The following is a 57,671-nucleotide window of genomic DNA, read 5'->3' as shown; positions in this document are numbered from 1 at the left end:
CAGCCGGTCGCCGACCTGCACGGTCTGGTCGATGGCGTTCACCACGCCGCAGCTGAAGCCGGTGCGCGCGCCCGACTTGCAGACCGGCGCGCCGACGACGGGCACGGCCACGCCGGTCAGGCCGACCGGGGCGGCGTTCGGGACCCGCACCAGGTTGTTGACGAAGCGGTCCTTGTACTCGCCGTTGATGGCGATCAGCGAGTAGTCCTGGTTGCCCAGCACCGACTTGTCGAAGGCGCCCATCTGGTTGCCCATCCGGTCGCCGACCATCTCGTACACGCCGGGCGAGTTGGCGCCGCCGGTGGCCGCGATATTCGGATTGCAGTGTCCGGCGGTGATATTCACCAGGTAGTTGTTGCGGTCGACGCCGTTGAAGCCGAGCGAGCACTTCAGCGACATGCGGCCGGAGACCGAGGCGTACCCGTCACCGGCGGCCAGCGGTCCGCTGCCGGCGCCCGCGATCGCACCGGCCTGCGCGATGTCCTCACCGGCGGTCGGCGGGGCGGCCATCACGATGACGCGGGCCGGGCTCATGAAGCCGGGCAGCGCCAGTCCGGCCTGATCCACGCGCACCGCGAGGGTGTTGTTCATGGTGTCGATGGCCACGCCGCGCACCGACTTCGAGACCGCGGCGGGCTGGCCCTCCAGCCACTTCTGGAAGGCGTTCTTCTCACTGCGCAGGGTGGATTCGCTCTTGGCCACGTCCTTGACGGTGAAGCCGGCGTCCTGCGCGGCCTTGCGCGCGCCGTCCAGGTCCTCGCCCTGGGCCAGCGCGACCACGGCCTTGCCGGCCTCGTCCAGCCAGGAGCCGGCGAAGACGGCGGGGAACTGGCGCTGCGCGGTGGTGGCGAAGGCGGCCAGCTTCTGCGCGGTGTCGGCGCGCGAAAGATAGTCCTGCGGCGAGATCTTGAGATCGCGGGTGATGGCGGCGATCAGCTCGGCGGGCAGCTCCGGCTTCGCGGGTTCCGCGTGCGCGCTGCCTGCCAGCGGACCGGCGACCAACAGCGCGGCGGCGGCGATGGCGGCGGAGCGGACCAGGGCTCGCGGACGGCCCGCGGCAAGCGAATAGCGCATACGTGGCAGGAGCATGAGCCGACTATATGGTGTCGGGACCGTTATGCCTACTTATTGCCGGGTGACGATTGGGTTTTGTCGCGGCAAACAAGGAGGATTGTCCGGTTCATCCGCGGTCACGCACCGGTCTGGGTGCGCACCCGAATGCCGCTGCCGATTCCGCCGCCCGAATTCGCATCGATATCGGCGAGAATGGCGCGCACCGGAATGCCCAGCGTCGCGGTTCCACCGTACTGTGCCAGCGCGCTGTTGGCCTCACTACAGTTCGGCGCGTCGGCCGCATTCGAGCCACTGGTGATGCCGAGGGCGAGGGTGCCGGTCACGATCGCGCCGCCGCTGTCGCCGCCCAGGGTGCAGGCGCTGGAGGCGAAGCCGCGCACCGTCTTGGACTGGCCCTCGGCGGTGTAGAGCTGGGTCTCCACCCGATCGGCCACCACGAAACCGCAAGTGAAGGTGGAGGATTGGCCCGACTTGCAGACCGGCGCGCCGGTGATCGGGTCGGCCACGCCGGTGATGGTGAGCGTGGTGGAGTTGGCGCCGCGCACGTGCGGCTGATCCATCCCGGCCGCCACCGCGGCGTCGTTCAGCTTGATGACCGAGTAGTCGAGGGCCTGGCCGCCGCCCAGCTGCGAGCGCACGAAGGAGCCGACCTGCGGGCTGGCGGCGATATTGCGCACGTTGGGCAGGTAGACATCGGCGCGGTCGTTGCTCTTGCCGATATTCGGATTGCAGTGCCCGGCACTGATATTGAGGGCATTGCCCGCGGCGTCCACGCTGTTGAAGCCGAAGGAGCAGACGTCAACGGTCTGCAACGCGGAGTCGCTGATGGCGGTGGGCGCGGTGATGTAGGTGTCGCCGCCCATTGGCCGCCGGTCCACCGGGCCGCCGCTGTCCGGCGACAGGATGACCTTGATATTGGCGATCAGCGTGGGCAGGTTCAGCAGGTGCCCGGCCGGGGTGTTGGCCACGCTCAGTACCAGCTGCGAGTTCAGGAAGTCGATGGCGACCGAGTTGATCGCGCCGGAGATCTCGCGCGGCAGGCTGGTGATCCAGCTGTTCAGCTGGTCCAGCGAGGATTCCATGCCGTCGGCATTGATCGGGGCCAGCCGGGTCTGATAGCCGTCCTCGGCGGCGATGCGCGCGGCGTCGAGGGAGGTGACGGCCAGGACCGGCTTGCCGTCGGTGCCGATCCAGGCGCCGGCGAATTCGTCCGGGCGCTCGGAGCGGAATTCCTTTGCGTAGTCCCGCAATTGCTGGGCCTTCGCCGAACGCTCCAGGTATTCGGCCGGGGACATCTTCAGATCGCGCTGGATGGCGGTCACCAGCTCGGCCGGAAGTTTGTCAGCGGCAAGCTGATTCGGCGAGACCGGTTCCGCGGTGGCGGTGACCAGTAGGGGACCTGCGAGAACGGTCGAAGCGAAAGCAACGGTGGCAGCTCGGACCGCGGCGCGGCGCGCCAAGAACTTGCGCATGGAGTCCCTTCGTAGTGCACCAGCAGACCGGCACTCCGGTTACTTTGCGGAACATCGGTCAGCGCACCACTTTAGGGCACAAAGCAGAGTTGAGCGCTACGAAATCATTGCGGAATGAACTCCCACGGATTCTGCGGCACCTGTGGCGAGGGCAACATCCAGCTGGGCACCGGGTATTGGTAGGGATACGTCGGTGTCGCGCGGGTGGTGGTGGGCGCGGTGGTGCGCGGTGCTTCCGTGGTGGTCGGGGGTGGTGTGGTGGTCGGGGGTGGCGGTGTCGTGGTGGGCGGATCCGCCGGTTCGGCGATCGGCGGCGCGCTGGGGGTGATCGCCTCGGAGCTGGCCGGGGGCAGCAGCGGGGGCGCGGCGCCGGCGGTGCCGGAGGGTTCCGAGCGGACCTCGCCGCGCGGCGGGCCGGGTGGCGAGTCGTCGGGGCGCAACACCGTCGCCACTCCCAGGGCACCGAGCAGCAAACCGATGGCGGCGGCCGCGGCGGCGATGAAGTAGGGGCCGCGGTTGGCGCGCGGCTGTGCCGTAGTACGGACCGGTCGGTCCTCGTCGCTGCCGGAGACCGCGGGCTCGGCCGTGGTCGGCGTGGTGGCGACCGGGACCGCGGCCGAGTACGCCTGGGCCAGGGTGGCGTTCTTCAGGGCGGGCAGCACATCGGTGACATCGGCGGCGTTCACCGTGGCCTCCGACGGATCCGGCGGGGTCAGGCCGGCCGGGGTGGAGAGCACCGCCGCCAGCGCCGCCCGGGCCGCGTTGTAGGCGAACGACTTCCCGGTATCGGCATCCGGCTGCGGCAGATCGCGCTCGCTGACCAGCACCACCGATTTCAGGCCCAGATAATCGAGGGCCTCGCGCAGCGCCCGGACATTCGCCTCCGGCCAGGTCGGCGGATGCGTGGCATAGAACTCGGCGGGGCCGTTCAGATGGTCGGTGGCCAGATCGATCAGGCAGAAGGCGGCGGTGGCCAGCAGGTCCTCGGCGCGGTACGCCTCACCGTCGTCCACCGCGATACCCGCCGGGTCGCCGACCGCGGACACGAACCCGGTGATCGAATGCGAATGCCCGGCCGGCTGCTCGCCACCCAGCACCGCATCCCCGTCGTCGGACATGTGCAGCACCGACTCGCGCACGATGTAGTGCACCGGGAGTGTGGCGTCGTCGCCCGTCACGACGGCCACGACGCATTCGTCGTCGGCCATCCGCAGGCCCACCCCAGTGGCCATCCTCGTTACCTCGCTAGATGCGTCCGGGCTCGCTCCGCACCCAGGTCATACGAGGAGTGAACCGTGACCCATGGCGCGGAGCATTGACAATAACTCCGAACGCGAGCCCGCACCGATCCGACGCCTGATCCGCGCCACGTGATGCTCCACCGTCTTCGCCGAGATGTAGAGGCGGGCGCCGATCTCGCGATAGGTCAAGCCCAGGAGTACCAGCTCCGCGACCTCCCGCTCGCGCTCACTGAGAACGGTATCGGACATCGGTTCCGGGCGTGTCACGGGTGCCGCCGGGGCCGGCGGGCGGACCGCGATCGGCTGCGAGGGATGTGCCTGGGCGCGCACCGTGCGGGCCAGTTTCAGCAGCGCGGTGGCGGCCACGGGGTGCTGGGCGGCGAGCGCGGCCTCGCTGGCCAGCCGGGCGGCATCCCAGCTGAGGCCGAGAGCCGCCAGCCTTTCGACGGCGGCCTCCACCTGCTCGCGATCCACCTGGCCGCGCAGCACCAGCACCCAGGTGCGCCCGGCGTCGGCCAGCGCGGCGGCCTGGGGATCGCCCGCCTGTGCGGCGGCCTTCAGGCTGTGTGCGTGCGGCAGCAGCTCATCGGGGCTCTCGTGTGCGATCGCCGCCTGGATCGCGTACCAGTGGAACGCATTGCTCCAGGCGGGTGGATCACCAAGCCGCCCGAGCAGTTCCGCGGCGGCGTCCACCAGCGCCTTGACCCGGCTCTCGTCCTTCAGCCGGATCGCCGCCAGCCACAGTTCGCCGATCGGCAAGAGCGCCAGCAGATCCGCACCGACCTCGTCGAACAACGGATACGCCGCATGCCAAGCCAGCGCCAGTGCCGGGTGATCCCCACCGCGCCTGGCCAATCCGACCAGCACGCCGTGCGCGAGCAGGCGGTCCCGGGCGTCGAGGGCGTGCACCTGCACCTCGGTCATGATGGCCGCGGCCGACTGCTCGTCGCCGCCCAGCATCGCCACCCACGCCGCCAGTACCCGTTGCTGCGGGTCGGTTCCCGCGCCGCGCAACGCATCCGCGGCCCGGCGCGGCTCACCCATGCTCAAGCACAGCAGCGTCGCGATGGAGACCGCCGAGCACGGCAGGAACCGATCGCCGCCGTTGTCCCCGGGGGCGACCCCCGAGTGTGTGGCGTGAATCAATGCCGACGCGGCCGATACCGCCGCGGTGCGCGCGGCCACCGAGACCGTCTCGGCCGGCTTGCCGGACGGGTCCGAATCGATCCGGCCGGCAGTCGATTCCGCTTGGGCCGGAACCGAATCCGGGGTCTCGACGGCCGGTGGAGCAGAAACCATGGAGTCGCCGAGCGCGGTGGCGATCATGCCCGCGCGGGCGGTGGCCTCGGTCGGGGGCCAGTGGGTGGCCGTGGCGGCGAGGGTGTTCGCGGCGGCCAGGTCGCCGGAGAGGTAGAGGACGGCGGCGGCCACCGCCCAGTCGGGTCCGACACGATGCGGGCCGAGCCAGGTGTAGAGCTGGGCGGCGCGGGTGGTGAGGGCGCGGCGGGTCCAGACTCCGGCGCAGATGCGGACCGCGGCGGCGAGATCTGCCGGGGCGGCGTCGGGGCGGCTCAGGGTGGGTTCGGCCAGGCGGAGGGCGGTATCGCAATCGCCGGTGCGGGCGGCGGCGTCGGCCCAGCGGAGGGCGATGGTGGGGGTGTCGGCGCCGGCCTGCGCGGCGGCGGCGTAGTGACGGACCGCTTCGTCGCCCGCCTTCTCCGCTGTGGTGCAGAGGAATTCGGCGAGGCGAGGGTCGCGGACGCCGGATTCCGCCAGGTGCAGCGCGGTGTGGTCGCGGAGCAGGCCCGCGTCCAGGCGGGCGTGCAGCAGCAGGCGCTGCACGGCCAGATAGCGGCGGTCGCCGACCAGGGTGCGCAAGGGCATGATGGCGGGGTGCAGCAGTAGGTCGGCGTCGGTGACCAGGGCGCTGCCGCGGGCGCGATCGACCAGATCCTGTGCGGCGGCGGGGGTTACGCCCAGCACCTCGGTGAGTTCGCTGGTGTCCAGGCCCGCACCCGCGGCGGCCACCACGAAGGTGTCGAGCAGGTCCGGATCGGCGTCGTCCAGGCGGGCGCGGGCCCAGGCGGAGACGGCGTCGTCGACCGCGCCGATCCCGGCGTCCAGGCGGGCGGCGCAGGCGGCGGTCAGGGCGGCCACCACCCCGCCGTGGATTCCCCCGGTCTCGCGATGGATGTGCAGGGCGAGGGTACGCGGGACCATCATGCCCAATTCGCGTGCGAACGGGGCGATCTCGGCGGTGCCGAGCGCACGCAGATCCACCACGCGGCCGCGGCGCGCCACACTCTCGGAGAGCGCCCGCAGGCGCGGGTCGTGCGGGCGGGGGCGGGTCGCGACGACGATCACCGATCCGGTGGATTCCACCGCATCGCAGAGTGCGTCGAAGGCGGCGGCGGGCAGCGTGTGCGCGTCGTCGACCACGAGCGCGGTGCGGCTCGGCTTGCCGGGACCGCTCCCGGGCCGGCCGCCGTCGGGCGATCCGCTGCCGCGCCCGGAAGCAGCCGCGCGGGCGTCGAGGTCGGCCGGGTTGTCGGTGAGGGTGTAGCCGCGGGCGCGCAGCCGGGTCCGGATGGCGCTGAGCAGCACCGACTTTCCGGTGCCGGAGCGGCCGCGGATCAGGTAGAGCGGGGGAGCCGGATCATCGGAGTCCAGGTCCCGGAATATTTCTCGTGCGCACGGGAGCGAATCGAGTGCGACGGGGGTGTTGCCTGCCACGAAGAACCAACTCTCAGCCGCCGTTGTTGGATCGGTTCTGGCCCGGGACCGAGCCGACCGCATTGCCGAGACCGTCGACGGCGTCGTTCAGGCCGGGTAAGGCCGTGGGGAGCGACGGCGCCACCACCGTGGGCTGATAGGTCGGCGGCTGTACCTGCCCGGGAGCTGCCGGAACCTGTTGCTGGGTGGTGGTATTCGGTTGCGTGCCCGGGGCGGCCGCCTCGGCGGGCTGACCCGGCTGACCGGCGGCCGGTTGCCCGGCCGGCTCGGCGGCGGGTGCGCCCGCGGTGGTGGGCGCGGATCCCGCGTTCGAAACGCCCGGCCGGGCGGGGGCGGCGGCCGCGGGGCGGCCGGCCACGGCCTGACCGGTCGCACCGGACGGCGCGCCCGGGGTGTCCAGGGCGGCGACGGTGGTCGAAGACGGTTGCGGCGCAGCGGTATCGGCGGGGGCGGATTGCACGCCGGTGCCCATGGCCAGGGTGCCGGTGGCGAGCGCCGCGACCGCCACCGCGGCCGCTCCGATGATCGCCACCCGCTTCCAGCGCGCGACACCCGCCGGGCGATCCTCGCCGTCGGGGAGGGCCGGGAGGATGGGAATCCGGCGCGCCTCATCCGCGCGGTCGGTGTCGTCCGCAGTACGCGGAGCGCTTCCGTTGTGGTCGGTGTGGTCACTGCCGCGCCGGCTCGGGTGCGCGGCAGCCTGCGTCGTTGTGGCATTCCGGGAGTCGTTGTACGCCTGGGGCGATCCCGCGCCTTCGAGTCCGGAACCGATTGCGCCGGAGTCGAGTTCCTGGGTTTCGCGGCGCAGGCGGTTCCGGCCCGGGGCGGAATCCCGGTACGAGGTGCTGCCGTCGGTTCCGCCGTAGCGGGCATCCGGTGCGCCCGGATCGGGCTGGGGGCCGGGCGGGTTCGGGTCGCCGGTGGTGGCATCGCGGGCGGTCAGGCCGGGGATGCGGCGGGGGAGGGCGCGGGGCGCGACCGCGAGGGCCGGATGCGGTTCGGTCGCGGTGGTGTCGGCGAGCAGATCGGCGGCGAGCAGGGCCGCGCCGTGCGCGCTCAGGTGCGCGGGGTCGGTGGCCGCGGCGACAGGGACCCCGAACTCGCTGGAGAGCAGTTCGGTGATCAGCGGGATGGCCGCGCCGCCGCCGGTGAGCAGGAACCCGTCCAGTTCGCCAGGGGTTAGCCCCGCGCGGCGGACGGCCTCGTGCACCAGGTCGATCGAGCCGAGCAGGGGACCGCGGAACAGGTCCTCCAGCTCGTCGCGGACCAGACGCACGTCGACCGCGCCGAGAACGGGCAGGCGTACCGGGACGGTGGTCGCCGTGCTTTTCGAAAGTGCTTCCTTGGCAATTTTGCAGCGCACGCGCAGTGCGGCCAATTCCTGTTCCACCATCGGGTCGAAAGGATCGAAATCCTTTTCGCCCACCGCGAATGCGAGAACGTAACGCATGGTGAGCAAATCGAATTCGGCGCCCGCCACGGTAGTGGTACGTACCGGTTCCCCGAGCAAACCGGACATGGCGCCGGTGCGCGCCACCGAAACGGTCAAACCGGTTGCGCCGAGGTCGTATACGACCATCGCCCCATCATGGGTTGATTCGTGTACTTCTTGCAGCCAGCGCATGGCGGCCGCCGGTTCCGGCACCAGGGCGACGCTGTCGAGCCCGGCCGCGGTCAGCGCGGCGCGCTGCACCTCCACCGTGTGCTGGGTCCACCACGCCGGATAGCAGGCCACCGCGGTCGCCGGATGGCCCGCGTCGTCCATGGCGCGCGCGATCGCGGCGACCACCAGATCCGCGGCGCGAACAGCGGTTCCGTCGTGGGTGCGAATGTCCACGGGATCCCCGACCCGGGACAGGAAACTCTCCGGCACCTCCGGTTCGGCGCCCAGTGTGCTGGGCCGTACCGCTAACTTGCGCTGTCCCCCCGAAGCTGTCACGGCGACCGTGTTCGACGACCCGACGGTGATGCCGAGCGCCAGACCCTGACTCATTTTCGAGTTCCCCTGTCGATTCGAAACACGCGGCGAGTGAATCGCGTGCGGCTCGAAAGCTCTTGCGTCCGATTTGCGTGAAAACGTCGTGTGGGCCGGGCGGCCCATGGTTCCTGTCGGTTGCTGAGGGGTCGTCGTTACCAATCTCCCCCCGGGTTCGGGGAAATTCCCCTAATGCCCCGAAACCCCCGTATCGACGCGACACGCGATACGGGGGAGTTCACCCCGTTTCGGCGTAACGGTTCGCCGCCATAACGTGAAAGGCAATTGGAGCAGCGCGGGTCACCGGGGCCCGCCCATATAGGAGACGAGTTGTCATGAGCCCCAACGCAATTCTCGAGTTCATCCTCAACCTGCTGCGGGACCAGGAAGCCGCCGTCAGCTACTGCACCAACCCCGGCCAGGCGCTCACCGACGCCGGCCTGGGCGCGGTGACCCCCGAGGACATCGCCGCCGTAGCCCCCATGGTCGCCGAGTCCGCCCTGGTAGCCGGAGGTTCGCAGCTCTCCGCGATCATCGCCGCCGGCGCGCACGCCGCCACCGGCCTGAACGCCGGCACCGCCCTCAACGGCGCCACCGGTCTGTCCGGTGCCACCGCCGGCACCGTCGGCGCGAGCCTGGGCCTGAACGGTGCCGCCGCCACCGGTGCGGCAGTCGACGCGGGCGCTGTCACGGCAGCGGACCTCGGCCTCGGCACCGGCCTCGACCTCGCCCTCTCCACCGGCATCGGCGCGCTGGCCGGCGCGGCCGCCACCGCCGCCACCGACGTCTCCACGGGCCTTTCCACGGCCATCACCGCCGCCGCCGAGACCGCCACCGACCTTCAGGCCGGCCTCACCGGTGTCCTCGGTACCCAAGCCGCCGCCGACCTCACCGGCGGTCTCAGCACCGGCTTGGATGCCGCCGCGGACCTGAGCGCGGGCTTGAACACCGGCGTGTCCGGCGTTGTCGACGCCGCCGCCGGCCTCGGCGCCGGGTTGAACACCGGGCTGTCCGGAGTAGTCGACGCCGCGGCGAACGCGGGCACGCAGCTGGGTGGCGGCCTGGACGCCGTCATCGGCGCGGGCACCCGGGTCGGGGCCGACCTCGGCACCGATCTCACCGGAAACCTCGGTGCCGCAACGGAGCTCGGCACCAGCCTGGGTACCGATCTGACCGCCGGGCTCTCGACCGGCCTCGATGGTGTGATCGACGCCGGCACGCACACCGCCGCCGGCCTGGAGACCGGTCTGACCGGCGGGGTCGGGGCGCAGCTCGGAAGCGGTTTGGACGCTGGGCTTTCCGGCGCGACGAGTGCCGGTGCCGGCCTCGGCGCGGGGATCGACAGCGGTATCGATGCCGCGACCGGGTTCGGAACGCAGGCCGGGGCCGGGCTCACGGGAGTCGGCAATGCCGTTGCGGGCGTGGGGAACCAGCTCGGGAGCAACCTGGACGCCGGGGCATCCGCCGGTGGCGATGCCGCGGGCGGCTTGCAGATCGGAAATGCGGTGGAGGCCGGTGTGCACGGGGGCGGTGCGGTGGACGCCGGGCTTTCGGGCGCCGCGAATCCTTGGGCTTCGGTGGATGTTTCGCATGCCTTCGGGGCCGGGGTGCAGGGTGGCGGGATGGATTCGGGGCTGTTCGGAGACGGCGGCGTGCATGGCGTGACCGGAGCCGATGCGCACGTGGGTGGCGATATCGTCGGCGACATGCTGCACTCCTGATGGTCATGACGCGCATCCCGGCTTTGCTGCTACCGGATGAGGATTGGGGTGTTCTGCGGTGAGCGGGATGGTGGCGGCGCAGCCGCTGCTGGCGGTGCTGAACGAGACCATGGGGGTGGCTCGGGATGCCGGGCGGGGGGACCTGGTCGAGCGGCTGGAGGTGCTCGCCGGGCGGGTGCGCGATCCGCGCCGGCGGATCGTGGTGGCGGGACTGGGGAATCAAGGCAAGAGCCAGTTCGTGAACGCGCTGCTCAATGCGGATATCTGCGCGGTCGGGGATGACGCCACCACGACCTTGGTGACTCAGTTGTCGTATGCGGCCCAGCAGCGGGCGCAATTGGTGGTGGCCGATCCGGACGGCGGGGAGCCGGCGCGGACACCGGTGCCGTTCGAGGAGATCGGAGCCTTGGGCGGACGCACGCTGCCGGCGCAGGGCCGGCCGGTGTTGCGGCTGGAGGTGGAGACGCCGAATCGCCTGCTGGCGGACGGGATCGTGGTGGTCGATACGCCCGGATGGGGCGCGCACGGCGGTGGCGGGGCGGTGCTCGGGAACGTCCCGGCGGCCGACGCGGTGCTGATGCTCACCGACGCCTCGACCGAATTGACCGCTCCGGAAATGGATTTCCTGCGCCAGGTGCGCGAGCTGTGCCCCGCCGTGGCAGTGGTGCTGACCAAGGTGGACCTGTATCCGCATTGGCGGCAGGTGTTCGAGGCGAATCGAGAGCATCTGCGGCGGGCTGGGATCGAGGCGCCGATGCTGCCGGTGTCGGCTCTGCTGCGCGCGCACGCCATGCGATTACAGGATGAGCAGCTGGGGCGGGAATCGGGATTCGGGCTGGTGTTCGGGTTCCTGCGCGAACAGGTGGTGGCGCGGGATCAGTCGGAGCTGGTGCGCGCGGTGGCGCGGGATATCGGTTCCGCGGCAGAGCATTTGGCGTTGACGCTGGGCAGTGAGCTGGTGGCGTTGCGGGATCCGGAGCGCGGCGCGGCGGCGATCCGGGAGCTGAAGGCCGCCAAGACCGGCGCGGAGCGACTGCATCGGCATACCGCGGCCTGGCAGCAGACGCTGGGCGACGGCGTCACCGACCTGGCCGGGGATGTCGATCACGATCTGCGGAATCGGTTGCGCGATATCGCGAAAGAGGCCGAGGAGTGGATCGAGGCGCACGATCCGGGCCGGCACTGGGACCGCATGGACGAATGGCTGACCGCCGCCGTCGGCACCGCCGTCGGCGACAATCTGCTGTGGACGCGCACCCGGGCGGTGCGGCTGGCCGAACGGGTCGCCGGGCATTTCGACGAGGCCGGCGGACTGGACCTGCCGGATGTGCGCGACCGGCTCGACCCCGGCGCCTCCCGCGCCGGTTCGTGCACCCTGGCCGACCTGGAACCGGATCTCGGTTTCGGGCACAAGGTGCTGGTCGGCGTGCGCGGCTCCTACGGCGGCGTGGTGATGGCCGGCCTGGTCGGCACCATGGCCGGTATGGCCTTGATCAACCCGCTCTCGCTCGGTGCGGGAGTCCTGCTGGGCGGCAAGGCTTTCCGTGACGACAAGCAGGCCCGGCTGGCCAAACGCCGGGTCGACGCCAAGACCGCGGTCCGCCGCTACCTCGACGATGTCGCCTTCCACACCGGCAAGGAGACCAAGGACCGCCTGCACCGCATCCACCGCCTGCTGCGCGACCATTTCACCGCCGTCGCCGACCGCACTCTGCGCTCCATCGACGATTCGCTGCGCGCCGCCCAGGAGGCCGCCAATCTCGAAGCGGCCCGCCGCGCCGAACGCTGCGCCGAACTGGAACGCCGCCTGCGCCTGGTCGCCGAACTCCGCCGCCACGCCGACGCCCTCCTCCCACCCACCGCCCCGCCCGCCCTCCCGCCGGCCACGCCCTGACGGCAGCCGTGTGATGCGCTGCGGGTTTCGCTAACGCCGCGTAGGGTGCGCGCGAATGCCATGCGATGCGTGGAGGTGAGGTGTGCGCGGGAATCGGGAGCAGATGAGCGGTGACGCGGGTGCCGGGTACGGGCTGGTCCCGGAGACCCGGGGTCTGGTGGCGGCGGCGCGACGGTCGCTGGGCGATCGTCCTCGGGTGCGTGCGCAGCTGGACGAATGCGCCCGCAGGCTGGACGAGCCGTTGCGGGTGGCTTTGGCGGGACAGCTCAAGGCGGGCAAGTCGACGCTGTTGAACGCCCTGGTCGGCCAGGACATCGCACCCACCGACGCGACCGAGTGCACCCGTCTGGTGACCTGGTATCGCGATGGCGCTTCGCCCCGGGTGACCGCGTTCTCCGCCGATGGCGCTCGCGCCGACGTGGTGGTGCGGCGCGGTCGCGGCACCGAGGGCACGGGTGCGGTGCACGGCCTCACCTTCGACCTGTCGGCCCTGCGCTGGAACGCCGCCGCCCCACGCGAGGTCGACCACCTCGAAGTGGAGTGGCCGTCAGCCGAATTGACGCGTACCACCATCATCGACACCCCGGGCATCTCCTCCCTGTCCCGCGATGTCTCGGTCCGCACCTCCCGCCTGCTGGCCCCCGGCGAAGCCAGCGCGCTACCCAGCGCCGACGCCGTCATCTATCTGCTGCGCCGCCTCGACGCCGAGGATGTCGACTTCCTGGAGCGCATCACCGTCGGCGGCGGCCAGGACGCCCCGCTCGGGGTGATCGGCGTGGTGTCGCGGGCCGACGAGATCGGCGCCGGGCGCATCGACGCCTTGCATTCGGCGCGGGAGGTGGCCTCGCGCTTCGCGGGCGAATTGGAGCGAACCGGGTTGTGCCAGTCGGTGATTCCGGTGGCGGGATTGCTGGCCTTCGCGGCGGCCACCCTGCGGCAGCGGGAATTCGGCGCGTTCGAGGCGCTCGCCACGGTCCCGGCCGAGGAGCTCGCGGTGGCCCTGCTGTCCGCGGACCGGTTCGCGCGCGCGGACCTGCCGCTCCCGGTCCCGGTGGAATTGCGTACGCAGCTGGCGGAACGCTTCGGCATGTTCGGAATTCGCCTGGCCATCACCCTGATTCGGCTGGGCGTGCGCGATTCCGCCGCTCTGGCAGCCGAACTCGGGCAGCGCAGCGGCCTGACGGAACTGCGAACCGTCCTGGATGTGCAGTTCGCGCAGCGGGCCGAGGAATTGAAGGCGCATTCGGCGCTCACCGCCTTGGCGCGGATCCTGCTCGCCAACCCCGGCACCCCGGCGGACGCCATGCTGCCCAGGGTGAAGACGCTGCTCGCCGATGTGCACGGGTTCGCCGAACTACGCCTGCTCGGTCACCTGCGCGCCGAGGAATTGCCGCTGCCCGCAACCGATCTCGCCGAACTGCACCGGCTCATCGGCGGCAGCGGTGTGGCCCCGCACCTGCGCCTGGGCCTGTCCGCGCACACCGACCTCGCCACCCAGCGCGAGGAGGCGCTGGCCGCGGTCAACAAATGGCGTGCCCGCGCCCGCCACCCCCTCGCGGATCAATTCACCGTCAACGCCTGCCTCACCGCCGCCCGCAGCGCCGAGGGTCTGCTGGAGGTTCTGCACGAACCGCCGACGACCCCCTTCACCCGGGTGAGCCGCACCTAGAGGCCGGTGACGCCGCTGGCCGGATCCACCAGCACCTTCGCGTGCCGGTCCGGGCTGGCCAGGGCGCTGAACGCGGAATCGATCCCGTCCAGCCCGACCGTGCCGGTGAGCAGCGGCGACGGATCGACCTTGCCGTCGGCGATCATGTGCAGGGTGTCGCGGAATTCGCCCGGGTCGTAGCCGAGCACGAAGCGCAGCTCGATCTCCTTGTTGATCGCCACTGCCGGATGAACGGTGTCGGCCTGCATGCAGACGCCGACCACGATCACCCGGGACATCGGCGGCGCGGCGGTCAGGATCTGATCGAGAATGCCCGGCACGCCGACACATTCGAAGATGGCGGGCCCCGCCGGACCCTGGTCGAGGGTGTGCGCGGCGCGGAACAGATACCACCACGGCAGCCCCGGTATGCGCCGCAGGCGTTCCATGGCGTCGAAGCCGAGGTTGAGCACGTCGGCCGCGCCGGTGATGCGGGCCTTGCGCGGCGCTGCCTCCCAGGGTGAATCGACGGCGGGGTCGACCACGTGATCGGCGCCGCAGCGCGCGGCCAGTTCGCGGCGGCGCGGGGAGAAATCGCTGGCCACGACCGTGCGCACGCCCGCCGCCTTCAACATGCTGATCACGGCGAGACCGATCGGCCCGCAACCGATCACGAAGGCGGTGCGGCCCTTGTCCACCCGCCCCTTGCGCACCGCGTGCCAGGCCACCGCCATCGGTTCGGTGAGCGCGGCGTGTTCGGACGAGAGCCCGTTGGGGACTTCGAAAGTCATCGGCTCCTGCACCAGCACCTGTTCGGCATACCCGCCGGGTGCGGCCGCCGACAGCCCGGTCAGGTGCGGTTCCCGGCCCTGCCGGAGGATGGGAAGGGCGACCACGCGCGTTCCCGGCTTCCACCGCTTGCGCGTCTTCGGCCCGTAATCCACTACCTCGCCGACGAATTCGTGCCCCATCACCACGCTCTGTTCCGACCGCATGAAGTGCCGGTACCCGGTGGCGGCGGCCAGCTCGGCGAGCTCGTCGCAGTGCACCCGGGCGTGCAGGTCGGAACCGCAGATGCCGCAACGTAATACGTTCACCAGCAGCTGACCGGCGCCCGGGACGGGTGTGGGCAGCTCCTCGATCCGGAATTCCCCTTTGCTGACTACCGCGGCGCGCATGACTGACTCCTCACAAGACGGTGACCATCCTGGATTCTTCCCCGCGTCGCGCCCGCACACCGGAAAACGACCCACGGAGCCGGTGTTTCACCGATTCCGCGGGTCGTCGTGGCCTCAGGCGTCGACGAGATCGTCCGCGCTGATCTCACTCTCGTGCTGTTCCAGCCGCACATTGCCGGGCAGCAGCAGGAATCCGCCGCACACCAGCGCCATCAACCCGATCCCCCACCACAGCGTGTCGTCGAAGGTGTGCGCGAAGTTGACCGCGTTCGCGTCCTTCCCGGCGCGCGAAAGGGTTTCGGCGACGGCCGGATCACCGCCGGTCATCCGGCAGCTGGCCGGCACCGCCGACGGATCGACCTCGGCGGAGCGATCCTGTACACAGGCCCGGAAGCCGGTGAGGATCTCGTCCTGCACCGCGGCGGGCAGCCCGGTCGCGGCGAGTTCGGCGCGGGTCTGCGCCGTCACCGCGTCCACCCCGCGCGCCGAATCCTGGTCCAGCTGGGTGAAGAAGAGGATTCCGACCAGGGCGACGCCGAGCGCCATCCCCAGCTGCTGCCCGGTATTGAGCAGGCCGGAGGCCGCGCCCGCTTCCCGATCCGGAATCTGCCCGAGCAGCATGTCGATGGTCGGCGCGACCACGATGCCGAAGCCGACGCCGGTCACGATGAGCGGCAATACCATCTGCCAAGAGGCGAACTCGGATTCGTAGTGATCGGCCATCCAGCCGTACAGCCCGAAACCGCCCGCGGTGATCAGCGCGCCGATCATCAGCACCCATTTGCCGAACTTGGGCGCCAGCGCGCTCACCGACACCCCGGCTCCGATGCCCGCGCCGACCGCGAAGAACACCGAGGTGAGTCCGGCGCGCATGGGCGACCAGCCCAGTCCGGCCTGCATGAACAGGGTCCAGATCAGGAAGAAGCCGCCGAACGCGATCCAGAACAGCAGCCAGGAGGCCAGGCCGACGGTGAACGGCTTGGACCGGAACAACTCCAGGTCGATCAGCGGGGAGCCGACGGTGCGCGCTCGCCGCCGCTCGTAGGCGATGAAGGCACCGAAGACCGTGAGCGCCGCCGCGATCATGACGAAAGTCCATGCGGGCCAATCCGATCGGCGGCCCTCATTGAGCGGATAGATGAGCAGCAGCACGCCGGAGACGGCCAGCACCATGCCCGCGATGTCCAGCTTCGGCGGGTGGGTGGACCGGGAATCGCGCATCACGATCGAGGCCGCGATCAGGGCGGCGATGCCGACCGGAATATTGACCAAGAAGATCGGCCGCCAGCCCAGCCCGAACAGATCCCACTGCACCAGCAACCCGCCCAGCGACAGCCCGACCGCGGACGCGGAACCGCCGACCCCGGAGTAGATGGCAATTGCCTTGGCGCGCTCGTGCTTCGGGAACGTGACGCGAATGATGGCGAGGATCTGCGGCACCATCAGCCCGGCCATCGCGCCCTGCACGAAGCGTGATCCGATGAGCAGCGCCGGATCCGAGGCGATCCCGCAGGCCGCGGAGGCGAGGGTGAAGCCGGCCATGCCGAGCAGGAACAGGCGTTTGCGGCCGTAGATGTCGCCCAGGCGGCCGCCGGTGATGAGGACGGCGGCGAAGGACAGCACGTAGGCGGCGATGATCCATTCGATCTGCGAATACCGGGCGTGCAGGTCGTTCTGAATGCTGGGGACCGCGACATTGACGATGGTGACGTCGAGCAGATCCATGAAGCCCGCGGCCAGTACGACTGCGAAGGCGATCCAGCGGCGGGGGTCCAGGGGTGGGGTTTCGGTGTCCACGACGAGCTCTCTTCGAGTCGGGGGCGAGTGAGACTCCTCAAACTATGCACCTGAAGTGATTATCAATCAAGATGGCAATCACAATTAATGCGTTGCTGTAAGCTGGCCGGGTGGCCGACGTCGATCCGCAGTACCCCGCGCTCTTTCGCAGCCCCGCATTCCTGTTGGGGCAGTTGGGATCTCACTCCGCGACCCGGTTCGGCGAACTGCTCGGACCGCTCGGCGTCCGGCCGCCGCAGCACGGCATGCTGCGCATTCTCGAAGCCAACGACGGACTGTCGCAGCAGCAGCTCTGCGAGGCGCTGGGCATCCACCGCAATGTGATGGTCGGGCTGGTCGACGACTTGGAGAAGCGCGGGCTGGTGGAGCGCCGCCGGCATCCCGGTGATCGGCGCGCCCACGCCGTGCACCTGCTGCCCGCCGCCCGCGAACTGCTGCATCGGACCTCGGCCATCGCCTCCGGCCTCGATGCCGAACTGCTCACCGCGCTGGCGCCGGACGAGCGGGTCGCGCTCACCGAAATGCTGCAACGCATCTCGGTCGCCAACGGGCTCACGCCGGGCATTCACCCCGGGCTGACTACTGCGTCCGGAGAGTATGACGCAGGTCACTGACGCGAGCGGTCACAGCCGCCCGGATCCCGTGTCCAACCAGGTGAAGGCAACTCACCCGGAAGGACCGAAACCATGGCCACCATCGATGTGCTCGACTCGTTCATCAACTACACCGACACCGGCAGCGGCGACATCCCGGTGGTGTTCCTGCACGGCAACCCCACCTCCTCCTACATCTGGCGCAATGTCATCCCGCACACGAGCGGCGAAACCCGCGCGCTGGCACCGGATCTCATCGGTATGGGGGCCTCCGGCAAGCCGGACAGCGACTACCGCTTCGTCGATCACGCCCGCTACCTGGACGCCTGGTTCGACGCGCTCGACCTGGATCAGGTGATCATCGTCGGCCACGACTGGGGCGGCGCGCTCGGTATGCACTGGGCGGCAAGGCATCCCGGCCGGGTGCGCGGCATCGCCGTCATGGAGACCTTCCTGCGGCCACTGGCCTGGAGCGAAATGCCGCCCACCGGCGCGGAACTCTTCCGCCGCTTCCGCTCTCCCGAAGGCGAGGAGATGGTCCTCGAGAAGAATATGTTCATCGAATTCAACCTCCCCGCCTCCACCCGCACCCTCTCCCTCGAAGCCCTCGAGGAGTACCGCAAGCCCTACCCCACCCCGGAATCCCGCAAGCCGATGCTGGTGTGGCCGCGTGAATTCCCCCTCGGCGGCGAACCCGCCGACGTGGTCGAACTCATCGAGAACTACGGCCGCTGGATGGCCGAGAGCCCCGAGGTGCCGAAGCTGGTGCTGGCCGTCGAACACGGTGTCGGCCTCGGCTCCCCCGAGATGATGGATTGGGCCGAAAAGACCTTCGCCGCCGTCGAAATCGGCGATATCGGCCCCGCCGGACACCATTGCCCGGAAGACCAGCCCGACGCCATCGGCAAGGCTGTCGCGGAGTGGATCCAGCGGCACGCGCTGCTGTCGGGCCGGTAATGTCGGAGTCGCCGTGGCAGGGCTGATCGCGGGGCGGGCCACTCGCCCCGCGATCCCTTTTCGAGGACGAGGGGCCGGATATGTCATCGCCGAACGCAGACTCCGAGCCGGTTGCCGGGACGGGGCCCGACGCCGCCGAGCGGGAGTTGGTCGCCCGGGCCGTCGCGGGGGATCGGACCGCGGTCGGGGAGATCGTCCGGCAGCTTCAGGATCCGATCTACCGGCTGGCCTTGCGCATGGTGTGGCGGCCCGCCGATGCCGAGGACGCCGGCCAGGAGATCCTGCTGCGGGTGGTCGGCAAGCTGGATACCTGGCGGGGCGAGGCGAAGCTGCTCACCTGGGCGTATCGGATCGGGGTGAACTATCTGCTGAATTTGAAGCGGAAGACGCCGCAGGAGGCGCAGCAGGTCAGCCTCGACTCGTTCGGCGAAGGGTTGAAAGACGGGCTGGCGGAAGAGGATTACCGGGGGCCGGAATCGACGCTGCTCACTCACGAAGTGCGGTTGAACTGTAGCCAGGCCATGCTGCAATGCCTGGCGCGGGAGGAGCGGGTGGCGTTCGTGCTCTCCGACGTCTTCGAATTGAGCTCCGCCGAAGGGGCTTACGTTTCCGGCACCACTGCCGTCGCTTATCGGAAGCGGGTGGAACGCGCCAAGAAGCGGCTCGGGAACTTCCTTACCGAGACCTGCGGTGTGGCGAATCCGGAGGCGTTCTGTAGCTGTTCGCGCCGGGTGGGCAAAGCCCTGGAGCTGGGTCGTATCGACCCGCGCCGCCCCGCCTTCGCCGCCCACCCGGTCGCGCCGGGCGGTCGCAGCGTGGAGCAGGCGGAATTGCAGATGGCCAAGCTGCACGACGCGGCCGCGGTGATCGGCGCGCACCCGGATTACGCTGCCCCGCAAGCGAAAATGGCCGCGATCACCGGGCTGCTGGGGTCGGGCCGCTTCCCGCTGCTGGACTAGCTCTCGCGCAGGCGGGCTCGCGCCGCCGGCACCACGTAGCGGGCGAAGCGCTGCACCTGGTCGACATCGAAGCCGGGCGGCCAATAGATGAAGGTGTCGAAACCGACGTTGCGGGCCAATCCTTCGATGATGGTGGCCCATTCGTCGGGTGAGCCGTGGATCGGATCCGAACCGGTCGGATGCGGGAACAGTGAACGATCGCTGATCGCGCCCGGTAGCGCCGCCAAGCGGGCGATCGAGCGCGGATCGCGGCCCACGGCGCGGGCCGCGGCGTCGATGCGCAGGTTGGCGGGCCGCCACTCCTCCCACGGCATCCAGTTGGGCAGCGGCGCGACCCAGCCGTCGGCGGCCGAACCGATCAGATCCAGGGCGTGTGGGCCCATCGCACCCAGCCAGATGCCGATCCGGTGCGCGGGCGCGGGACCGCCTTCGATGCCCTGCACCGTGTACTCGGTGCCCCGGACCGAAACCAGTTGTCCCGTACGCCATTCCGCGCGAATGATCTCGATCGCCTCGGCCAGCGCCAGCAGCGCCGCCCGCCCCTTGCGCGCCGGACCGCCCATGGCGATCACGCCGCTCTCGAAAGCGCCCGACCCGATGCCGAGTTCGAAGCGCCCGTTGCTGAGCAGGTCGAAGGTGGCGGCCTGCTTGCCGAGCATGCCCGGGGTGCGCAGCGGTACGTTCGCGACGCCGGGAAAGACGCTGATATGGCTGGTCGCGGCCAGGCAGGCGCCGATGACGGCGAAGGCATCGGCGAACTCCGCGTTGTACGGGTGATCCTGGATGGCGACCAGGTCCAGGCCCTCGTCCTCGGCGGCCCGGGCCATGTCGAGGACGTCGGGCAGCGCTGCCGCGACGGGTGGGATGGAGATTCCGAACCGAGCTTGCACCGTGCCTCCTCACCTGGGAAACCCGCGAAGCAGACGCTGCCGATCTTGCTAGGCCACTCCGGAAATACCCGGCATTTCGGACGTGGCGTGTCCGCCGCTAGGGACTTGGTAAAAGGCGCCGTACAGTCAGGGGGCCGCCTTCGCGATTCGCGTGGACCTGCGAGAACTGGTACGGCCAGGGACGGCCGGCGAGCAGATTGTCGTAATGGTGGGTTGCGGGCTCGGCTCGCGGTACCGGGTGACCTGCGAATATCGGTTCCATCGACTGGTGCGCGCGAGCGGGCGCGGCGATCTACGATCCGGGGTGTGAGTGGGAGAACGTCCGGAACGCCGGAGTCGACGGCGGCGGCCGGGCGGATGCGGGCCCGGGATATCGATCGCGTGAATACGCGTGCCCGGCTCGATGCCGCCTATGAAGAAGGACAGCTGGGGAACGACGAGTATCACCAGCGGTCGGAGCGGGCGCAGGCGGCGCGGACGGTGGGGGAGCTGGCGCGGCTGGTCGCGGACCTGCAACCGGGCAAGCACCCGGACCCGATCGCGGCTCCGCAGGGCAAGAAGGTGCGGGCCGGTTATCCGCGGGGGACTCGCGCGCGCGATACCGATCGGGCGGCGGCCACCGCGCTGCTCGACGCGGCGCTGGCCGATGGGCAGCTGACCGAGGGCGATCATCGGGCCCTCGTCGAACTCGCTTCGGAGGCAAGGACTCTGGGGGACCTGAACGAGCTCACCGACGATCTGCAACGACCGGTGGACGCGCCCGCTGCCGCTCGGCCGCCGCGGTCGTATCGCGGTCCGCTCGTGGCCGCCGCACTGCTCGCCGCGTGCGCGCTGGCCTTCGCGGGCGGGTTCGCGGCGGTGCATCGCTCGAACGACGCACCCTCGGGGCCGGCCGTCGCCGAGGCCGGGCCGGTACAGCCGCTGGTGATTCCTCTGCCGGATCTCTATACGGCAGCGGGCATCTCGCTCTTCATCGAGCAGTATCGTGCCAAATTCGGTGACACCGTCGTCGATGAGCTGAACCTGTACCAGGGCTACGCGATCGTGACCCGCCCCGTGCCCGGGCAGCCGAATCGCCAGGCGCGCTACGACTATCGCGGTGGGTTCCAGACCGATTCCAGCCTCACCACCCGGAAAACCGATACCCCGACATTCGATCTGGCCACCGTCGATATCGCCGCGCTGGGCCGGTTGATCACCGACGCGCCCACTACCTTGCGCGTGCCGGACGGCGCCATCAGCCATATCAGCTTCGAGGTGGACTCGGTGTGGATGGGGCGCACCAGCACCGTCCAACCTGCCGTCAGTATCTACGTGAGCAATTCGGCCAGCGAGACCGGCTATCTGGAGGCGTCCCCGGCGGGCGCGATCCTGCAAGCTTCGCCGTTCAAGGGATAGGACCCGATATGGCCGACATCAGGAACCAAGGTCTGCGGGTCCGCGACAGCGATCGCGTGGATGCCTGCGCGCTGCTCGACAATGCCCGGGACACCGGCGAATTGACCGCTGCCGAGCACGCCGAACGCACCGCCGCCGCCATGGACGCCCGCACCTTCGGCGATCTCGACGCCCTCGTCGGCGATCTCCAGATCCCCCGGAACCTGGTGAACAGCCCGCTGCTGCGCCCGCAACGCCGAAACGACCTGCGGCGCTGGAAGATCGGAGCGGCAGCGCTCGCGGTCGCGATGATTACCGGCGCGATGGGCGGCTGCATCTCCAATTCCGACCCCCTGCGCCCGCAGATTCCCGATGCCACCACCGGTCGCGGCGTGGCGAGCTTCATCGCCGCCTATCAGGAGCATTTCGGTGACAGCGTCGTCGAAGAGGTGACCTTCTACCCCGAGTACGTGCTGGTGAATCGCCGCGGCGGAAATGCCCAGCGCGACGACCGATACCGCTATGACAAGGGCGGATTCAGTTCCTACGGAGACACTGCGCGCTCGACCGGCGCCGAGCCGGTGGATCTGTCGAAGCTCGACCTGCCGAAGCTGGCTCGCCTGCTCGCGGGCGCCGCCGAGACGGTGCACGTCCCCGGCGGCCGGGCCAAGTATCTGAGCATCGAGCACAAGGCGGACAAGGATCCGATAGTCAGCGTGTACGCGGGCAAGGACGACCGTTCCGGATACTTCACGGTCACCCTTTCGGGCGAGCCGCTGACGGTGTACCCCGCCAAGAGCTGATCTCCGAACCTGAGCGCACCCCGATCACGATTGGGGTGCGAACCCTGGTTGCAGACCGAGCGGTGTGCACACAATGACCCCGGCACGCCCCCGGAAAGATTTTTTCGGCGCCCGGGAATACCTCGACGTGCGCCTATCGTTGCAGCTGATCGACAAGGTTGAGTGGCTCGGACTCAAGTTCAAGTTGCGCCGGAGAGCTTCCGGGTGCAGGATTGAGCCGACCACGCTCAGTGTTGCTGTGGACCATGCGCCGTGAGTGCTCAGGCGAGGTCCAGCGCATGAAACGCAGGTACGTACTACTAGGAGGAACACAATGGCTCGTGCGGTCGGTATCGACCTCGGGACCACGAACTCGGTTATCGCCATCCTCGAGGGTGGAGAGCCGGTCGTCGTCGCCAACTCGGAAGGATCGCGGACCACTCCGTCGATCGTCGCGTTCGCGAAGAACGGTGAGGTGCTCGTCGGGCAGCCCGCCAAGAACCAGGCCGTCACCAATGTCGACCGCACCATCCGGTCCGTCAAGCGCCACATGGGCGAGGACTGGTCGGTCGAGATCGACGGCAAGAAGTACACCCCGCAGGAGATCTCCGCGCGCACGCTGATGAAGCTGAAGCGCGACGCCGAGGCGTACCTCGGTGAGGAGATCACCGACGCGGTCATCACCGTCCCCGCCTACTTCGAGGACGCGCAGCGCCAGGCGACCAAGGAAGCCGGCCAGATCGCGGGCCTCAACGTGCTGCGCATCGTCAACGAGCCCACCGCGGCCGCGCTGGCGTACGGCCTGGACAAGGGCGACAAGGAACAGACCATCCTGGTCTTCGACCTCGGCGGCGGCACCTTCGACGTGTCCCTGCTGGAGATCGGCGAGGGCGTCGTCGAGGTCCGCGCGACCTCCGGTGACAACCACCTCGGTGGCGACGACTGGGACGAGCGCATCGTGTCCTGGCTGGTCGACAAGTTCAAGGGCAGCGCCGGCATCGACCTGACCAAGGACAAGATGGCCATGCAGCGCCTGCGTGAGGCTGCCGAGAAGGCCAAGATCGAACTGTCGTCCTCGCAGTCGACCTCGATCAACCTGCCCTACATCACGGTCGACGCGGACAAGAACCCGCTCTTCCTCGACGAGCAGCTGACCCGCGCCGAGTTCCAGAAGATCACCTCCGATCTGCTGGACCGCACCCGCAAGCCCTTCCAGTCGGTCATCAAGGACGCCGGTATCAGCGTCGGCGAGATCGATCACGTGGTGCTCGTCGGTGGTTCGACCCGTATGCCCGCCGTCTCCGACCTGGTCAAGGAACTGACCGGCGGCCGTGAGCCGAACAAGGGCGTGAACCCGGACGAGGTCGTCGCCATCGGCGCGGCGCTCCAGGCCGGCGTGCTCAAGGGCGAGGTCAAGGACGTTCTGCTGCTCGATGTCACCCCGCTGTCGCTGGGCATCGAGACCAAGGGCGGCGTGATGACCAAGCTGATCGAGCGCAACACCACCATTCCGACCAAGCGGTCGGAGACCTTCACCACGGCCGACGACAACCAGCCGTCCGTGCAGATCCAGGTCTTCCAGGGTGAGCGCGAAATCGCTTCGCACAACAAGCTGCTGGGCTCCTTCGAGCTGACCGGCATCCCGCCGGCCCCGCGTGGCGTGCCGCAGATCGAGGTCACCTTCGACATCGACGCCAACGGCATCGTGCACGTGACCGCGAAGGACAAGGGCACCAACCAGGAGAAGTCGATCAAGATCCAGGACGGCTCCGGCCTGTCCAAGGAGGAGATCGACCGCATGGTGAAGGACGCCGAGGCGCACGCCGCCGAGGACAAGGCCCGCCGCGAGGAGGCCGAGACCCGCAACCAGGCCGAGTCGCTGGTGCACCAGACCGAGAAGTTCATCAAGGACAACGAGGACAAGGTCCCGGCCGACGTCAAGGAGAAGGTCGAAGCGGCCATCGCCGAGGCGAACGAGGCGCTCAAGGGCACCGACACCGCCGCCATCAAGACCGCGGTGGAGAAGCTGGCGACCGAGTCGCAGGCGCTGGGCCAGGCCATCTACGAGGCCGCCGGTGCCGAGCAGGCGGCGCAGGGCAACGGCCAGGCCGCGCCCGACGCCGATGACACCGTTGTCGATGCCGAGGTCGTCGAGGAGCCTGAGAAGAAGTGACGAACCAGAACCCGGAACACAACGCCGATCCGGCGGAGTTCGACGGCCGCTTCGCGGCAACGGGTGAGGTTTTCGAGGCCGCGGTGGAGGACTCCGCCGCGGCCCTCGGGCCCGAGGGGACTCCGGAGTTCGGCGAGGACGCCCTCGCCGACGCCATCAGCGCCGAATTGGCCGAGCGCACCGCCGATCTACAGCGATTGACGGCCGAGTACGCCAACTACCGCCGCCGTGTCGAACGGGACCGCAAGGCCACCATCGACAATGCCAAGGCGCAGGTGGTCGGCGAATTGCTGGCCGTGCTGGACGATCTCGATCGCGCCCGCGCCCACGGTGACCTGGAGACCGGACCGCTCAAGTCGGTCGCGGACAAGCTGGTCACCGCCTTGCAGAAGCAGGGTCTCGAGGAGTTCGGTTCGGAGGGTGACTCTTTCGATCCGACCCTGCACGAGGCCGTGCAGCACGAGGGCGACGGCGCGCACCCGGTGATCGGCATGGTGATGCGCAAGGGCTACCGCTTCGGCGATCGCGTACTGCGTCACGCGCTCGTCGGCGTTACCGACGGTGTGGCGGATTCGGCTGCGGCGCAGTCGAATACGACGAACGCTGGCACCGATGCCGCTGGCACTGATTAACAACCCACTCGCGCTACCGGCGCGGACGACAGAGAAAGGAGGAGATGCCTGGTGAATCGGGAGTGGCTGGAGAAGGACTTCTACAAGGATCTGGGTGTTTCCTCCGGCGCCACCCAGGACGAGATCAAGAAGGCCTACCGCAGACTCGCTCGTGACCTGCACCCGGACAAGAACCCGGGTGACAACAAGGCCGAGGAGCGGTTCAAGGCCGTCAGCGAGGCGAATGCCGTGCTGTCGGATCCGGAGAAGCGCAAGGAGTACGACGAAGCACGAAAGCTGTTCGCGGGCGGTGGTTTCGGCCGCGGCGGCTTCAATCCCGGGGCGGGCTACGGCCAGCCGGGCGGGTTCTCCGGCGATTTCAATATCGGGGACATCTTCGGCCAGGGCGGTCCGGCCGCCGGCGACGGTGGACTCGGCGACATCCTGGGCGGCCTGTTCAACCGGGGCGGCACCCGCACCTCGTCGCGGCCCCGCCGCGGCAGCGATGTGGAGACGGAGACGACGCTGGGCTTCCGCGAGGCCGCCCAGGGCGTGACCGTGCCGCTGCGCATGACCAGTCCCGCGGCCTGCACCACCTGCCACGGCAGCGGCGCCAAGCCGGGGACCAGTCCGCGAGTCTGCCCGCACTGCAATGGTTCCGGCGTGGTCAGCCGCAATCAGGGTGCGTTCGGATTCAGCGAGCCGTGCGAGGACTGCCGGGGCACCGGCTCCATCATCGACGACCCGTGCCCGGATTGCCGGGGCTCCGGAATCCAGAACCGGACCCGCACCATTACCGTCCGTATCCCGCCGGGGGTGCGCGACGGGCAGCGGATTCGCCTGGCGGGACAGGGCGAAGCGGGCCTGCGCGGCGCACCGCCCGGTGACCTGTACGTCACCGTGCACGTCAGCCAGGACAAGGTCTTCGGCCGCAACGGCGACGACCTGACCCTGGTGCTGCCGGTCACCTACGCCGAACTCGTGCTGGGCACAACGGTTTCCGTGCCGACCCTGGACGGTCGCGTCGGCGTCAAGGTGCCCCCGGGCACCGCCGACGGCCGCACCCTGCGGGTCCGCGGCCGGGGTGTGCCCAAGCGCGGCGACGGCGGCGCGGGCGATCTGCTCGTCACGGTGAAGGTCGCGGTCCCGCAGAAGCTGGACGACAATGCCATCGAGGCGCTCCGGCGCTATACGGAGGCAGAGAAGACCAGTGGTTTCGATCCGCGCGCGGGATGGGCAGGTGCGTGATGAATTCCGATCCGAAGAAGAGCAGCGAGGCGCAGTATTTCCTGATCTCGGTGGCGGCACAGCTGGCGGGCATGCACGCCCAGACGCTGCGCACCTATGACCGACTGGGTCTGGTGTCGCCGCAACGCACTTCGGGTGGCGGCCGCCGTTACTCGGACCGGGATGTGGAGCTGCTCCGCGAGGTGCAGCGCCTGTCCCAGGACGAGGGCGTCAATCTGGCCGGCATCAAACGGATCATCGAACTCACCAACCAGGTCGAGGAGCTCCAGCAGCGGGTGGCGGAGTTGAGTTCGGAGGTGGACCGGCTGCGGTCGGGTTACCGGCCGGATCTGTCCCCGCCGGCCCGCAGTACCGCGCTCGTGGTCTGGCAGCCCCGGAACCGGCGGAAGTCGCAGTAGTACGACCGCATTGGAGGCGGCGATCCGAATCCGGGTCGCCGCCTTCGTCGTTCGCGGGCGGGAGCGACCCGCGCGGTGGTTTGCGTGAAATATGCTGGTTCGCGGTGTTTTTCCGTGGAATTCGCGAATCTTTATGGCTGCGAAATACAAACGGACCGGTAGGTTAATGCAATGGGGGAATTGCGAGTTCTGTCGGTATGCCGCAATGGAATTCGCAACCCGTCGAGGTTGCGGTTCGGTCGCTGTGTACTCGAGCCTTGCAAAATGAATCTTCCCGATACGTTGAGTGAAACCCCGTGTCGCGCGGCGTGTTGCAGGTGAACAGTCTGTTTTCTGCTCTGAATACCCGCAAAGTTCAGGTTTTCGAGGATTAAAGGGCGTGTTATTGAAACGTCCCGTTCCGTTGCTGGCTAACCTCGCCTACACTTGCTGAGCAACGGCTGCTGTCGAGTGTCCCGCAGCACTGCACTCGCCGGTCTTGCTTGTGTTCGAGTGCGAAATGGGGTTGTGACACAAATGGATTCGCGGACCGTCGCATTGATTAGAACGACGTTCAAGGCGGTTGCTGCGGAGGACGGTGGCCCCGAGAAACTCGCCCGATCGTTCTACGCCATCCTCTTCACCGACTTCCCACAGGTTCGCGACTTCTTCCCCGCCGCGCTGGACGCCCAGCGCGACCGGCTGGTGAAGGCCATCGCGTACGTGGTGGACCGGCTCGAGGAGCCGAACAAGCTACTGCCCTTCCTGGCCCAGCTCGGGCGCGACCATCGCAAGTACGGCGTGGTGGCCGAACACTATGCGGCCGTGGGCAAATCACTCAAGGCGGCGCTGGAGGCGTACGCCGGCACCGAGATGTGGACCGAAGAGGTCGGGCGGGCCTGGGACGAGGGTATCGGCATCATCGCCGACACCATGATCAATGCCGCCGAGCAGGAGAGCACCCCGCCGGTCTGGACCGGCACCGTCATCGAACATCGGGAAGTACTGCGCAATCTCGCCGTCGTGCGGCTGCAACTGGACCAGCCCATGCAGTACGCGGCCGGCCAGTACATGAGCGTGCAGATCCCCTCGCGTCCGCGCATGTGGCGCTACCTCTCACCGGCCATCCCGGCCAACCCCTCGGGTGAGATCGAATTCCACATCCGTGGCGTCACCGGCGGCTGGGTGAGTCCGGCCATGGTCGGGCACACCCGCGTCGGTGAACAATGGCTCATCGGGTCGCCGCTCGGCGGGCTCGGCGTGCCTCGCAATACCCGCCGCAAAATGCTCATGATCGGCTGCGGCACCGGCATCGCGCCGCTGCGTGCCCAGCTCATGGCGATGACCATGCGCCGCTCCAACCCCAAGGTCGACCTCTTCGTCGGCGGCCACTACCCGTGCGATCTCTACGATCTCGAGGTGCTCGACCAGATCGCCCAGGCCAACAAATGGCTGACGGTCACCCCGGTCACCGAGAGCGATGAGAACCCGTGGTGGCAGGCCGACGCCGCCACCGATCTGCCCGACCTGTCCTGCCTGCAACCGCGGCAGGTCGGGCAGATCGGCAAAATCGTTGCGAGCTACGGCAATTGGGAAGACCGCGACGTGCAGATCGTCGGCTCACCCTCCATGGTGCAGACCACCAAATTCCGCCTGATGGCCGCAGGCACCCCCACCAAGAACATCCGCCACGATCCCCTGTTCTAGAACTCAGAACCCTTCGTAGCGAATGGCTTCCGGGGCAGTCCCGGAGGCGATGAGCCGTTCGACGGTGGAGTGCACGGCCGCCGAACCGCCGCAGACCAGCACCTGGTGCTGATCCAGCGGCCCGAACCGGCCCACCACATCGGCGAGTTCGCCCGGCAGCATCTCCTCGGGGCTGAAACCGATATCGACCCGGCACTGTTCGTACCAGTTGTCCATGCGCGGCGGGTCGTACTCGTCCTGGACGACGGGAACCACTGTCAGCCAGGGCAGTTCGTTCGCCAGCAGGTACAGCATGTCCGAGGCGTACAGGTCCCTCGGATAGCGCGCGCCTACGAAAAGGGTTACCCGCTGCGGGTTCTCGCGCCGCGAATGGTCCAGCAGCAGTGCGCGCAACGGCGCGAGACCTACGCCGTCCGCGATCATGACGATCTCCGGTGCGTACGGATCGACGGCCAGCCAGCCGGTCGGCGCGCTGATCCGCCACTCGTCCCCGGCGCGGGTATCCGAGACCAGCGATCCGCTGCACCAGCCACCCGGCACCGTCCGGATATGGAACTCCAGCTTCCCGTCCATCGACGGCGGCAGCGCGGGGTACAAGCGCCGCACCATATTCGGATGCTGCGGGGTGCGCACCTCCACCGACTGCCCGGCCGCGAACGGCACGAACTCGCCGATCAACCGCACCACGGTCAGATCGTCACGCAGCCGGTGCGCGCCGACCACCGTCGAGGTCCACTCGGTCTGCTCGCCGAGCGCGAGCGCGCCGGTCTGGTCCGGGCCCAGGGCCACCGTGTCCTCCTGATCATTTCAAAGCTTGCCCGTCATCCCGGCATGCTCTCAGCCGGGATCCACACCCCGGCTGGCGTGTGGATTCCGGCCAAAAGCACGCCGGAATGACGAGTGGAGCAGTCTCATACGGGATCGCACTGGATGATCGATTCGGGCGTGCCGACCGACATGAGCGCGCGCTTGGTGTCGGCGATCATGCGGGCCGACCCGGCGATCTGGATCTGCCGATCCGTCCACCCGCCGAAACTGGCCACCACCGCTCCGAGATTACCGATCAACCGCCGGTGCATGCCGAAGGGCGTATCCGCGGGCGGATAGGGATGCCACCAGGGATTGGTCTCGTTCTCGCACACCGGCACCACGGTCAGCCACGGGTTGGATTGCGAGAGCTGCCAGAGGTTTTCGACATCGTAGAGGTCACACGGGTAGCGCCCGCCGACGAACAGGTGCACCCGCGGATTGATCCCGCGCCGCCCCATCTCGATCAACTGCGCGCGCAGCGGGGCGATCCCGGTCCCGGAGCCGATCATCAGCACATCGCGGCGGCTGCTCAGATCCACGTGCAGCCCGCCCAGCGGCGCCGCGATCATCCACCGGTCGCCGACCTGTGTCTCGTTCACGATGGCCGGGCTCACCCAGCCGGTCCGCACCTTGCGCACATGGAATTCGATCTCGCCGTACGGGTTGGTCGGAATCGCGGGGGACAGGTAGCGCCACATCTTGGGCCGCTGCGGAATCGCGATCGGCACGTACTGCCCCGCCAGATACGGAATCGGCGTATCGGATTGCAGGCGCACGATGGCCAGATCGTCCACCACCCGCCGGTGCCCGACCACGGTCGCCTCCCAGAAGGGTTGCGATTTGTCGGAATTCGCGCCGATGGCCATCGACGCCGAAATCAGGATGGTGATGTCCCGCCAGCCCTCTTCCAGCCCGCGATGCCAGTTCGCGGCCCCGTTATAGCTGCGGAACGCCGCCAGCAGCGCCCGCCCCGCGATGTCGTAATGCGCGGCCTCCACCCCGTATTTGCGATGGTCGCGCGCGAGTTGTTCCAGGAATCGTTGCGCTCGGTCCCAGTTCTCCAGATTGTCCAGGACGAACTGGATCGCGGTGACCAGCCGTTTGGGCTGCATATCCATGGCCGAGGGGAAAAGCTCCCGCAGGGCCGGAATCTCCGCGAACAAATGGCCGTAGAACGCGCTGATCAGTCGTTCGGGACCATGGGGGACCTCGACGACTGTCCGGAAGTTTGCGCGGACCAGCGCTGCCGTACGCGCATCCACGACGACGAACTTTCCTTCCTGTGCTGCTCAACCGGGACACACCAGGTTTCCGGCGGTCCTCCGCGTTCAGTATCCCTGAAAAAACGGTGGTCGCACGGATATAGCCGACGCCGATCGATTTGCGTAACCCGGGGTTCAGACAACCAGTACGGTTTTGCCGCGGGCGCCGGCGGCGCCGACGACTTTCCCGGCGTCGGCCAGGGGCGGGGTGGCGTCGATGGGGATGACCAGTTCGCCCTTCGCCGCGAGGTCCAGCAGTCGCGCCAATTGTGGTGCGCCACCGCTGGATTCGAAGTTACCACCGGAGATGTGGCGCGACTTCAGCAGCGTCTCGTCGGCCGCCCATACGGTCGAGTAGAGGGCGCCGCCCGCGCGCACCAGCAGGGTCAGCTCGCGCAATTGCTCGGCATCGCCGACCAGATCGAAGAGCACGTCGACGCCGCCGGGATGGGTGGCTCGCACCTGATCGGTGATGCTCGCCTCGTAGCGGGCGGGCTCCGGCGCGTCCGATGCGGGCACCCGCACGCCGTAGTTGACGACCTCGGCCGCGCCCAGCCGGATCATCCGGTCGGTGTCGTCGGGCCGGGCGGTGGCTATGACATTGCCGCCCGCCGTCGTGGCCAGCTGCACCAGGAATGATCCGACCCCGCCCGCCGCGCCGATGATCAGCACGGACTGGCCTGCGGTGATACCCGCCGCGTCAACCAGATCCAGTGCGGTGATGGCGGCCGTCGGAAGCGCCGCGGCCTGAATCGAACTCACCGCGTCCGGCACCGCCGCGATGGTGGATCCCTCCGGCACCACGATGTATTCGGCCCAGGTGCCGTGCCCGATCGGCGGGATCAGGAATTTGCCTACCACCCGATCGCCGGGCTGGAAGGAGGTCACCCCGTCCCCGATCGCCGAGACCGTCCCGGCCCCGTCCACCCCGGGAATCATCGGGAAGTCGTAGGGCACTTTGCCGTCCAGGAACCCGTCGATCAGTCGTTTGTCGAACGGATTCACGCCGGCCGCTTCCAGGGCGATCTGGATCTGCCCCGCCCCGGCCTCGGGTTTCGGCATGTCCTCGGGTTGCGGCCGGCCGCCGAAGTCCTGTACCACGATCGCGCGCATGGGCCTGCTCCATTCGTTCGGGTTACCGGTACGGACGAGCTGAATGTGATGCGTCAACGAACGGTGCCATCCTAACGCGGCGCGTAACGTTGTCCGGGGACCAAGGACCCTGGCGGGACGGCCCGAAACTAGTCAGACTTGAGCGGAACAGACTCAACTCTCATCGCGTTGCATGAGTAAACGACTAGTAGGAAGGTGCACGTGGACTCGTTCAATCCCACCACCAAGACCCAGGCGGCGCTGACCGCCGCCCTGCAAGCGGCCTCCGCCGCGGGCAATCCGGAGATCCGTCCGGCGCACTTGCTGGTGGCGTTGCTGGATCAGACCGATGGCATCGCCGCCCCCTTGCTCAAGGCCGTCGGCACCGATCCGGCGACCGTGCGACGCGAGGCCCAGGACATCGTCGACCGCCTGCCCAGTGCCAGCGGCCAGACCGCCACCCCCAATCTCGGCCGGGAAGCCCTCGCCGCGGTCACCGCCGCGCAGCGCCTCGCCACCGAGATGGGCGACGAGTACGTCTCCACCGAGCACATGATGGTCGGCCTTGCCAAGGGCGATTCGGACGTGTCGCAGCTGCTGCTGAAGTACGGCGCGACCGCCGACGCCCTGCGCGACGCCTTCACCACGGTGCGCGGCAATACCCGCGTCACCTCCGCCGATCCCGAGGGCCAGTATCAGGCGCTGGAGAAGTACTCCACCGACCTGACCGCCGCCGCGCGCGACGGCAAGCTCGACCCGGTCATCGGCCGCGATACCGAAATCCGGCGCGTGGTACAGGTTTTGAGCCGGCGCACCAAGAACAACCCGGTGCTGATCGGCGAACCCGGCGTGGGCAAGACCGCCATCGTGGAGGGGCTGGCGCAGCGCATCATCGCCGGTGACGTGCCGGAGTCCCTGCGCGGCAAGAAGCTGGTCTCGCTCGATCTGGGCGCGATGGTCGCCGGTGCGAAGTATCGCGGTGAGTTCGAGGAGCGGCTCAAGGCCGTGCTCGAGGAGATCAAAGACAGTGCGGGACAGATCATCACCTTCATCGACGAGCTGCACACCATCGTGGGTGCGGGCGCGACCGGTGAATCCGCCATGGACGCGGGCAATATGATCAAGCCCCTGCTGGCCCGCGGTGAGCTGCGCCTGGTCGGCGCGACCACCCTGGACGAGTACCGCAAGCACATCGAGAAGGATCCGGCGCTGGAGCGCCGCTTCCAGCAGGTGCTGGTCGGCGAGCCGTCGGTGGAGGACACCGTCGGCATCCTGCGCGGGCTCAAGGAGCGGTACGAGGTGCACCACGGCGTGCGCATCACCGACTCCGCGCTGGTGGCCGCCGCGACCCTGTCCGATCGCTACATCACCTCGCGGTTCCTGCCGGACAAGGCCATCGACCTGGTGGACGAGTCGGCCTCGCGGCTGCGCATGGAGATCGATTCCCGCCCGGTCGAAATCGACCAGGTGGAGCGGGCGGTGCGCCGCCTCGAGATCGAGGAGATGGCCCTGGCCAAGGAGACCGACGAAGCCTCCAAGGCGCGGCTGGAGAAGCTACGCTCCGAGCTCGCCGACGACCGCGAGAAGCTCAACCAGTTGATGACCCGCTGGCAGAACGAGAAGCAGGCCATCGATTCGGTGCGCGGGCTCAAGGAGCAGTTCGAGGCGCTCAAGGGCGAGTCCGAGCGCGCCGAGCGCGACGGCGATCTGGGCAAGGCCGCCGAACTCCGGTACGGGCGAATCCCCAAGCTGGAGAAGGAGCTTGCCGAGGCCGAGGCGAAAGCCAAGACCGCTTCCGACGGCGACGTCATGCTCAAGGAGGAGGTCGGACCGGACGATATCGCCGAGGTGGTGTCGGCCTGGACCGGTGTGCCCGTGGGCAAGATGATGGAGGGCGAGACCCAGAAACTGCTCCGCATGGAGGAGGAACTGGGTCACCGAGTGGTCGGGCAGAAGGAAGCCGTGCAAGCGGTTTCGGATGCCGTGCGCCGCGCCCGGGCCGGGGTCGCCGACCCCAACCGCCCGACCGGTTCCTTCATGTTCGTCGGTCCCACCGGTGTCGGTAAGACCGAGCTCGCGAAGGCGTTGGCGGACTTCCTCTTCGACGACGAGCGCGCCATGGTGCGCATCGACATGTCCGAGTACAGCGAAAAGCACTCCGTCGCACGGCTGGTCGGCGCGCCCCCCGGCTACGTCGGCTACGACCAGGGCGGCCAGCTCACCGAAGCGGTGCGCCGGCGGCCCTACACCGTGGTGCTCTTCGACGAGATCGAGAAGGCCCACCCGGACGTCTTCGACATCCTGCTCCAGGTCCTCGACGAAGGCCGCCTGACCGACAGTCAGGGCCGCGCCGTGGACTTCCGCAACACCATCCTCATCCTGACCTCCAATCTGGGTGCGGGCGGCGACAAGGATTACGTCATGGCCGCGGTGCGCTCCGCGTTCAAGCCGGAATTCCTGAACCGCCTCGACGACGTGGTCATGTTCCACGCCCTCGACGAGGAGCAGCTGGAGCACATCGTCGACATCCAGCTGGACCAGTTGCAGAAGCGGCTGTCCCAGCGCCGCCTGAAGCTGGACGTCTCCGATTCGGCCCGATTCTGGCTGGCCGTGCGCGGATACGACCCGGCCTACGGGGCGCGGCCGCTGCGCCGGTTGATCCAGCAGGCCATCGGCGACACCCTGGCCAAGGAACTCCTCGCCGGTGAGGTGCAGGACGGTGACATGGTCAAGGTCAATGTGAGCCCCGCCGGGGACGCGCTGATCGTCGGCCGGTAATCGGATCGCGGATGCCCCGCCCGAGCACGACTCGGGCGGGGCATCCGCATGTGAAGCGTGCCGTGCGGTCGAGTTCGCGGCCGAGCGGTGTGCTTCCGCATACCCTGGAGGCCATGACTGATCCGAGCGATCCCTGGTCGCGGCGGCCCGCTGCCGATCCGGCGGATGGGCCTACCGAGAAGGTGGGTAATGGGCCGGGGCCCGGCTACACCTCGTCGCCCGGCGAGGCGTACGGATCGGCGGAGACCGTCAACTATCAGGCGGGCGCGCCGACCGAGTACTTCGGACAGCCGCCCGGACCGAATGCGACGCAGGTCTTTCCGGCGCACGACTCCGGCTGGGGTGCGTACGAGAACGGCACCGAGTACCCGCCCACCGCGGCCTACGGGTCCGCGACGCCGGGGTACGGCGGGCCGCTGCAATATCCACCGCAGCCGCCCGGCCCGCCGCCGCAGCCGCCGAAGAAGAGAACGGGTCTGTGGATCGGCCTCGGTCTCGGTGCGATCGCGCTGGTCGCCGTCGTGGGTGTGCTGGTGGGAAGCCTGCTGGCCGACAAGGATTCGCCGGACACCGCCGCCTCGGGCAGCACCACCTCGAACAATCCGCTGATCATCGTGTCGACCAAACCCGGCAGCGGCGGGACCTCCTCGATACCGCTGCCCAGCGGCATTCCACAGATCCCGGGCCTCGGCGATATCGACAATCTGGGTGCGAACATGGGCACCATCGCGAGCAATGACGGCAAGACGCTCACCGTCACCTCGCTGTCGGGCACTACGGTGACCGTGAAAACCGATGACAAGACCCAGGTGATCTCGCTCGGCAGCACGAAGGTGGCCGATCTTCCGGTGGGTGAGATGGTGATGGTGCAGGGCGACAAGAACACTGATGGTTCGATTCAAGCCAAGATCATCATCAGTACTTCGCTGCCCGGTGGGACGCGGTGAGCGAAAAGGCTGGCGCAGCGGGCAATCGGACCCTCGGCTGGATAGGGTAGGCGGCGATGACGGCAATATGGTTCGGGTTGGCGGCGATCGCGCTGGTGGGTGCGATCGTGCTGCTCTATTTCGATCGGCTGCAACGGCAGCGCCCCGGGCACGTCCGGCAGGTCTGGGCGAAATCCCAGGGCTACACCTACGTTTCGGTGGAGCCCGCGCTCGCCTCCACCTGGCGGCGCGGCGCGCTCGCCAAACTGGGCTACCTCTCCGCCGTGGACGTGGTCTCCGGAAACCGCAAGGGCGAGAAGTTCGTCCTGTTCGATCTGGAGGACGCCGCCACCCTGGTCGCGGTGCGCCGGCAGATCGGTTCGGATATCGATATCGACCTCCGGCTCAAGACCGCGGCCCCGCCCAAGGACCACGATCTGGAGCTGCTGGGCGCCATCGGCGATCGGGTGGTGTTCGCCACCAACCCCGACATCGCCCGGCACGCGGTGGATCAGCGCATGGTGGCGTTCATCGAATCGCTGCCCGACACCGTGCAACAGCTGTGGTCCGAAGGCAATTGGACGCTCGGCATGCTGCCGGTCGGCGCGGTCGCCAAGGACTGGGAGATGGCCGTCGACGCGGTGCTGCGGCTCTCCGGCCTGCTGCACGTGCTGCCGCCGGTGAACGCCGTCGACCGCGGTCGCGACGAATTGCCCGAACCCGGCCGTCCGGTATCGCTCGCCGACGACGAGGACTACGACGGTCACGACGAATTCGGCGACCTCGGTGACGAGCGCAAGCGTCCGGCCCGCGGACCCGAACCCGAGGACGCCGACGACGAGTACGGCCCGCTGGTCAACGACATCGCCGGCGAGGATGCCGAGGAGCCCGAATCCTGGCGTCCCGCACTGAAAGTCGTGCCCGATCCGCGAAACCGCCCGCGCCGCAACTGGCCTCCCGCCCCCGAGGACGAGGAGGAGTTCGAGGACGACGACGACCGCGATCGGCCCGCCCGCCCGCGTGACGAGGACGAATGGCGTGACGAACGCGCCGAGTGGCGCGACGAGGAACCCGAGGACGACGACCGCGAGCCCGAGGAGGGCTGGCGCAAGGATCAGGGCCGCAGCGCCCCGCCGGGTGGCCCGTTCCATCCTGGTTTCCGCCCGTACCAAGGACCCACGCCCCGGTGACGGGACGGTGACACGCGCCCCGGCATCGAGTTTTTCCGCCGGTGCGCGTGGATTCACCTCGGCGGTGCGCGCGAAGCACCAGAATGGTTGCGCAGTCTCGGTCATCGGCGACCGTGCCCGTAGTTTCCGAGTGATGGGTTGTCGATGATCGAGAGCTCTCCCGTTTCCCGCCTGCCCGGCGCGCATCGTCCGGTGGCCTTGGTCACCGGACCCACCTCGGGCATCGGCTTGGGATACGCCTCGCGGCTCGCCTCGCTCGGCTACGACCTGGTGCTGGTGGCCCGGGACGAGCAACGATTGGCGGCCTTGGCGCACGAGGTCGAGACCAGATACGGGGCGCGGGCGGAGGTCCTGCCCGCGGATCTGTCGAAGGAAGCGGATCGGGAGCGGGTCGCCGCCCGACTCGCCGCGGGTGTCGAATTTCTGGTCAACAATGCCGGTTTCGGTACTTCGGGCGAATTTTGGAACCTGACGCCGGAACTCCTACAGTCTCAACTGGATGTCAATGTCACCGCCGTGCTGCGGCTCACCCATGCGGCCCTGCCGCCCATGCTGCACGCCGCCAACGGCACCATCGTGAATGTGGCCAGCATGGCCGGGCTCGTCGCGGGCAGGGGATCGACCTACTCGGCCTCCAAGGCGTACGTCGTATCCTTCTCGGAAGGGCTGGCAGGCGGGCTGGCCGGAACCGGAGTCCGGGTGCAGGCGCTCTGCCCCGGACTCGTGCACACCGAATTCCACGAGCGAGCCGGCCTCGCGACGGCCAAGCTGCCGCGGCCGCTGTGGCTGGGCGTGGACGAAGTGGTGAACGGTTCATTGCAGGATCTCGAGAAGAACCGGGTGATCAGTGTGCCCGGCTTGCAGTACAAAACGATCGCCGCGGTCACCGGACTGCTCCCGCGGTCCGTGCTGACCCGCCTCAACCAGGGCCTGTTCAACGCACGCGGAAGGACATGAACACAGCAATGCAGGTAACGACGACCGACCGGGACAGACTCGCCGAGCTGGTACGCGACCTCGCCGTCGTGCACGGCAAGGTCACCTTGTCCTCGGGCAAGGAAGCCGACTACTACGTGGATCTGCGCCGCGCCACCCTGCACCACGAGGCCGCGCCGCTGATCGGCAAGCTGCTCCGTGAATTGGTCGCGGACTGGGACTTCGAATCGGTCGGCGGGCTCACCATGGGCGCGGACCCGGTCGCGGCGGCGGTCATGCACGCCCCGGGCCGTCCGATCAACGCCTTCGTGGTGCGCAAGGCCGCCAAGTCGCACGGCATGCAGCGCCAGATCGAGGGCCCGGATGTGGTGGGCAAGCGCGTGCTCGTGGTCGAGGACACCACGACCACCGGCAACTCGCCGCTGACCGCGGTGCGGGCGCTGCGCGATGCCGGCGCGATCGTGGTGGGCGTGGCGACGGTGGTGGATCGCGAGACGGGCGCCGACGACATCATCGCGGCCGAGGGACTCGAGTATCGCTCGATCCTGAGCCTCAAAGATCTGGCGCTGGGCTGAACGCAATCCGGCTGTGGGCTGAACTGGTCGCCTGAGTTAGCCTGAGGTGGTCATATTCTTCGATGGTGAAGGGTCGTGTGAGTCACCTGTGGTGAGCATTGCAATCAATCAGGGCAATCAGAATGTTGCGATGCTCGGCATCGGCGCTTACCGGCCCCAGCGCCTGGTCAGCAATGCCGAGGTGTGTGAACAACTGGATTCCACCCCGGAGTGGATCTTCGACCGCACCGGCATCCACAACCGGCGCTGGATCAGCGGTGACGAGACCCTGCGCACCATGGCCGTCGCCGCGGGTGATCGCGCGCTGAACAACACCGGCATCGACCGGTCGAAGATCGGCGCGCTCATCCTGTGCACCTCCAGCTGGCTCAAGCTGACCCCGCACGGCGCCCCGACCATCGCCGCCGATCTGGGGATGAACGGCATCCCGGCCTTCGACCTGACCTCCGGCTGCGGTGGTTTCGGGTACGGGCTGGGCGTGGCGGCCGACATGATCCGCTCCGGTTCGGCCGAGTACATCCTGGTCATCGGCGCCGAGACGATGACCGTGGGCCTGGATCCGACCGACCGCGGCACCGCCATGATCTTCGGTGACGGTGCGGGCGCGGTGGTGGTCGGGCCGAGCGAGGAAAACGGCATCTCCCCGACGGTATGGGGGTCCGACGGCGAGAACGCCGAGGCCATCGCCCAGGACGTCGATTTCCTGGAGTACATGCGCAAGGCGCAGGCGCTCCAGGGCACCGACCCGGCCGTCGAGCCGGTGGGCCGGATGTCGCTGCATATGGAGGGCCCCAAGGTCTTCCGCTGGGCCGCCGTCACCCTGCCGCGGGCGCTCTCCGGCGTGATCGAGAAGGCCGGCGTGGCCAAGGAAGACATCGAGATCTTCATTCCGCACCAGGCCAATGCCCGCATCAACGAGCTCATGAAGAAGAACCTCGGGCTCGCCGACGACATCCCGATGGCCAATGACATCGAGAACACCGGCAACACCTCGGCCGCGTCGATCCCGCTCGCCATCGAGGAGATGCTGGTGACCGGCAAGGCCAAGGGCGGACAGCTGGCGCTGCTGCTCGGCTTCGGCGCGGGCCTGTCCTACGCCGGTCAGATCGCCGTGCTGCCCCCGGCTCCGGCCGAACCCTCCTTCTGATGGCCCGCCCGTTCCGCGCCGCCTTCGCCGGCGCGGCGGCGGTGACGGTGTTCGGCGCCGTCACCGGCCGCGACAGCTTGCAGTGGGCCGCGAAGCCTTTGCTGATGCCGCTGCTGGCGGCGGATGTGGTCGTCAACGGCAAGGAGCTCGATCCGGTCGATCGCGGCGTGCTGCTCGGTGCGCTGGCCGCCGCCACGGTCGGCGACGTACTGCTCATCGAGCCGGACAACGATCGCCGATTGGTCGCGGGCGCAACATCTTTCGCGGTCATGCAGACCGGATACTCGTGGTTGTGGTTCCGGCGTGGCGGTCGTCCGCGCACCCGGGTGGCGGTGCCGCGGCTGGCGGCGTGGCTGGGTGCCGGTGCGCTGCTGCGGCTGCGGGCTCCGACCGTCGCCGCACCGTTGACCGCCTACGGCGCCACCCTGGGTACGGCGGCCACGCTGGCCTCCGACCCGGGATTGGCCCCCGGCGCGAAAAACATTGCGGGGCTGAATATCCCGGGCCGGGATCCACGCTCGCGGCTCGGCCTGGGCGCAACGCTGTTCACCCTCTCCGACGGCCTCATCGTGCTGCGCCGGATCTTCGCTCGCAGCGAGAAATCCCGGCGCGTCAGCGAGGGCGTCATCCTGGGTACTTACGCTGCGGCCCAATATCTTTTGGCCGATCCGCGGGCACACCGCTGACTCAGCCGGTGATCTCGACGGCGGTGGGGTTCCATTCGCCGTCCACGATCTTCTGATCGGGCCAGTAGGTGCGCATCGTCAGGTTGAAATCACCCGAGGCGGGCGCGGGCAGCCAATTGGCTTCCCTGTCCTGCCCCGGGTTCTCGCGCTGAATCCAGATGTCGATGGACCCGTCGGCGTTCTTCGTCAGCCGGTCGCCGCGCACCGCGAACCGGTTGATCGGATTCGCGACGAAGTATCCCTTCGGGTCGTACATGGTGACCGACCAGAAGCCGTGCACCGGCGGGATCCGGCCGGCGTCGAAATGCAGCACGTAGTTCCGGTCCGAATTCAACCGCGCGTTCTGCTGATCGACGCTGGTGACCGGGTAGATGGCGTCCTGCGGCAGGTTCGCGCCCAGCCCGAGGAAGGCGATGATGGCGCGGGTGCTGTAATCGGTGCCGTAGTCGCCGATGTTCTTGCGCACCGTCTGCCAGCCGTTCACCGGCTCCTCGTGCGGCCGGGTTTCGATGCGGCTCAACGCCTTCGGCCACGCCTGCTCCCACCGGGCGCTGTCGGCGCTCGGCAGCTGCGACAGATCCAGCTTCTTGTCCGGACTCCATCCGGCCTTCGCCAACTGCTCCAGCAGCGCCTTGTCCTCGGGCCGGGTCTGGGTGTGCGACAGGCTCGAGTAGTACAGATCCCAGTACTGCTGTGCGGTCAGATTGTGCAGGTAGTCGGCGACCGGCTGCTTGGCCGGCCAGTCCGGATGGATGTCGCCGTGCTGCGGGGCGGTGTCGGGCTTGCCGTACGAGCTGAGCGGGACGGCGGTCGTCTTCTCCTGGAGCGCAATCACATTGGGCACATCGTCGGAGCCGTCGACGGAGACGCGCCCGATCATCCAGCCGGCGTCGGTCGGCAGCCGATACTCGTGGACGCCGGTGGGCAGCGTGCCCTGCCAGTTGGGGCCGACGATCGCGAATTCGTAGCCCTTGCCCGCCTCCGGAATGGTGCGGGAACCCGGGGCGGCGTCGACGTTCGTCCACATGTCGAGCACCGGGAACAGGTGATAGCGATCGCCCATGGCTGGCACGGTGACCACCAGCGGTTCGGCGGCGACGTCGAAGAGCATCGAGGTGTAGAGGGTGTCGACGTTCGGCCGCACCACCGCTTCGAAGCTCGCGTCGGGCAGGAAAGCCATGGGCGCCAACTGATTCAGCGGCGCCATGCCCTTGGCCGGGTCCGGGGCAGCCACATTGGTCATCATGCGCCGGGTGAGCTCCACCGACACCAGGGGATAGGTGTAGACGTAGGCGTTCACGGCGGCCTCGAGGTCGCCGCTCGGCGGGGTCGAGGAGCTGCCGGATGACGAGGAGTCAGAGGAGTTCGACGAACACGCCGCCGTCGCGGCGATCGCGAGGATCGCGGCCAGGGCTATGGCGGTCCGGGCGGGCTTGAACTTCGGATGTCTTGCCAACGCATTCCTCCATCAGGGTGATTTCGCGGAGTCAAACGTGAATTGGCCGATGGCTAATTCTTGGCAAGGTTATCGCCGGGTGGGTGAATCCCGATTCAATCAGTGAAATATGGGCGTGTCAGATCAGTGTTTGCAGCAGTTCGCGGGCTTCCGGGGCTCGGGTCCACCAGGTGGTGTGGCCGAGAAGGTAATCGGTGTACGCGATTTCAGCATTCTTCTGGTTACCGCCCGGGACGACACTCAGGAAGTAGTCGATTTCGGAGAGTTCGTATTCGGCGTGGACCAGGGGGAGGAGTGCGGGGAGCGCGCGACGTTCCGGTTCGGTGAGCGGGCGCAGCCGCTCGTACCCTTCGATCAATGCGCGTACCTGATCCGTTCGGACAGCGGCGGGACCGCCGTCGCGGATCGAAATCCAGTCCACCGCACAGCGTTCGATCGCGATGGCGAGGTCGTGCACGGCGGTGGTGCGGTCGCAGAGCCCGAAATCTATGACGGCTGAGACATCGTCACCCCGCCAGAGCAGATTGGTGCCGTGCCAATCATTGTGCGTCCACAGCGGTTTCAGGTCCGCGAGTAGTGGATACAGCCGTGCGTGCACCGGCAGCAGGAGGCCGGCGAAGTCGGTGCGCCAGTCACGCTGCGCCAGGAACGTGCCCAGCGCCGGGCGCTCGGCGGCGCGCTGCTCCAGCGCCGCAATCGGATTCGCCGCGGCGAAGAGCGTGAATCCACCGAGCAGCGGCCGGGCGGGCCGAGCGCGAGCGTCGTAGCCACCCGATGCCAGATGCAGCCGGGCCAGCAGCTGTCCGGCCGCCGCCGCATCATCGAGCGAGAGGTACGGCGACCAGGAGAACACGCCCGCGTAGCGGTCCTCGCCGTCGCCGAATTCCTGTACCTCGTAGGCGAATTCGCCGGATTCGACGGTGCGCAGTACGGCGGGGATGGGTATTCCGCGCTCGCGCAGGTGGCGCATGAACCGGTGTTCCTCAGCCAGCGCCGCCGCGTCCCGCAGGCTCCGGGGCAGCCGTTTCACGATGACCGCCCGCCCGTCCGGCAGCCGCACCCGCGCCGTCGCCGACAGCGGCCGCGGGCTGCGCCATTCGATGACCGCGCCGACCCCGGCCACCGCATCGACCTCACTGGAAGTCAGTGGCGGCCAATCGGGTTCGACCAGCGGGTCGTGCCCCATGCCGTAGACGCGGCCGTCGGTCATCCGGTCAGGCTTCCCGGCGCTGAATCGCCACCGGGATCGCGGTGACCAGGGCCGCCGACAGGAAGGCGAACAGCGAGGCCGAGGTCCACCAGCTCGGATGGAATCCGATGGCGTCCTGCGCCTGCACCCAGAACTCGGCCCACCAGCCGATCGATCCCGGATTGCACAGCTGGTACACCACGAACCCGATCACCCACGGCAGCAACATGATCGGCCGGGCGGGGGAGTTCTGCTCCAGGTCCCAGCCGCCGCGCCCGCGCCCCAGGAAGTAGTCCACGATCAGCACCGCGCTCAACGGCACGAACACCGAACCGATCAGGTACAGGAAGTTGGCGTAGGAGCTGAAGTCGTGCACCGGCAGCGCCAGCAGCGTCACCGCCACGCCGACCAGCCCGGCCAGCAGCCGGCGATCCACCCGCGGCAGCAGATTCTGGATGGACATGGCGGTCGAATAGATATTGGCGAAGGACTGATCGGCCTCGCGCAGCACCAGCACCGCGAAGAACGCCCAGCCGGCCGTCACGCCCAGGAACGTGTCGAAGATCTTGTCCGCATGGCCGCCCGCTTGCAGGATGGCGATGATGCCGAGCAGGTAGCACCAGCCCTGACCCACCGAATAGCCGAGCACGGTGGCCCCCGCCGCGGATTTCACCGAACGCGAATGCCGGGTGTAGTCGGCGGCCAGCGGCACGAACGACACCGAGACGGCCAGCGCGCTGTCCACGGCCGGGAAGAACCCGCTCCAGCTGGTGTCCGGCAGCTCCGGAACCGGTTGGCGCAGTAGCTGAATCGTGAAATACACCAGGGCGATGCCGACGGCCACCGTCACGTACTTGCGCAGGATGTGCAACACCCGCAGCGGCCAGATGGCCATCACGGTGGAGAGCAGGCCGGCCGCCACGATCACCAGCGCGTGCGGCACCTTGCCGTCGGTGAGCGCGGAAACGCCCAGCGCGATGACGGTCAGCTCGAAGACGCCCCAGCCGATGCACTGCACGATATTGGCGGCGGTCGGCAGGTAGGACAGTTTGGTGCCGAAGAGCCCGCGCAGCACGGCCATCGCGGGTGCGCCGGTGCGCGCGCCGACGGCCCCGGCTCCGGCGACCATCAGAATGCCGATGACGGTGCCGATCGCCGTGGCCAGCAACGCCGCCGCGATCGACAGCGGCGGATGCCCGACCGGCGTCAGCACGGCCACCGCGCCGCTGAATCCGAGCAGGCTGACACCCAGGTTCAGCCAGAATGCCGATTGATCGCTGAAGCTCAGGGTCCGCGGCGGCTCGGTATCGAGCAGCAGCGGCGCTTCCTTGCGTTCGTCGGGTGTCACATCGGCGGTGCTCATGAGCTGTGATGCTACGGCCCGCACCGGACGAAACGGGCAGTTCCTCCCCTTGCCCCGGGTGTGCCCGCCGCGCAGAGCGCGGCGGGCACGAGGTTTTCCGGAGCGGATCAGAGGCAAATCATGATGCGGTGGCGGTCCGCGGGGTCAACGCGAATCGAAATTGTCTTGCCCACACCGATTTTCGGGCGGGCGACCGGTTCGACGTCGAAGACGACACTGCCGTGGTAGGTCTCCGAGCCGGGAACGACCAGCTCCAGGTCCAATTCGGTCAGCTCGGTGTAGTGGTCGGTCGGGGTCAGCGGATGGACGCCTTCGATATTGGCCCACCCCTCGAGTCCGTGCCGCAACAGTTTCCGATCGGCCCGCGAGGGCCGCTGCGCCAGCAGCATCCCGATTCCGAGGAAGCTTCCGAACATCCCGACCAGGGCGATGCATTGATAGGGCACCGTGCCGGGTGGACTGTGGCGAACGACGAACCCCAGCCAGAGCCCGAGGGCGATCAGGTATGCGGCGGTGACGCCGAGAATCGTATTGAGCATGCGCCGGTGGTCCATGACAACCTCCACCACGGCTTACGGAACTCCAGTTTAGTCCGGAATGCGCAGTGCCGTGAGCGCATCGAGATCGAGATCGAGTTCCATTCCGGCCAATTCGAGCCGGGCGTGCCCACTCTGCACACCGGTCACTTCGTAGAAGTCCTCGCACAGCTCGTGCGTGGTGATGCGAACCGGATCGTCGGGGTCGATCAGCCAATACCGCTGAATACCGACCGCCGCGTACTCGACCAGCTTCATGATCCGATCGGTCCGCCGCGAGCTCGGCGCCACGATCTCGATGGCCGCCAACACATCCGAGGGCCACACCCGCGATGGATGGGTGGCGCCCGCCGTACCCCCGACCACCAGCAGATCCGGGGTGCGCACCGTCGGCGGCGTGCCCTCGTCGATCACCAACTCCACCCGGGCCAGCGCCGCCACCCGCCGCGGCAGCGCCGGCTCCAGCTGCGCCGCCAGCCGCCACACCGCCAATTGATGCCGCGGCGGCTGCGGCGCCACCACCAGCACCCCGTCCACCAACTCCCGGCAGATGCGGTTGTCGGTCGGTAGCTGGGACCATTCGGCCAGCGTCAATAGGTGATCAGGCCAGGACGCAATCGATTTCAGTGCCTCCGCGGAGCTGGACCTACGCATGCGCCCAGTCTTCCACGCCCGGCAACCGCGCAGCGACGTTTCAACTCTTCAACCGCAGAACGGCGAGGACCCGCCGATGATGGGCGTCCGACGGCGGCAGGTCCAGTTTGGTGAAGATGTTGCCGATGTGCTTCTCCACCGCGCGTTCGCTCACCGTGAGGGCTTGCGCGATAGCGGAATTGGACAGGCCCTGGGCCATCGCCTCGAGCACCTCGCGTTCGCGCGGGGTGAGGCGCGCCAGGGCATCCTGTTGCCGGGAAGCGCCCATCAACTGGCTCACCACCTCCGGGTCGAGTGCGGTGCCGCCGGTAGCGACGCGGTGCAGCGCGTCCACGAAGTCGCCGACATCGGCCACCCGGTCCTTGAGCAGGTAGCCGACGCCGCCCGCACCGGAGGCGAGCAGTTCGGTGGCATAACGGGTTTCGATCCACTGCGAGAACACCAGCACCCCGGTCTCCGGATGGCTGCGCCGCAGCGCCAGCGCCGCCAGCAGCCCTTCGTCGGTGAAGGTCGGCGGCATCCGCACATCCACCACCGCCACATCCGGCCGCTGCGCTCCCACCACTTCGGACAGCCCGGCGGCATCGCCCACGGTGGCCACCACCTCGTGGCCGCGTTCGGTGAGCAGCGCGGTCAGGCCGTCGCGCAGGATCGCGTTGTCCTCGGCGATGACCACCCGCAGCGGCGCGGTCATCGCGGTCCCGCGATCGGCAGCGTCATGGTGACCAGCGTCGGCCCGCCGATCGGGCTCTCCACGGTGAGGGTGCCGTCCACCGACCGCGCCCGCGCCGCCAAACCCGAAAGACCGCCCGCCACAACGGCTTCCCGCGGCGCGTCGACGGGTTGCAGCGCACCGCCCTGCCCGTTGTCCCGCACGGTCACCGCCATCGCATTACCTCCGATCGGCAGCACCGCCACCCAAATCCGATTCGCACCAGCATGTTTCACCACGTTCGTGAGCAGCTCGGCCACCGAGAAGTACGCGATCGCCTCGATCGCGGGGCTCGGCCGGGCCGGCAGCAGCACCCGCAGCTCCACCGGGATCGAACACCGCGCGGCCAGCGTCTCCAAAGCCGGTGCCAGCCCGAGTTCCAGTGCGGGCGGATGGATTCCGCGCACCAGCTCCCGCAATTCGGTCAGCGCCTCCTTGGAACTGGCCCGCGCATCGGCGATGAGGTCCCGGGCGTCACCCCCGGCGGCCAGCCGCTCCTCCGCGCGCCCGAGCGCCATGGCGATGGTCACCAGCCGCGCCTGCGTGCCATCGTGCAGATCGCGCTCCAGCCGCCGCAGCGTGGCGGTGGAATCATCGACCGCCGCCCGCCGGCTCTCCTGCAATTCGACGATCCGGCGATCCCGGGCGGTCGGTCCGAGCAGCACGGCGGTCAGCCAGCGCTGCACCAGGCACACCACCCGGACCACCCACGGCATCACCCAGAGCACTGCCCAGCCGATGAGCGCGAACCCGATCACCTTCGGCCAGGTATCGATGTAGATGGTCCCGAACTGCCCCAGCGCCTGATGCTCGAGCCCGTTCTCGTCCAACTGCACCGGCTGATCGAACGCCCACAGCACCGGCGACAATGCCACGAACGCCGCGATCAGCATGACGATCAGCACCCCGTAGCCCACGACCAGCCCGACGATCATCTGCGCGCCGAGAAACACCAGCGCCCGCCAACTCGTCCGATCGGTGAACGCGGCCTTGAAGAACCCCCACAGCCCCGTCGACCGGAACTCCGGCGGCGCGGCCACATCGACCCCCAGCAGCGTCCGGCCGAGGGCCCGATATACCGACCCCCAGATCCGCCCGCCGAGCAGCACCAGCGCCACCACGGGAATACCGACCAGGAAGATCGACAGATACAACCCGCCGCCCCAGCCCAGGAACAGATACGCCGCCGCGATCCCGCCCAGCACGAATGTGCTCACCAGATAGGCGAATTCCTTCCAGGTCCGCGCCCGGAACGGTGCGGTCAGCACCGCCATCGCGACCGCCCCGGGCGAGGTGGTGGTCCCGGCGACGCCCGGATCGCCCGCCGCGGGAACGGCGGGCGCGGTCCAGGATTCGAACGCGGCGCCGTCGTCCGGCAGCGCGTCCTCGAGCATCAGTGTCGGCGCGGGTACGGCCGCCGCCGGTTGCCCGCCCGGCGGCGTCCCGTATCCGAGGGCGAGGGTCGGCTGCTGCTCGGATCGCAGCGCGGGATCGAGCGCGAGGGTCGGGTTGTCGCCCGGACCCGGCGATTTCGCGAGGTCCAGGGTGGGTCGGTCGGCCGCGGGGCTGGGGTTTTCCGCCGGTTCGGTCATGTCTCCCATCGTCTTCACCGTACGTCGCGCGCACGATGGGGCAGCCCCGCGAATCCCGGGTGTGGCTACCCACACCCCTGGGCATCATGCGGATGGCCTATGACTCGTGCCGATCGGCCTCCGGTCGCGATCTTCGCGCTGGTGGTCGTGCCGGTGGGCCGAACCGACGCCACTAACATGGCCGGGTGAGTTCCGCCCCGGCATCCGATGAATCGCTGACCCCCGGCCCTACCGAGTGGGGTGAGCATCCGCACGGGGTGGGGCCGTGGCGCGACGAGTTCGGGACCGAACCGCCGGCGGACGCGCGGCTGGATCCGGAGCTGCTGGAGCACGGGGATCGCCGCAATGTGGTGGATGCCTACCGCTATTGGACGCGGGAGGCGATCGTCGCCGATATCGACCGGCGGCGGCATCCGTTCCACGTGGCGATCGAGAACTTCGGGCACGACGCGAATATCGGCACCGTGGTGCGCACGGCGAACGCGTTCGCGGCGGCGGCGGTGCACATCGTGGGGCGCAAGCGGTGGAATCGCCGGGGGGCCATGGTGACCGACCGCTATCAGCACATCGAGCATCACGCCGATACCGATGAACTGCTGCGCTACGCGATCGAACACGACCTGACGGTCGTGGCCGTCGACAACGTCCCCGGTTCGGTGCCACTGGAAACCGCACGGCTGCCGCGCAATTGCCTGTTGCTCTTCGGCCAGGAGGGCCCGGGCGTCACCGACGCGGCGAAACAGGCTGCGGTGCTGACCGTTTCCATCGCCCAATTCGGCTCCACCCGCAGCATCAACGCAGGTGTGGCGGCTGGAATCGCCATGCACGCGTGGGTTCGGCAGCACGCCGACCTCACCACCGCATGGTGAGGTAACAAATCAGCCACGAATCCGACCGTCCGACTGGCACCATATGTCCTATGACTTCGCGGACCGGGCGCAATATCGAGCCGAGTGCTGCGCTGTGGTCTGAGCGCGCCGACCTGGCGGAGTCGGCCATCGTATCCCGCCACCTCCGGACGTTGTGGGGGATTCCGGGAACCCAGCTGGGCGTGGTCGGCTGGCCCGCGACCAAGCGGGAACGCGGCTTCGCCTTCTGGCATTACTGGTGGCAGGCGCATCTCGTCGACGTCGCGGTGGATGCCGCCAATCGTGCCCCCACCCCGGCCCGCCAGCGCCGCCTGTGGGCGGTGGCCCAGGCCATGCGAATTCGCAATCTCAGCGGCTGGACCAACAACTACTACGACGATATGGCCTGGCTGGCAATCGCTTTGGAACGTGCCGAACGCACCCAGGGCGTGACCGAGGTGCGCGGCGGCCTGCTGGCGCTGGAGCAGGAACTCACCGCGGGATTCGTCCCCGAATACGGTGCGGTGCCGTGGCGTAAGCAGTCGGACTTCTTCAATGCCCCTGCCAACGGTCCCACCGGCATCGTCTTCGCACGCCTCGGCCGCTACCCGCTCGCCACCCGGATCGCCGACTGGATCGATGACACCCTGCGCGACAAGGAAACCGGTCTCATCTTCGACGGAATCCACCTGCCCTCCGGCGAACTCGAACGCCCCCTCTACTCGTACTGCCAGGGCGTCACGCTCGGCCTGGAGACCGAATTGGCCGTGCACACCGGCGAACCCCGGCATGTGGACCGCGCGGTGCGCCTGGTCGCCGCCGTCAACGAGCACTTCGTCGCGGGGGGCGTGGTGACGGGCGAGAGCGGCGGCGACGGCGGCCTGTTCAACGGCATCCTCATCCGCTACCTGGCGCTGGCCGCGGTCATGCTGCCGGGCGAGGACGACGCGCAGGTTCAGGCCCGCCGCACCGCCGCCACCATCGTCCGTGATTCGGCCACCGCCGCCTGGAACAACCGCCTCGAGGTGGAGGGTGATCCGCTGTTCGGCCCGAACTGGAAACTTCCCGCCCGACTACCCGGCCTGGCCGGAGCGGGCGCGCTCGAGGGGGGTTCGGTGACCGGCTCGCGCAGCCCGGAACGCGATCTGTCGGTTCAGCTTTCCGGCTGGATGCTGATGGAGGCCGCGCACACGGTCACCGCCGCCGGGCTCTAGGCGCTGCGCCGCACCTGCGGGATCGGCACCGTGGCGGGCTCGTCGTCGAGGTCGAAATCCTCGGCGGGACGCGACATCTCCAGCCGGTACTGCCGCACCCCGACCAGCGTGCCGAGGATCAATCCGACCACCAGCGTGCCGATCACCGCGGGCATCAGCCACGAGATGTTCTCGATGAAACTGCCCGCGTAATACCCGATCAGCAGCAATACCGGCGCCCAGATGATCGCGCCGATGGTGGAGGCGATGGTGTATTTGCGATGGTCCATCCCCGCCGCGCCCGCGACCAGCGGGCACAGCGTGCGCACCCACGGAATCCACCGGGCGACCAGTACCGCCAGGAACCCGTGCCGGTGCAGCAGCTCCGAAACCCGCGCCAGATTCCGGGTATTGACGTATTTGCCGTTCTTGCGCGCGACTATGTGATGCCCGGTGCGCTGCCCGACCACATAACCCACCTGGTTACCGGCGACGGCCGCGATCATGGTGCCCACCGCCAGCGCCCAGACGTGCGCTTCGCCGTTGAGCTGCGAGGCGAGCACCACTCCGGCGGTGATGAGCATGGAGTCGCCCGGCAGGAACAGCCCGATGACGAAGGCGCATTCCAGGAAGACGAAGGTCAGTACGACCGTCCAGACGAGCACCGGCCCGGCTGTCTCGAGCGGCCCGAAGCTGCCCAGTGCGAGGTTTAGCGGGGTGCTGGACACCGTGGGCTCAGCGGTTCGGCTCGTTCGTCGCGGAGACGAACTCGGGGTCTTGCTGCTTGCCGCGGCTGAGCAGGTTCTTGGCCACGTGGATGATGCCGGGCAGCACCGAGACGAAGACGATGAGCAGGAAGATGGCTTCGACGTTCTTGCGGATGAACTCCACATTGCCCAGGAAGTAGCCGAGCACGGTGACGCCGCCGCCCCACAGCACCGCGCCGACGATGTCGAAGGTGACGAACTTGCGGTAGTCCATCTTCGACACCCCGGCCAGCACCGGCATGAAGGTGCGCACGATGGGTACGAAGCGGGCCAGAATAATGGTCTTCGGCCCGTGCTTCTCGAAGAATTCGTGGGTTTCGGTGACGTAGCGCTTCTTGAAGAAGCGGGTGTCCTCCTTGTTGAACAGCGCGGGCCCGATGGCCCGGCCGATCCAATATCCGGACTGGTCGCCGAGGAACGCCACCAGGATGACCGCCGGTAGCAGTACCCAGATGGAGACGACCGGGTTCTCCTGGGCGCTCAGCAGACCGCCAGTGAACAGCAGCGAGTCGCCCGGCAGGATCGGGAAGAGCAGACCGGTCTCGATGAAGACGATCGCCAAGATCGCCGGAAGCACCGCGTTCTTCAACCATGTCTCCTGAAGCAGATACATGGGGTCGAGAATCTTGGGCATCGACAGGGTGGTCGTCACGGCATCGGATACGGCCAGCAAGGTCACGGCCACCACCCTACCGGTGAAACCGACGTCACACCGAACGTCGAAGCAAGCTCACAAAGTTGTGGGGTATGTGAGGGCATTTGCCCGGCAAAAGGGGGCCTCGCCTATGGTGTGGCTGACAGAATTTGTTGTAGCCAGCACACACCATCGGAGGTCATTGTGCCCATCGCGACTCCGGAGATCTACGCCGAGATGATTGCTCGGGCCAAGGAGAACTCCTTCGCGTACCCCGCCATCAACGTCACCTCGTCGGAGACGATCAACGCGGCCATCAAGGGTTTCGCGGACGCGGGCAGCGACGGCATCATCCAGTTCTCCACCGGTGGCGCCGAATTCGGTTCCGGCCTCGGCGTGAAGGACATGGTCACCGGCGCGGTGGCGCTGGCCGAGTTCGCGAATGTCGTTGCGGCCCGCTACGACGTGACTATCGCGCTGCACACCGATCACTGCCCGAAGGACAAGCTCGACACCTTCGTGCGCCCGCTGCTCGCCATCTCGGCCGAGCGCGTGAAGAACGGTCAGCACCCGCTGTTCCAGTCGCACATGTGGGACGGCTCCGCGATCCCGATCGACGAGAACCTCGAGATCGCGAAGGAACTGCTCAAGCAGGCCCACGCCGCGAACATCATCCTCGAGGTCGAGATCGGCGTCGTCGGCGGTGAAGAGGACGGCGTCGAGAACGCCATCAACGACAAGCTCTACACCTCGCCCGAGGACTTCGAGAAGACCATCGACGCGCTGGGCGCGGGCGAGAACGGCAAGTACCTGCTGGCCGCCACCTTCGGCAACGTGCACGGCGTCTACAAGCCGGGCAATGTGAAGCTGAAGCCGGAGGTGCTCGCCGAGGGCCAGCGCGTCGCGGCCGCCAAGCTGGGCCTGGGCTCGGACGCGCAGCCGTTCGACTTCGTCTTCCACGGTGGCTCCGGCTCGCTGAAGTCCGAGATCGAGGACTCGCTGCGGTTCGGCGTCGTCAAGATGAACGTCGACACCGACACCCAGTACGCCTTCACCCGCCCGGTCGCCGGCCACATGTTCGGCAACTACGACGGCGTGCTGAAGATCGACGGCGAGGTCGGCAACAAGAAGGTCTACGACCCGCGTTCCTACCTCAAGAAGGCCGAGACCTCGATGGCCGCGCGCGTCGTCGAAGCCTGCAACGACCTGAAGTCGGCGGGACGCTCGATCAGCGCCAAGTAAGGTAACTCCGAGCGGGGAAAACCTCGCGCGTGAGCGGCGAGTCTGCCGCGGCGGTCGAAAGGTCGTCGCGGCGTGCTCGTTTCGGTGACTTTCGAGGTGCGGGGCATGACTCTCGATGTGCGGGTCCTGGGACCTGTGCAACTGCTGGTCGACGGCCGTCCGGTTACGGTCGGCGGCCCGAAACCGCGCGCGTTGCTGGCCGCGCTGACCGTGAACCGGCGGCGCGCGGTGTCGTCGCAGGCACTGGCGGACATCGTCTGGAACGACGAACCGCCGGACTCGTATCAGGCGAGCCTGCAAGTGTTCGTCTCCAATATCCGTAAGACGCTGCGCAATGCGGGCGTCGATTCGGCGGCCGTGCTGCGCACCGAATCCTCCGGGTACCGGCTGGAAATCGACGACGCCGACTGCGATCTGGGCCGGTTCGAGAACATTCGCCGATCCGGGCAGGAGGCGGTGAACGCCAATAACCATCCCGCCGCCGCGCGCCTGTTCGCGGATGCCTTGGCGGAGTGGACCGGTCGCGCGCTGGACGATCTGTCCGGCCTGTCGTTCGCGGAGAGCTTCGCCACCGCCATGGACGAGGAGCGGCTACTGGTCGCCTCGGCCCGCATCGACGCGGAGATCGCCTGTGGGCGGGCATCTTCGGTGGTGGGCGAGCTGGTGTCGATGACCAACGCGCATCCGCTGCGCGAGCCGCTATGGGTGCAGCTGATCACCGCGCTGTACCTGTCCGGGCGGCAGGCCGATGCGCTCGAAGCCTGTCGGCGGGTGCGCGCGGTGCTCTCCGAGGAGCTGGGCATCGATCCGGGTCCGGCGCTGGTTGCCCTGGAGCAGAAGGTGTTCCGGCAGGAGCCGTTGCAGACCGGTCAGATGGCCGAGGTGGATCGCATCGCCAAGGCCATGACCGAGACGGTGACCGAGATGCCGCGCGCGGTGCGGGCCGGGCAATTGCGCCTACCCGACGGCCGGATCGCGCCGATCGGCACCCAGGGCATGAAGATCGGCCGGATGACCGACAACGATCTGGTGCTCGACGATCCCAAGGCGAGTCGCTATCACGCGCAGATCATTCCGAGCCGCGCCGGCCTGCTGATCAAGGATCTGCATTCGGCCAACGGCATCTACATCAACGAGGAGCCGATCGAGAGCGCCGCGGTGCTGGCCGACGGCAACGAGATTCGAATCGGCACCACGGTATTGATCTTCCAGGCGTTGCACTGACCGAACGGGTAGGGTCTCGCTCCGGATGTGTCCGATGTGACCGAATAGCGAGAGGTTGGGCCATTGGCCAAGCGGCTGCTGGCTGTCGTGGGAGCGGTGGTCTTCACCACCGGCGCGCTGGTCTCGGCGCACCCGTCGACGGTACGCGCGGAGACCGGTGAATCCGGTGCGGCGCAGGGTGTTCCGGGGATCGGGCCGTGCCAGAGCGATCCGGCGCCGGTGCACGAATCGGTCATCCCCAAGAACCTCGAGGTGCCGATCTCGTATCCGGCCGTGACCGTCGATCCGGGTCCGGCCAAGGCGGTCACCAACCGGGTGAAGATGGAACTGCCTGCCGACCCGTGCGTGAATCCGTGCCCGGACCTCACCGACGGCCCGGCGCCCGCCCCGAGCGTGTTCGAGCAGCTCGGCCTGCCGCGGCTCAATCTGCGCCCGCAGCCGTTCTATTTCGCCTTCCCCAACCCCAGTCCCGATCCGGTGCCGCCCGGCCCGGAGCCGGCCACCCCGGCCGTCGAGACGGCCGCGCAGACGCCCGCCCGGGCCCTGCCGCAGATCTCCCAGGTGCGTGAGGTCGCCAAGCTGACCGGGGCGAACTCCATCAACCGCACCGACAAGCGCTGGCAGGTGCAGGGCACCGATCTGGGCATCATGTGGGAGAGCAAGCCCGGGGAGATCGCCATGGCCTTCGGCGACACCGTCGGCGCCAACTTCCATCCGCCGGGCGGCATGGGTGACGACTGGCGCTCCAATTTCCTGGCCTTCAGCACCGACCGGGAGTTGAGCGACGGCATCACCATCGACCGGATGGTGACCGATTCCCGTTGCCACGCCGTGGAATTGCTGCCCAGCAAAAAGCTGGACAATGTCGAGATCACCACGATTCCGACCTCCGGGTTCGCGCTCGGCGACCGGCAGTACATGAGCTACATGTCGATTCGCACCTGGAACAGCATTCCGGGCACCTGGTACACCAACTACGGCGGCATCGCGTACTCCGACGACGGCGGTGACCACTGGACCAAGGACCCGCACGCCAAGTGGGAGAACATCTTCGGCGTCTCCAATTTCCAGGTCGCGTCGATGGTCCCGCAGGGCGAGTACGTCTACATGTTCGGCACCGCCAATACCCGTTTGGGCGCGGTCGGTTTGGCGCGGGTGCCCAAGGATCAGATCCTCAACACCACCGCCTACCAGTACTGGCGGGACGGCTCCTGGGTGCCGGCGGTGAACGGCTTCGTGCACGTCAGCGAGATCGCCGAGGCCCCGGCGGCCGAACTCTCCGTCCGCTACGACGCCGACCGCAAGGTCTGGCAGATGGCCTACCTGGACACCACCAAGGCCTCCATCGTCGTGCGCGAATCGGATTCGCCGCAGGGCGTGTGGTCGGCGAGCGCGCCGATGGTGAGCGCCCTCCAATTCCCGGAGCTGTACGGCGGTTTCATCCACCCGTGGTCGACCGGCCGTGACCTGTACTTCACCATGTCCACCTGGAACGACTACAACGTCTACCTCATGCACGCCGAGATGAACTAGCCGATTCCGTGAACTGACCGACCATCCACTCGGTAGGCTAGCGCCGCCGTCGCACTCGGACGGCGGAGCGCGGAGGCGAGTTGGTCATGTCATCAAGGAAATCGGGCGCGTCACGGCGCCGGCTGGCCGGGGCGGTCGGGTTGCTGGTCGCCGCCACATTGCAGGCGGCGCCGGTGAGCACGGCGGCCGAACCCGGGGTCGAGGTGTATCTGACCACCCGGGATCTGGGCGCCACCCTGGAGCATCGGTCCGATCTGGTCTTCGGCGCGGGCGAGGCGGGGACCGGTGAGCGCATCGAGGTGGATCCCGGTGCGCTCGGCCAGACCATTACCGCCGGGTTCGGGGTGGCGATGACCGAGACCTCGGCATATCTGCTGCGGGACAAGCTGTCTCCGGAACTGCGCGCGGAGGTACTGCGATCGCTGTTCGCCGGCGACGGCGGTATCGGGTTGTCGTTCCTGCGAATTCCCATCGGCGCCACCGACTATGTGGTCGGGGAGCCCGCCAGCCTCGACGATCAGCCGCCGGGTGGCAGTGATCCGTCGCTCGCGGGGTTCTCCATCGATCGGGACCGGCGATACCTGGTGCCCGCGATTCGTGAAGCGCTGCAATCGAATCCGGATATGGCCGTGATGGCGAACCCGTGGACGCCGCCTGCCTGGATGAAGACCGACGATGCCCTGGTCACCACGACCGGCCCGTTCGGGCGTCTGAAGCCCGAGTACTACGACGTGTACGCCGAGTACCTGGTGCGGTATCTGCGCGAGTACCGCGACGCCGGCATCGAGGTCGATCGCCTCGGCATCCAGAACGAGCCGACCACACCGCTGGCCCTGGTCGCCGGGATTCCGGAGAGCTTCATGGACCCGGTGGAGCAGGGCGTGCTGATTCGCGACCATGTCGTCCCGGCGCTGGAACGAGCCGGACTCGCACCCCGGTTGATGGGTTACGACGACGGCTTCCAGCGGTCCGAGCTCTACATCCCGCCCATGATGGCGATCGCCGGTGATCAGGTCGACGGGCTGGCCTACCACTGCTACCTGACCGATTCGTCCAGCATCGAGGTGCAGAGCCGGGCGTATCCGGACAAGGAGCAGCTGGTCACCGAATGCTCCAGCAAGCTCAGCAATGTCGATCCGCAACAGATGATGATCAGGTCGTTGCGCGCGGGCGCGAACGGCGTGCAGCTGTGGAACGCGGTGCTGGATGAGCACGGCGGGCCGAAGATGGGCAATGGCTGCCGGGGCATGGTGCCGCCGTTCCAGGGACAGGAATGCATCGCGCCGATCACCGTCGACACCGAGCGCGGAACCTACACCAAGACTTCGGATTTCTGGGCGCTGGCGCATTTCAGCGAATTCATCCGCCCGGGCGCCCGGCGGCTCGGGACGGTGACGCCCAGTGCCTGCGTGACCACGCCCCTCGCCGGATACACCTGCGGTCTGGAGGGCGTGGCCTTCGAGAACACGGACGGCAGCCGGGCACTCGTGGTGACCGCCAATGACGGTGCCGCACATACCTTCACGGTCACCGAAGCCGGGCGGCAGTTCGCCTACACGCTGCCCGACGGCGCCACCGCGACCTTCGTCTGGAATCGATCGCGGTGAGGCCGTTCGTATTTCAGGAGAGGCGGACCTCGGCGATGGCGCGACCGAACAGCTTCTTGCCCTCCGAGGTCGCTCCGAGAACGATGGTGGCCGAACCGTTTTCGGCATCCACCGACTTCACCTTGCCGGTGAATTCGACAATGGTCGGCGCGGTGGGCTCGACGGCGACGTAACCGGAGAACCGGACGCTGAACTTGCCCAGCGCGGCTGGATCGCCCAGCCAATTCACCAGGTAGTCGGCGGTCAGGCCCATGGTGAGCATGCCGTGCGCGACGACGGTGGGCAGCCCGACCAGTTTGGCGGCGGCATCGCTGAAGTGGATGGGGTTCGGGTCGCCGGACACGCCCGCGTAGTTCACCAGATCGCCGCGGGTGACGGGCACCTTGGCGGCGGGTAGCTCGGTGCCCGCGGTCAACGTTTCGGCCTTCGGCGTGGTGTGCACCGGCGGGGCCGGGGCGGGCGCGGCGAGTTCGGCGACCTCCTCCGGCGCGAGCAGGATCAGCCCGGTCGGATTGGTCATATCGGTATCGCCGGAGTCGACATGCCCGTGCATGACCACGCCCGCCACCGTCTCCACGGTCGCAGGATCGATCTCCCCGCCCTTGCGGGCGACGAGGGTGGTGGTCGCGACCAGCACCGGCAGCGCCTGCTCATCGGCCATGGTGACCTTGACGGTGATGAAGTCGTTGCCGCCGTACGAGCGGATGCTCTCCACGGCCACATCCACCGCGAGCTTGTCCTCGGCCAGCACCGGCCGGTGGTACTCGAAGACCTGATCGGTGTGCAGCGTCTGCGCGACGTCGTACTCGGTGAGCACGGTGCCGATCAGCGAGCGGGTGGTGGCGGCGCCGATCACCGAGGCGAAGGTCGGCGAGGCGAGCAGCCGGTCGTAGCCCAGTTTCTGCGCGTCGGTCTCGTGGTGGTGGGCCGGGTGGTCGTTGCGTACGGCCCGCGCGAACTCGCGGATCTTCTCGCGGCCGACGGCGTAGTGATCGCGTACTCGAAAGTGCCGACCGACCAGTGCGGTGGCGGCGGCGGCTTCAGCCGTCTCCGGCATGGTGTTCAGCTCCCTGTAATTCGAAAACCGGTGGGCCCGCGCGTCTTCGGCTTGCATACGACACACCGGTGGGGGGTCCCGCCGAGGCGTCGAGATGCCGGAGGGCAGGCCCAGACAATCCGGGCCATGCTACCGATGTGATGGTCCAGTGACCAGGTGTATGTGATGTTCATCGCCGGGGTGGGCGTGAATGCGACGGGCTCACAGCAAGGACACCGGAAATTCCCAGGAACGTGGTTTCAGGGGGTGTTCGGG

General features: G+C 68.3%; 47 protein-coding genes (1 of these 47 running past the window's edge). 26 read left to right on the top strand and 21 right to left on the bottom strand.

Features of this window, described 5'->3' with window-relative positions; translation table 11 throughout:
* The 5 genes from NI1_RS36795 to NI1_RS36775 all read right to left on the bottom strand — a co-directional run.
* Nucleotides 1-1,089: the 5' portion of a S1 family peptidase gene (locus tag NI1_RS36795; RefSeq protein ID WP_245663592.1), read on the bottom strand. The gene continues 234 nt to the left of window position 1, outside the view; the window shows 1,089 of its 1,323 coding nt (coding positions 1-1,089); its start codon is at nt 1,087-1,089; its stop codon lies beyond the left edge, outside the window.
* A 101-nt stretch (nt 1,090-1,190) separates the two neighbouring features.
* Nucleotides 1,191-2,546 carry a S1 family peptidase gene (locus NI1_RS36790; protein ID WP_067831059.1) on the bottom strand — a complete coding sequence of 452 codons (1,356 nt, stop codon included), beginning with the start codon at nt 2,544-2,546 and terminating at the stop codon, nt 1,191-1,193.
* 104 nt (nt 2,547-2,650) lie between these two features.
* Nucleotides 2,651-3,778 (bottom strand): hypothetical protein, encoded by a 1,128-nt coding sequence (locus tag NI1_RS36785; RefSeq protein ID WP_067831056.1) that lies wholly within the window; start codon nt 3,776-3,778, stop codon nt 2,651-2,653.
* 45 nt (nt 3,779-3,823) lie between these two features.
* The gene (locus NI1_RS36780; protein ID WP_067831054.1) at nt 3,824-6,520 is read right to left on the bottom strand and encodes a LuxR C-terminal-related transcriptional regulator; all 2,697 of its coding nucleotides are present in this window, start codon (nt 6,518-6,520) and stop codon (nt 3,824-3,826) included.
* Nucleotides 6,521-6,533: 13 nt separating this feature from the next.
* Entirely contained in the window at nt 6,534-8,513 is a 1,980-nt protein-coding gene (locus NI1_RS36775; protein WP_067831051.1) for an Hsp70 family protein, read from the bottom strand.
* Nucleotides 8,514-8,830: 317 nt separating this feature from the next.
* On the opposite strand from NI1_RS36775, the gene NI1_RS36770 reads away from it, so the two are divergent.
* The 3 genes from NI1_RS36770 (at nt 8,831) to NI1_RS36760 (ending at nt 13,779) form a co-directional block, all read left to right on the top strand.
* Nucleotides 8,831-10,216, top strand: coding sequence for an IniB N-terminal domain-containing protein (locus NI1_RS36770; protein WP_067831048.1), 1,386 nt, complete (start codon nt 8,831-8,833; stop codon nt 10,214-10,216).
* 67 nt (nt 10,217-10,283) lie between these two features.
* Entirely contained in the window at nt 10,284-12,110 is a 1,827-nt protein-coding gene (locus NI1_RS36765) for a dynamin family protein (RefSeq protein WP_067831046.1), read from the top strand.
* Between the two features lie 103 nt (nt 12,111-12,213).
* On the top strand, nt 12,214-13,779 hold the full coding sequence (locus NI1_RS36760) for a dynamin family protein (protein WP_067831043.1): 1,566 nt from the start codon (nt 12,214-12,216) through the stop codon (nt 13,777-13,779).
* Here NI1_RS36760 and NI1_RS36755 read toward each other — a convergent pair.
* Both NI1_RS36755 and NI1_RS36750 read right to left on the bottom strand, forming a co-directional pair.
* A complete protein-coding gene (locus tag NI1_RS36755; protein ID WP_067831040.1) occupies nt 13,776-14,936 on the bottom strand; it encodes a zinc-binding dehydrogenase in 1,161 nt (386 codons plus the stop codon). The genes NI1_RS36760 and NI1_RS36755 overlap by 4 nt on opposite strands.
* 114 nt (nt 14,937-15,050) lie before the next feature.
* Nucleotides 15,051-16,733: an MFS transporter gene (locus NI1_RS36750; protein WP_067831038.1), complete on the bottom strand. Its 1,683-nt coding sequence runs from the start codon at nt 16,731-16,733 to the stop codon at nt 15,051-15,053.
* A gap of 110 nt (nt 16,734-16,843) precedes the next feature.
* On the opposite strand from NI1_RS36750, the gene NI1_RS36745 reads away from it, so the two are divergent.
* The 3 genes from NI1_RS36745 (at nt 16,844) to NI1_RS36735 (ending at nt 19,242) form a co-directional block, all read left to right on the top strand.
* Complete coding sequence (locus tag NI1_RS36745) at nt 16,844-17,347, top strand: MarR family winged helix-turn-helix transcriptional regulator (RefSeq protein ID WP_067831035.1); 504 nt, start codon at nt 16,844-16,846, stop codon at nt 17,345-17,347.
* 72 nt (nt 17,348-17,419) lie between these two features.
* Nucleotides 17,420-18,283 (top strand): haloalkane dehalogenase, encoded by an 864-nt coding sequence (locus tag NI1_RS36740; RefSeq protein WP_067831032.1) that lies wholly within the window; start codon nt 17,420-17,422, stop codon nt 18,281-18,283.
* Nucleotides 18,284-18,363: 80 nt separating this feature from the next.
* On the top strand, nt 18,364-19,242 hold the full coding sequence (locus NI1_RS36735; protein WP_067831029.1) for an RNA polymerase sigma factor: 879 nt from the start codon (nt 18,364-18,366) through the stop codon (nt 19,240-19,242).
* Here NI1_RS36735 and NI1_RS36730 read toward each other — a convergent pair.
* Nucleotides 19,239-20,132 carry an LLM class flavin-dependent oxidoreductase gene (locus tag NI1_RS36730; RefSeq protein WP_067831026.1) on the bottom strand — a complete coding sequence of 298 codons (894 nt, stop codon included), beginning with the start codon at nt 20,130-20,132 and terminating at the stop codon, nt 19,239-19,241. The genes NI1_RS36735 and NI1_RS36730 overlap by 4 nt on opposite strands.
* A 306-nt stretch (nt 20,133-20,438) precedes the next feature.
* Here NI1_RS36730 and NI1_RS36725 point away from each other — a divergent pair, with 306 nt between their 5' ends.
* The 7 genes from NI1_RS36725 (at nt 20,439) to NI1_RS36690 (ending at nt 28,407) form a co-directional block, all read left to right on the top strand.
* A complete protein-coding gene (locus tag NI1_RS36725; RefSeq protein WP_157535542.1) occupies nt 20,439-21,530 on the top strand; it encodes a DUF1707 SHOCT-like domain-containing protein in 1,092 nt (363 codons plus the stop codon).
* Between the two features lie 8 nt (nt 21,531-21,538).
* A complete protein-coding gene (locus tag NI1_RS36720) occupies nt 21,539-22,312 on the top strand; it encodes a DUF1707 SHOCT-like domain-containing protein (protein ID WP_067831024.1) in 774 nt (257 codons plus the stop codon).
* A gap of 313 nt (nt 22,313-22,625) precedes the next feature.
* A complete protein-coding gene (dnaK, locus tag NI1_RS36710; protein WP_067831020.1) occupies nt 22,626-24,464 on the top strand; it encodes a molecular chaperone DnaK in 1,839 nt (612 codons plus the stop codon).
* Complete coding sequence (gene grpE, locus NI1_RS36705; protein WP_084524266.1) at nt 24,461-25,096, top strand: nucleotide exchange factor GrpE; 636 nt, start codon at nt 24,461-24,463, stop codon at nt 25,094-25,096. Before dnaK ends, grpE begins: the two co-directional genes overlap by 4 nt.
* A 48-nt stretch (nt 25,097-25,144) precedes the next feature.
* A complete protein-coding gene (dnaJ, locus tag NI1_RS36700) occupies nt 25,145-26,323 on the top strand; it encodes a molecular chaperone DnaJ (protein ID WP_067831017.1) in 1,179 nt (392 codons plus the stop codon).
* The gene (locus NI1_RS36695; RefSeq protein ID WP_067831015.1) at nt 26,323-26,721 is read left to right on the top strand and encodes a heat shock protein transcriptional repressor HspR; all 399 of its coding nucleotides are present in this window, start codon (nt 26,323-26,325) and stop codon (nt 26,719-26,721) included. Before dnaJ ends, NI1_RS36695 begins: the two co-directional genes overlap by 1 nt.
* Nucleotides 26,722-27,237: 516 nt before the next feature.
* Nucleotides 27,238-28,407, top strand: a complete 1,170-nt coding sequence (locus NI1_RS36690; RefSeq protein ID WP_067831012.1) for a globin domain-containing protein — start codon at nt 27,238-27,240, stop codon at nt 28,405-28,407.
* 3 nt (nt 28,408-28,410) lie between these two features.
* On the opposite strand, the gene NI1_RS36685 is transcribed toward NI1_RS36690, so the two are convergent.
* The 3 genes from NI1_RS36685 to NI1_RS36675 form a co-directional block, all read right to left on the bottom strand.
* Nucleotides 28,411-29,196 carry an FAD-binding oxidoreductase gene (locus NI1_RS36685; RefSeq protein ID WP_084524264.1) on the bottom strand — a complete coding sequence of 262 codons (786 nt, stop codon included), beginning with the start codon at nt 29,194-29,196 and terminating at the stop codon, nt 28,411-28,413.
* A 122-nt stretch (nt 29,197-29,318) separates the two neighbouring features.
* Nucleotides 29,319-30,479, bottom strand: a complete 1,161-nt coding sequence (locus NI1_RS36680) for an FAD-binding oxidoreductase (protein WP_067831008.1) — start codon at nt 30,477-30,479, stop codon at nt 29,319-29,321.
* A gap of 135 nt (nt 30,480-30,614) precedes the next feature.
* Nucleotides 30,615-31,592, bottom strand: a complete 978-nt coding sequence (locus NI1_RS36675) for an NADP-dependent oxidoreductase (RefSeq protein ID WP_067831005.1) — start codon at nt 31,590-31,592, stop codon at nt 30,615-30,617.
* A 201-nt stretch (nt 31,593-31,793) separates the two neighbouring features.
* Between NI1_RS36675 and clpB the strand changes: the two genes are divergently transcribed.
* From clpB to NI1_RS36640, 7 genes are all read left to right on the top strand, one after another.
* The gene (clpB, locus tag NI1_RS36670; protein WP_067831080.1) at nt 31,794-34,349 is read left to right on the top strand and encodes an ATP-dependent chaperone ClpB; all 2,556 of its coding nucleotides are present in this window, start codon (nt 31,794-31,796) and stop codon (nt 34,347-34,349) included.
* Nucleotides 34,350-34,462: 113 nt separating this feature from the next.
* Nucleotides 34,463-35,296, top strand: coding sequence for a DUF5666 domain-containing protein (locus NI1_RS36665; protein WP_067831078.1), 834 nt, complete (start codon nt 34,463-34,465; stop codon nt 35,294-35,296).
* Nucleotides 35,297-35,352: 56 nt separating this feature from the next.
* Nucleotides 35,353-36,465: a TtfA family protein gene (locus tag NI1_RS36660; RefSeq protein WP_067831002.1), complete on the top strand. Its 1,113-nt coding sequence runs from the start codon at nt 35,353-35,355 to the stop codon at nt 36,463-36,465.
* Nucleotides 36,466-36,609: 144 nt separating this feature from the next.
* Nucleotides 36,610-37,422: an SDR family NAD(P)-dependent oxidoreductase gene (locus NI1_RS36655; RefSeq protein WP_067830999.1), complete on the top strand. Its 813-nt coding sequence runs from the start codon at nt 36,610-36,612 to the stop codon at nt 37,420-37,422.
* Nucleotides 37,423-37,430: 8 nt separating this feature from the next.
* Nucleotides 37,431-37,976: an orotate phosphoribosyltransferase gene (gene pyrE, locus NI1_RS36650; protein WP_067830996.1), complete on the top strand. Its 546-nt coding sequence runs from the start codon at nt 37,431-37,433 to the stop codon at nt 37,974-37,976.
* A gap of 88 nt (nt 37,977-38,064) precedes the next feature.
* Nucleotides 38,065-39,123, top strand: a complete 1,059-nt coding sequence (locus NI1_RS36645) for a beta-ketoacyl-ACP synthase 3 (protein ID WP_067830993.1) — start codon at nt 38,065-38,067, stop codon at nt 39,121-39,123.
* The gene (locus NI1_RS36640; protein WP_067830991.1) at nt 39,123-39,809 is read left to right on the top strand and encodes a lysoplasmalogenase; all 687 of its coding nucleotides are present in this window, start codon (nt 39,123-39,125) and stop codon (nt 39,807-39,809) included. The genes NI1_RS36645 and NI1_RS36640 overlap by 1 nt, the downstream gene beginning before the upstream one ends.
* A gap of 1 nt (nt 39,810) precedes the next feature.
* Here NI1_RS36640 and NI1_RS36635 read toward each other — a convergent pair whose 3' ends face one another.
* The 7 genes from NI1_RS36635 to NI1_RS36605 form a co-directional block, all read right to left on the bottom strand.
* Nucleotides 39,811-41,265 (bottom strand): DUF1254 domain-containing protein, encoded by a 1,455-nt coding sequence (locus NI1_RS36635; RefSeq protein WP_084524263.1) that lies wholly within the window; start codon nt 41,263-41,265, stop codon nt 39,811-39,813.
* Between the two features lie 118 nt (nt 41,266-41,383).
* On the bottom strand, nt 41,384-42,475 hold the full coding sequence (locus NI1_RS36630) for a phosphotransferase enzyme family protein (protein ID WP_067830988.1): 1,092 nt from the start codon (nt 42,473-42,475) through the stop codon (nt 41,384-41,386).
* 4 nt (nt 42,476-42,479) lie between these two features.
* The gene (locus NI1_RS36625; RefSeq protein WP_067830985.1) at nt 42,480-43,817 is read right to left on the bottom strand and encodes a purine-cytosine permease family protein; all 1,338 of its coding nucleotides are present in this window, start codon (nt 43,815-43,817) and stop codon (nt 42,480-42,482) included.
* 107 nt (nt 43,818-43,924) lie between these two features.
* Complete coding sequence (locus NI1_RS36620; RefSeq protein WP_067830982.1) at nt 43,925-44,371, bottom strand: hypothetical protein; 447 nt, start codon at nt 44,369-44,371, stop codon at nt 43,925-43,927.
* Between the two features lie 33 nt (nt 44,372-44,404).
* Nucleotides 44,405-45,007 (bottom strand): Uma2 family endonuclease, encoded by a 603-nt coding sequence (locus NI1_RS36615; protein WP_067830979.1) that lies wholly within the window; start codon nt 45,005-45,007, stop codon nt 44,405-44,407.
* 40 nt (nt 45,008-45,047) lie between these two features.
* Nucleotides 45,048-45,701: a response regulator transcription factor gene (locus NI1_RS36610; protein ID WP_067830977.1), complete on the bottom strand. Its 654-nt coding sequence runs from the start codon at nt 45,699-45,701 to the stop codon at nt 45,048-45,050.
* Complete coding sequence (locus NI1_RS36605) at nt 45,698-47,320, bottom strand: sensor histidine kinase (protein WP_245663591.1); 1,623 nt, start codon at nt 47,318-47,320, stop codon at nt 45,698-45,700. Before NI1_RS36605 ends, NI1_RS36610 begins: the two co-directional genes overlap by 4 nt.
* A 176-nt stretch (nt 47,321-47,496) precedes the next feature.
* On the opposite strand from NI1_RS36605, the gene NI1_RS36600 reads away from it, so the two are divergent.
* Together NI1_RS36600 and NI1_RS36595 are read left to right on the top strand one after the other, a co-directional pair.
* Nucleotides 47,497-48,180 (top strand): TrmH family RNA methyltransferase, encoded by a 684-nt coding sequence (locus NI1_RS36600; RefSeq protein WP_067830974.1) that lies wholly within the window; start codon nt 47,497-47,499, stop codon nt 48,178-48,180.
* 50 nt (nt 48,181-48,230) lie between these two features.
* Complete coding sequence (locus tag NI1_RS36595; RefSeq protein WP_067830972.1) at nt 48,231-49,373, top strand: glycoside hydrolase family 76 protein; 1,143 nt, start codon at nt 48,231-48,233, stop codon at nt 49,371-49,373.
* Here NI1_RS36595 and NI1_RS36590 read toward each other — a convergent pair.
* The gene (locus NI1_RS36590; RefSeq protein WP_245663590.1) at nt 49,370-50,080 is read right to left on the bottom strand and encodes a DedA family protein; all 711 of its coding nucleotides are present in this window, start codon (nt 50,078-50,080) and stop codon (nt 49,370-49,372) included. The two genes, NI1_RS36595 and NI1_RS36590, sit on opposite strands and share 4 nt — an antisense overlap.
* Nucleotides 50,081-50,087: 7 nt before the next feature.
* Nucleotides 50,088-50,753: a DedA family protein gene (locus tag NI1_RS36585; RefSeq protein ID WP_067831069.1), complete on the bottom strand. Its 666-nt coding sequence runs from the start codon at nt 50,751-50,753 to the stop codon at nt 50,088-50,090.
* Between the two features lie 204 nt (nt 50,754-50,957).
* Between NI1_RS36585 and fbaA the strand changes: the two genes are divergently transcribed.
* The 4 genes from fbaA to NI1_RS36565 all read left to right on the top strand — a co-directional run bounded on the left by fbaA (nt 50,958) and on the right by NI1_RS36565 (nt 56,359).
* On the top strand, nt 50,958-51,995 hold the full coding sequence (fbaA, locus tag NI1_RS36580) for a class II fructose-bisphosphate aldolase (RefSeq protein ID WP_067830970.1): 1,038 nt from the start codon (nt 50,958-50,960) through the stop codon (nt 51,993-51,995).
* A 105-nt stretch (nt 51,996-52,100) separates the two neighbouring features.
* Nucleotides 52,101-53,219: a BTAD domain-containing putative transcriptional regulator gene (locus tag NI1_RS36575; protein ID WP_067831066.1), complete on the top strand. Its 1,119-nt coding sequence runs from the start codon at nt 52,101-52,103 to the stop codon at nt 53,217-53,219.
* A 63-nt stretch (nt 53,220-53,282) separates the two neighbouring features.
* Nucleotides 53,283-54,752, top strand: a complete 1,470-nt coding sequence (locus NI1_RS36570) for a glycoside hydrolase family 183 protein (protein WP_067830967.1) — start codon at nt 53,283-53,285, stop codon at nt 54,750-54,752.
* Nucleotides 54,753-54,838: 86 nt separating this feature from the next.
* Complete coding sequence (locus NI1_RS36565; protein WP_084524262.1) at nt 54,839-56,359, top strand: glycoside hydrolase family 30 protein; 1,521 nt, start codon at nt 54,839-54,841, stop codon at nt 56,357-56,359.
* A 13-nt stretch (nt 56,360-56,372) separates the two neighbouring features.
* On the opposite strand, the gene NI1_RS36560 is transcribed toward NI1_RS36565, so the two are convergent.
* Entirely contained in the window at nt 56,373-57,416 is a 1,044-nt protein-coding gene (locus NI1_RS36560; protein WP_067830962.1) for a fused (3R)-hydroxyacyl-ACP dehydratase subunits HadA/HadB, read from the bottom strand.
* Nucleotides 57,417-57,671: the final 255 nt, after the last annotated feature.

The organism is Nocardia inohanensis NBRC 100128 (genome assembly GCF_001612945.1).
GTDB classification, from domain to species: domain Bacteria; phylum Actinomycetota; class Actinomycetes; order Mycobacteriales; family Mycobacteriaceae; genus Nocardia; species Nocardia inohanensis.
The sequence above is the reverse complement of the archived record's forward strand: the minus strand, read 5'-3'. Positions and strand labels throughout refer to the sequence as shown.

Excerpts from the sequence above, each read along its gene's own strand:
- NI1_RS36625 (WP_067830985.1), bottom strand. The coding sequence starts at position 43,817 with ATGAGCACCGCCGATGTGACACCCGACGAACGCAAGGAAGCGCCGCTG.
- NI1_RS36785 (WP_067831056.1), bottom strand. The coding sequence starts at position 3,778 with ATGGCCACTGGGGTGGGCCTGCGGATGGCCGACGACGAATGCGTCGTG.
- NI1_RS36595 (WP_067830972.1), top strand. The coding sequence starts at position 48,231 with ATGACTTCGCGGACCGGGCGCAATATCGAGCCGAGTGCTGCGCTGTGG.
- NI1_RS36605 (WP_245663591.1), bottom strand. The coding sequence starts at position 47,320 with ATGGGAGACATGACCGAACCGGCGGAAAACCCCAGCCCCGCGGCCGAC.
- NI1_RS36630 (WP_067830988.1), bottom strand. The coding sequence starts at position 42,475 with ATGACCGACGGCCGCGTCTACGGCATGGGGCACGACCCGCTGGTCGAA.
- NI1_RS36770 (WP_067831048.1), top strand. The coding sequence starts at position 8,831 with ATGAGCCCCAACGCAATTCTCGAGTTCATCCTCAACCTGCTGCGGGAC.
- NI1_RS36765 (WP_067831046.1), top strand. The coding sequence starts at position 10,284 with ATGGTGGCGGCGCAGCCGCTGCTGGCGGTGCTGAACGAGACCATGGGG.
- NI1_RS36675 (WP_067831005.1), bottom strand. The coding sequence starts at position 31,592 with ATGCGCGCGATCGTGGTACAGGACTTCGGCGGCCGGCCGCAACCCGAG.
- NI1_RS36720 (WP_067831024.1), top strand. The coding sequence starts at position 21,539 with ATGGCCGACATCAGGAACCAAGGTCTGCGGGTCCGCGACAGCGATCGC.
- NI1_RS36755 (WP_067831040.1), bottom strand. The coding sequence starts at position 14,936 with ATGCGCGCCGCGGTAGTCAGCAAAGGGGAATTCCGGATCGAGGAGCTG.
- NI1_RS36660 (WP_067831002.1), top strand. The coding sequence starts at position 35,353 with ATGACGGCAATATGGTTCGGGTTGGCGGCGATCGCGCTGGTGGGTGCG.
- NI1_RS36690 (WP_067831012.1), top strand. The coding sequence starts at position 27,238 with ATGGATTCGCGGACCGTCGCATTGATTAGAACGACGTTCAAGGCGGTT.
- NI1_RS36585 (WP_067831069.1), bottom strand. The coding sequence starts at position 50,753 with ATGCCCAAGATTCTCGACCCCATGTATCTGCTTCAGGAGACATGGTTG.
- NI1_RS36655 (WP_067830999.1), top strand. The coding sequence starts at position 36,610 with ATGATCGAGAGCTCTCCCGTTTCCCGCCTGCCCGGCGCGCATCGTCCG.
- NI1_RS36735 (WP_067831029.1), top strand. The coding sequence starts at position 18,364 with ATGTCATCGCCGAACGCAGACTCCGAGCCGGTTGCCGGGACGGGGCCC.
- NI1_RS36560 (WP_067830962.1), bottom strand. The coding sequence starts at position 57,416 with ATGCCGGAGACGGCTGAAGCCGCCGCCGCCACCGCACTGGTCGGTCGG.
- NI1_RS36695 (WP_067831015.1), top strand. The coding sequence starts at position 26,323 with ATGAATTCCGATCCGAAGAAGAGCAGCGAGGCGCAGTATTTCCTGATC.
- NI1_RS36615 (WP_067830979.1), bottom strand. The coding sequence starts at position 45,007 with ATGCGTAGGTCCAGCTCCGCGGAGGCACTGAAATCGATTGCGTCCTGG.
- NI1_RS36640 (WP_067830991.1), top strand. The coding sequence starts at position 39,123 with ATGGCCCGCCCGTTCCGCGCCGCCTTCGCCGGCGCGGCGGCGGTGACG.
- NI1_RS36610 (WP_067830977.1), bottom strand. The coding sequence starts at position 45,701 with ATGACCGCGCCGCTGCGGGTGGTCATCGCCGAGGACAACGCGATCCTG.
- pyrE (WP_067830996.1), top strand. The coding sequence starts at position 37,431 with ATGCAGGTAACGACGACCGACCGGGACAGACTCGCCGAGCTGGTACGC.
- NI1_RS36740 (WP_067831032.1), top strand. The coding sequence starts at position 17,420 with ATGGCCACCATCGATGTGCTCGACTCGTTCATCAACTACACCGACACC.
- NI1_RS36620 (WP_067830982.1), bottom strand. The coding sequence starts at position 44,371 with ATGGACCACCGGCGCATGCTCAATACGATTCTCGGCGTCACCGCCGCA.
- NI1_RS36760 (WP_067831043.1), top strand. The coding sequence starts at position 12,214 with ATGAGCGGTGACGCGGGTGCCGGGTACGGGCTGGTCCCGGAGACCCGG.
- NI1_RS36575 (WP_067831066.1), top strand. The coding sequence starts at position 52,101 with ATGACTCTCGATGTGCGGGTCCTGGGACCTGTGCAACTGCTGGTCGAC.
- NI1_RS36665 (WP_067831078.1), top strand. The coding sequence starts at position 34,463 with ATGACTGATCCGAGCGATCCCTGGTCGCGGCGGCCCGCTGCCGATCCG.
- NI1_RS36790 (WP_067831059.1), bottom strand. The coding sequence starts at position 2,546 with ATGCGCAAGTTCTTGGCGCGCCGCGCCGCGGTCCGAGCTGCCACCGTT.
- NI1_RS36775 (WP_067831051.1), bottom strand. The coding sequence starts at position 8,513 with ATGAGTCAGGGTCTGGCGCTCGGCATCACCGTCGGGTCGTCGAACACG.
- dnaK (WP_067831020.1), top strand. The coding sequence starts at position 22,626 with ATGGCTCGTGCGGTCGGTATCGACCTCGGGACCACGAACTCGGTTATC.
- NI1_RS36565 (WP_084524262.1), top strand. The coding sequence starts at position 54,839 with ATGTCATCAAGGAAATCGGGCGCGTCACGGCGCCGGCTGGCCGGGGCG.